At 63.6% G+C, this 42,264-nt stretch carries 40 protein-coding genes, 1 tRNA gene and 1 pseudogene; 23 read left to right on the forward strand and 19 right to left on the reverse strand.

The features are described from left to right. Positions 1-695, reverse strand: a pseudogene (locus OB916_RS14480) (RNA-guided endonuclease InsQ/TnpB family protein); the annotation flags it as partial. A gap of 161 nt (positions 696-856) precedes the next feature. Between OB916_RS14480 and OB916_RS14485 the strand changes: the two are divergent. Beyond that, positions 857-1,747 carry an NAD(P)H-binding protein gene (locus OB916_RS14485; RefSeq protein ID WP_315910010.1) on the forward strand — a complete coding sequence of 297 codons (891 nt, stop codon included), beginning with the start codon at positions 857-859 and terminating at the stop codon, positions 1,745-1,747. A gap of 110 nt (positions 1,748-1,857) precedes the next feature. Beyond that, positions 1,858-2,559, forward strand: a complete 702-nt coding sequence (locus OB916_RS14490) for a DUF7530 family protein (protein WP_390884090.1) — start codon at positions 1,858-1,860, stop codon at positions 2,557-2,559. On the opposite strand, the gene OB916_RS14495 is transcribed toward OB916_RS14490, so the two are convergent. Then, entirely contained in the window at positions 2,556-2,897 is a 342-nt protein-coding gene (locus OB916_RS14495) for a thioredoxin family protein (protein WP_315910012.1), read from the reverse strand. The genes OB916_RS14490 and OB916_RS14495 overlap by 4 nt on opposite strands. A 93-nt stretch (positions 2,898-2,990) precedes the next feature. Here OB916_RS14495 and OB916_RS14500 point away from each other — a divergent pair, with 93 nt between their 5' ends. After that, on the forward strand, positions 2,991-3,614 hold the full coding sequence (locus OB916_RS14500; protein WP_315910013.1) for a TetR/AcrR family transcriptional regulator: 624 nt from the start codon (positions 2,991-2,993) through the stop codon (positions 3,612-3,614). Between the two features lie 17 nt (positions 3,615-3,631). Here the strand turns inward: OB916_RS14500 and OB916_RS14505 are convergent, their stop codons facing one another. Further along, positions 3,632-4,501 carry a ZIP family metal transporter gene (locus OB916_RS14505; RefSeq protein WP_315910047.1) on the reverse strand — a complete coding sequence of 290 codons (870 nt, stop codon included), beginning with the start codon at positions 4,499-4,501 and terminating at the stop codon, positions 3,632-3,634. Between the two features lie 255 nt (positions 4,502-4,756). Between OB916_RS14505 and OB916_RS14510 the strand changes: the two genes are divergently transcribed. Further along, positions 4,757-5,809 carry an NAD(P)-dependent alcohol dehydrogenase gene (locus OB916_RS14510; protein ID WP_315910014.1) on the forward strand — a complete coding sequence of 351 codons (1,053 nt, stop codon included), beginning with the start codon at positions 4,757-4,759 and terminating at the stop codon, positions 5,807-5,809. Between the two features lie 97 nt (positions 5,810-5,906). Here the strand turns inward: OB916_RS14510 and OB916_RS14515 are convergent, their stop codons facing one another. Next, the gene (locus tag OB916_RS14515) at positions 5,907-6,833 is read right to left on the reverse strand and encodes a calcium/sodium antiporter (protein ID WP_315910015.1); all 927 of its coding nucleotides are present in this window, start codon (positions 6,831-6,833) and stop codon (positions 5,907-5,909) included. A 153-nt stretch (positions 6,834-6,986) separates the two neighbouring features. Here OB916_RS14515 and OB916_RS14520 point away from each other — a divergent pair, with 153 nt between their 5' ends. The 3 genes from OB916_RS14520 (at position 6,987) to OB916_RS14530 (ending at position 11,651) form a co-directional block, all read left to right on the forward strand. Further along, positions 6,987-7,814 carry a DUF6159 family protein gene (locus OB916_RS14520; protein WP_315910016.1) on the forward strand — a complete coding sequence of 276 codons (828 nt, stop codon included), beginning with the start codon at positions 6,987-6,989 and terminating at the stop codon, positions 7,812-7,814. A 78-nt stretch (positions 7,815-7,892) separates the two neighbouring features. Next, positions 7,893-9,746 (forward strand): PAS domain-containing sensor histidine kinase, encoded by a 1,854-nt coding sequence (locus OB916_RS14525; RefSeq protein WP_315910017.1) that lies wholly within the window; start codon positions 7,893-7,895, stop codon positions 9,744-9,746. 69 nt (positions 9,747-9,815) lie between these two features. Continuing rightward, on the forward strand, positions 9,816-11,651 hold the full coding sequence (locus tag OB916_RS14530) for a PAS domain-containing protein (protein WP_315910018.1): 1,836 nt from the start codon (positions 9,816-9,818) through the stop codon (positions 11,649-11,651). 17 nt (positions 11,652-11,668) lie between these two features. Here OB916_RS14530 and OB916_RS14535 read toward each other — a convergent pair whose 3' ends face one another. Further along, entirely contained in the window at positions 11,669-12,016 is a 348-nt protein-coding gene (locus OB916_RS14535; protein WP_315910019.1) for a hypothetical protein, read from the reverse strand. 167 nt (positions 12,017-12,183) lie between these two features. Between OB916_RS14535 and OB916_RS14540 the strand changes: the two genes are divergently transcribed. Then, positions 12,184-13,290, forward strand: coding sequence for a tRNA (guanine(26)-N(2))-dimethyltransferase (locus OB916_RS14540; RefSeq protein ID WP_315910020.1), 1,107 nt, complete (start codon positions 12,184-12,186; stop codon positions 13,288-13,290). Between the two features lie 82 nt (positions 13,291-13,372). Beyond that, positions 13,373-15,268 (forward strand): hybrid sensor histidine kinase/response regulator, encoded by a 1,896-nt coding sequence (locus tag OB916_RS14545; protein ID WP_315910021.1) that lies wholly within the window; start codon positions 13,373-13,375, stop codon positions 15,266-15,268. Positions 15,269-15,303: 35 nt separating this feature from the next. On the opposite strand, the gene OB916_RS14550 is transcribed toward OB916_RS14545, so the two are convergent. The 6 genes from OB916_RS14550 to OB916_RS14575 all read right to left on the reverse strand — a co-directional run bounded on the left by OB916_RS14550 (position 15,304) and on the right by OB916_RS14575 (position 19,616). After that, positions 15,304-17,085 carry an RNA-guided endonuclease InsQ/TnpB family protein gene (locus OB916_RS14550; protein ID WP_315910022.1) on the reverse strand — a complete coding sequence of 594 codons (1,782 nt, stop codon included), beginning with the start codon at positions 17,083-17,085 and terminating at the stop codon, positions 15,304-15,306. Beyond that, positions 17,082-17,240, reverse strand: coding sequence for a DUF2080 family transposase-associated protein (locus OB916_RS14555; protein ID WP_315910023.1), 159 nt, complete (start codon positions 17,238-17,240; stop codon positions 17,082-17,084). Before OB916_RS14555 ends, OB916_RS14550 begins: the two co-directional genes overlap by 4 nt. A 67-nt stretch (positions 17,241-17,307) precedes the next feature. Continuing rightward, entirely contained in the window at positions 17,308-17,586 is a 279-nt protein-coding gene (locus tag OB916_RS14560; RefSeq protein WP_315910024.1) for a hypothetical protein, read from the reverse strand. 95 nt (positions 17,587-17,681) lie between these two features. Next, positions 17,682-18,947 carry a threonine synthase gene (gene thrC, locus OB916_RS14565; RefSeq protein WP_315910025.1) on the reverse strand — a complete coding sequence of 422 codons (1,266 nt, stop codon included), beginning with the start codon at positions 18,945-18,947 and terminating at the stop codon, positions 17,682-17,684. A 59-nt stretch (positions 18,948-19,006) separates the two neighbouring features. Next, entirely contained in the window at positions 19,007-19,255 is a 249-nt protein-coding gene (locus tag OB916_RS14570) for a DUF7577 domain-containing protein (RefSeq protein WP_315910026.1), read from the reverse strand. A 172-nt stretch (positions 19,256-19,427) separates the two neighbouring features. Beyond that, complete coding sequence (locus OB916_RS14575) at positions 19,428-19,616, reverse strand: DUF7470 family protein (protein WP_315910027.1); 189 nt, start codon at positions 19,614-19,616, stop codon at positions 19,428-19,430. A gap of 222 nt (positions 19,617-19,838) precedes the next feature. On the opposite strand from OB916_RS14575, the gene OB916_RS14580 reads away from it, so the two are divergent. After that, the gene (locus tag OB916_RS14580) at positions 19,839-20,477 is read left to right on the forward strand and encodes an IS6 family transposase (protein WP_315910028.1); all 639 of its coding nucleotides are present in this window, start codon (positions 19,839-19,841) and stop codon (positions 20,475-20,477) included. 8 nt (positions 20,478-20,485) lie between these two features. Here OB916_RS14580 and OB916_RS14585 read toward each other — a convergent pair whose 3' ends face one another. After that, positions 20,486-20,917 carry an SCP2 sterol-binding domain-containing protein gene (locus OB916_RS14585; RefSeq protein ID WP_315910029.1) on the reverse strand — a complete coding sequence of 144 codons (432 nt, stop codon included), beginning with the start codon at positions 20,915-20,917 and terminating at the stop codon, positions 20,486-20,488. A gap of 128 nt (positions 20,918-21,045) precedes the next feature. Here OB916_RS14585 and eif1A point away from each other — a divergent pair, with 128 nt between their 5' ends. From eif1A to radA, 4 genes are all read left to right on the forward strand, one after another. Next, a complete protein-coding gene (eif1A, locus tag OB916_RS14590; protein WP_315910030.1) occupies positions 21,046-21,333 on the forward strand; it encodes a translation initiation factor eIF-1A in 288 nt (95 codons plus the stop codon). 78 nt (positions 21,334-21,411) lie between these two features. Continuing rightward, positions 21,412-22,293: a zinc metalloprotease HtpX gene (gene htpX / locus OB916_RS14595; RefSeq protein ID WP_315910031.1), complete on the forward strand. Its 882-nt coding sequence runs from the start codon at positions 21,412-21,414 to the stop codon at positions 22,291-22,293. Positions 22,294-22,350: 57 nt separating this feature from the next. Continuing rightward, on the forward strand, positions 22,351-22,962 hold the full coding sequence (gene pspAB, locus OB916_RS14600; protein WP_315910032.1) for a PspA-associated protein PspAB: 612 nt from the start codon (positions 22,351-22,353) through the stop codon (positions 22,960-22,962). A 201-nt stretch (positions 22,963-23,163) separates the two neighbouring features. Continuing rightward, complete coding sequence (gene radA / locus OB916_RS14605) at positions 23,164-24,213, forward strand: DNA repair and recombination protein RadA (protein WP_315910033.1); 1,050 nt, start codon at positions 23,164-23,166, stop codon at positions 24,211-24,213. Positions 24,214-24,467: 254 nt separating this feature from the next. Here the strand turns inward: radA and OB916_RS14610 are convergent, their stop codons facing one another. Then, the gene (locus OB916_RS14610; RefSeq protein WP_315910034.1) at positions 24,468-25,799 is read right to left on the reverse strand and encodes an RNA-guided endonuclease InsQ/TnpB family protein; all 1,332 of its coding nucleotides are present in this window, start codon (positions 25,797-25,799) and stop codon (positions 24,468-24,470) included. After that, positions 25,796-26,176: an IS200/IS605 family transposase gene (gene tnpA / locus OB916_RS14615; protein ID WP_315910048.1), complete on the reverse strand. Its 381-nt coding sequence runs from the start codon at positions 26,174-26,176 to the stop codon at positions 25,796-25,798. The genes OB916_RS14610 and tnpA overlap by 4 nt, the downstream gene beginning before the upstream one ends. Before the next feature lie 555 nt (positions 26,177-26,731). Between tnpA and OB916_RS14620 the strand changes: the two genes are divergently transcribed. From OB916_RS14620 to OB916_RS14640, 5 genes are all read left to right on the forward strand, one after another. Then, positions 26,732-26,813, forward strand: a tRNA-Ser gene (locus OB916_RS14620). A gap of 431 nt (positions 26,814-27,244) precedes the next feature. Next, positions 27,245-28,447, forward strand: coding sequence for an inorganic phosphate transporter (locus OB916_RS14625; protein WP_315910035.1), 1,203 nt, complete (start codon positions 27,245-27,247; stop codon positions 28,445-28,447). Positions 28,448-28,531: 84 nt separating this feature from the next. After that, positions 28,532-28,921, forward strand: coding sequence for a ferredoxin Fer (gene fer / locus OB916_RS14630; RefSeq protein ID WP_315910036.1), 390 nt, complete (start codon positions 28,532-28,534; stop codon positions 28,919-28,921). Positions 28,922-29,077: 156 nt separating this feature from the next. Next, positions 29,078-29,278 (forward strand): cold-shock protein, encoded by a 201-nt coding sequence (locus OB916_RS14635; RefSeq protein WP_229110366.1) that lies wholly within the window; start codon positions 29,078-29,080, stop codon positions 29,276-29,278. Between the two features lie 151 nt (positions 29,279-29,429). Further along, complete coding sequence (locus OB916_RS14640) at positions 29,430-30,479, forward strand: LEA type 2 family protein (RefSeq protein WP_315910037.1); 1,050 nt, start codon at positions 29,430-29,432, stop codon at positions 30,477-30,479. Between the two features lie 30 nt (positions 30,480-30,509). On the opposite strand, the gene OB916_RS14645 is transcribed toward OB916_RS14640, so the two are convergent. Next, complete coding sequence (locus OB916_RS14645) at positions 30,510-30,671, reverse strand: hypothetical protein (protein ID WP_315910038.1); 162 nt, start codon at positions 30,669-30,671, stop codon at positions 30,510-30,512. A 353-nt stretch (positions 30,672-31,024) separates the two neighbouring features. Between OB916_RS14645 and OB916_RS14650 the strand changes: the two genes are divergently transcribed. The 3 genes from OB916_RS14650 (at position 31,025) to OB916_RS14660 (ending at position 36,337) form a co-directional block, all read left to right on the forward strand. Then, the gene (locus OB916_RS14650; protein WP_315910039.1) at positions 31,025-32,302 is read left to right on the forward strand and encodes a M48 family metallopeptidase; all 1,278 of its coding nucleotides are present in this window, start codon (positions 31,025-31,027) and stop codon (positions 32,300-32,302) included. 26 nt (positions 32,303-32,328) lie between these two features. Beyond that, a complete protein-coding gene (locus tag OB916_RS14655) occupies positions 32,329-35,037 on the forward strand; it encodes an LEA type 2 family protein (protein ID WP_315910040.1) in 2,709 nt (902 codons plus the stop codon). 364 nt (positions 35,038-35,401) lie between these two features. Further along, positions 35,402-36,337: a UbiA family prenyltransferase gene (locus tag OB916_RS14660; RefSeq protein ID WP_315910041.1), complete on the forward strand. Its 936-nt coding sequence runs from the start codon at positions 35,402-35,404 to the stop codon at positions 36,335-36,337. Between the two features lie 91 nt (positions 36,338-36,428). On the opposite strand, the gene OB916_RS14665 is transcribed toward OB916_RS14660, so the two are convergent. The 4 genes from OB916_RS14665 to OB916_RS14680 form a co-directional block, all read right to left on the reverse strand. Next, positions 36,429-38,099, reverse strand: coding sequence for a histidine kinase N-terminal 7TM domain-containing protein (locus tag OB916_RS14665; protein ID WP_315910042.1), 1,671 nt, complete (start codon positions 38,097-38,099; stop codon positions 36,429-36,431). Positions 38,100-38,127: 28 nt separating this feature from the next. Next, complete coding sequence (locus OB916_RS14670) at positions 38,128-38,526, reverse strand: hypothetical protein (RefSeq protein ID WP_315910043.1); 399 nt, start codon at positions 38,524-38,526, stop codon at positions 38,128-38,130. Then, a complete protein-coding gene (locus OB916_RS14675; protein WP_315910044.1) occupies positions 38,519-39,316 on the reverse strand; it encodes a ParA family protein in 798 nt (265 codons plus the stop codon). Before OB916_RS14675 ends, OB916_RS14670 begins: the two co-directional genes overlap by 8 nt. A 308-nt stretch (positions 39,317-39,624) precedes the next feature. Then, on the reverse strand, positions 39,625-40,614 hold the full coding sequence (locus OB916_RS14680; RefSeq protein WP_315910045.1) for an aldo/keto reductase: 990 nt from the start codon (positions 40,612-40,614) through the stop codon (positions 39,625-39,627). A gap of 214 nt (positions 40,615-40,828) precedes the next feature. Between OB916_RS14680 and OB916_RS14685 the strand changes: the two genes are divergently transcribed. Beyond that, positions 40,829-42,061 (forward strand): digeranylgeranylglycerophospholipid reductase, encoded by a 1,233-nt coding sequence (locus OB916_RS14685; protein ID WP_315910046.1) that lies wholly within the window; start codon positions 40,829-40,831, stop codon positions 42,059-42,061. Positions 42,062-42,264: the final 203 nt, after the last annotated feature.

Below are 42,264 nucleotides of genomic sequence, written 5' to 3' on the forward strand. Positions count from 1 at the left end.
CGCTTCTCGAACTCGCGGCGTTGATGATTGAGGTCGTCAGCGTTCCCGACGAACGCACCCGTTGAGGTCACTGCAATGTGGTCATCGACGTTGCAGTCCACGCCAAGCACTTTCGAATGCTCGGCTTTCTCAGGACGGGCAACGTCAAGTTCCCGCTCCATCACGGCGTGCAGGTAGAACTCGTCGGCTTCGCTGTCGTAGTGGACGGTGCTGGTCGAAAAAGAGTAGTCATCGTTCAGCAGGTACTCACCATGTGGTGTACCGGCAGGGTCCTCGGGGAGGTCGTATTCGCATTCGACTCTGCCGTTGACGGTGGCGAGGCTTACTTTGTCGCGGGAATAGGTCGCGGCCCGCTTGTCGTAGACGATGCTGAAGGTGTCGTAGTGGGGCTTGCTGGTGTTCTCACCGTCAGCAAGCCGGTCAACGCAATTGTCGATGTCGTCGGTGGCGCGTTTGATCGCCTTCTGGACGAGGTTCGCGTGTAGGTAGTCCGTTTCGTCACGAAGGTCGTCGTAGATGGCGGCTTCGGCTTCGCTCTTGCTGGTTACGCAGTCTCGTTCGGGATAGCGCCACGCCCAGTCTGCGGTACGGTTTGCGCAGTGCTGGAACCTGTCGTTGGTGGCGTGGAGGTCACTCTTGCGGTCGTCAGGCACGTCGAGACGGACGCGAACCGTTCGAGTTGCTTCCCACGCCATGTACGTCACAGTAATCCGAAGGTCTTGTGCAGCCCACCAGAACGCGAAGCGTTCTGGGGACGGCTAAAGCCGGTGGGCTTCCGCGCTGTTACCGCTGTGATCGGCCCGAAGGGGGACCCGACGCCCGGCGGCTTTTTGCGCTCCGGCCCTCTCTAGAGGGTATGCGCGTACTCGTCACCGGGGCAACAGGATTCGTCGGGAGTTCTCTCGTTCCGGCCTTGCTCGACGCCGGCCACGAAGTCGTTGCGATGACCCGCGACGCCGATCGATACGACCCACCGGATGGCGTCGACGTCGTCGAGGGCGACCTCCTGGAGCCGGAGACGATAGCCGGCGACTTCGACGGCATCGACGCGGCCTACTACCTGGTCCACTCTCTGCAGACGGGCGGCGACTTCGAGGAGCGCGATCGGACGGCTGCGACCAACTTCGCGGCGGCCGCGAGCGGGGCCGGCGTCGACCGGGTGATCTACCTGGGCGGCCTGGGCGAGACCGGGGACGACCTCTCGCCACACCTGCGCTCGCGCCAGGAGGTCGAACAGTTGCTCGCCCGCGGGAGTTACGACCTGACGACGCTGCGGGCGGCGATCATCGTCGGCGCGGGCAGCGTCAGCTTCCAGATGGTCCGCCAGCTGGTCGCGAAGCTGCCGGTCATGATCGCGCCCCGCTGGGTGTACACCGAGTGTCAGCCCATCGCGATCGCGGACGTCGTCTCGTATCTCGTGGGCGTGCTGGAGGAGCCCGAGACCGCGGGTGGGACCTACGAGATCGGCGGTCCCGAAGTGCTGACCTACAAGGAGATGCTCGTCCGGACGGGCGAGGCGATGGACGCGCGACCGCTGATCGTTCCGGTCCCGGTGCTGTCGCCGAAACTCTCCTCGTACTGGGTTGATCTGGTGACCGACATCCCCAGATCGATCTCCCATCCGCTGATCCTCGGGCTGAAGAACCCGGTCGTCGTGACCGACGACAGCATCGACCGCCACGTCGCGGTCGAGCGGACGCCGTTCCAGCAGGCCGTCGAGCGCGCGCTGGCGGAGGATTCGGCGTGAGCACCGACGGCGAAGCCACAGCGACAGATACGGCCGGGAATGGGAGCGATACGCCGGCCGACCCAGTCGGGGACGGGACACCGGCTGACGCGACCGGGAGTCGGGACGACATTCCCGCGGGTCGCGAAGATCGATGGGTCTACGAGAGTATCGTCGGCGCGATCCCGGGCGTGGAGTTCTCTCGGACGCAGGCGATGACCATCCAGCTCGTGCTGTTCGGGCTCGGAGTCGTCGTGCTCGCGGCGCTCACCGATCGCTGGGCGGCCGCGCCCGCAGGGCTGGCCGCCGTCACCGTCGTCTCGGCCGGAAGCGTCCTCATGCTGACGCTCGGCCGGCGCATCCGGGAACTCGACGTACCACAGCGGTACACCCACGCCCTGTTCGGCACGCAGGTCGAAATCGTGCTGGGCGTGTTCTCCTACGTCGGACTACTCACGTATCTGTTCGTGGCCGAGCCCCGCCAGTCCGGGCAGCCGCTGCTCGAGGCGCTTCTCGGGCCGGAACCGTCGGTGGTCGCGGTGTATTTCACCCTGCTGGTGCTGTGGGACGTCTGCTATCGCATCGGCACTGGCTGGTGGGCCAGCGTCGTCGGCCTGTGGCGGTCGGTCCTGTTCGCCGACCGGTTCGATCGCCCGACCAGGCGCGCCCTGATCGAGATCGATCTCGTCACGATCGGGTTCGCCACCGTCCAGGTCGTGCTGTTACCGTTTCTGAGCGGACAGCGACTCCTGCAGCTGCTGGTGACCGGGCACGTCCTGGCAGTAATGCTGGTGTCCGGGCTCTCTGTACTGTTGCTGTGGCGGCGCGCCTAGCCCTGTGCGAACGCCTGCAGTTGCTCACCGGGGACGAACCCTTCGGCGAGCCGATCGATCGGCTCGCCGTCGCGAAACCGGACGAACGTCGGGACGCTCGCGATCTCGTACTCGTCGACCAGCGGCGGGTCGTCCCGAGGGTTGATCGTCCCCACGACGACGCCCGCCCGAGCGACACCGCTCAGGACCGGCTCCATCGACGCGCAGACGCCACACCCGTCGGTATAGAACTCGACGAGGACGTCCTCGTAGGTCTCGACGAATTCCATTAACGCCTCGCTGTCGGCCAGATCAATGGGTCGGTCAGGGGGCTGTTCCGCGTCGAATGTTACACTCATTACTGACCGAAACGTGCCCGAGCGGTGTGAGTGCTACGGTCTCTCGCGAATCGGAAGGTTCTTTTTTCTCTTTGACTGATCGGTTAGTCAGGAATGGACACATCGACTGGGGATTCCGCGGGGGAGATCAGCGAGACGCGACGGGAGCTGATCGAAGCGACGCGGGACGCGATGTGCAAGCACGGTTTCGCCGACCTGACGATGCAGGCGATCGCCGACGAGTCCGAGAAGAGCAAGGCGGCACTGCACTACCACTTCGACACGAAAGAGGAGCTGCTCGCGGAGACGCTGTCGTACCTGCTCGCGGAGTTCATCGAAGAGGTCGATACCGGTCCGGAGGGCGATCCCGAGGCGCGATTGCGGGCGCTGACGGAGGCCCAACTGTTCGGACCGAACGGCCGCGACGGAGACTCCGGTGGCCACTGGGAGTATCACGCGATGCTACTCGAGATACAGTCCCACGCGCCGCACAACGAGACGTTCAAAGAGCAGTTCACCGCCAACTACGAGTACGTCCGGCAGCTCTACGCAGACATCATCGAGGACGGAATCGAACAGGGCGTCTTCGAACCAGTCGACGCCAATCGGACTGCGGTGCATATCATGGCGGCGATCAAAGGCGCACGCGTCAACCACGTCACCACCGAGCGCGAGGACATCGCCGAGACCGTTCACGACGCGTTGCTCGAACGGGTGCTCGAACCACTTCGGGCCTGAAATCCGGTTCGCCGGACCTACCCGAGGGCGACGTCGAGATAGAGCATCAGGACGACGCCGACCATCAGTCCGAGCGTTGCGATCCGTTCGTTGCCCCGCGTGTGGGTTTCGGGGACGATCTCGTCGCTGATGACGAACAACATCGCGCCGGCGGCAAAGCCCATCGCGTAGGGCAACAGCGGTTCGAACACCACCACGGCTGCCGCGCCGGCGACCGCCAACGGGACCTCGACGACGCCGGCCCGGATCCCGGCGAAGATCGCGTACGCGCGCCGGTTGAGGCCCGCGTTGATCGCCGCGACCGAGACGGCAAGCCCCTCCGGAACGTTCTGGATGCCGATCGCGAGCATCAACGGCAGAGCGTCCGCGACGTTGCCCGACCCGAATCCGACCCCGACGGCGAGCCCTTCCGGCATGTTGTGCAGCGTGATCGCGAGGATGAACAGGACGACCGAGGCCACTCGCGGATCGTCGACCGAGGGGACGGTTTCGCCCGGGCCGGCCGCGTCGCGACGCTTTCGGCCGGTCAGCAGGTAGTGAGCGTGTGGTACGATCACGTCACTCCGGTCGAGCGCGAGCGCACCCAGCAACACCCCAAAGAGGACCGGCAGTGGCTGCACCAATCCGTCAGCGGCCACGCCGGGAACGACGACCTCGGTCGCGTCGATCCCGGGGAGAATGAGACTGGTGAACGCGGCAGCCATCATCACGCCCGCGGCGAACCCGAGCGCGCCGTCGAGCGTTCGCTCGCTGGGATCGCGCCAGACCAGCACCAGCGACGCCCCGATCAGGTTCATCGTCGCGATGAAGAGTCCGCCGACCAGCCCGTGGACGACGGGATTCGACCCGAAGAGGTCGGTGAACTCCGTCGCGACGCTTCCGACGATCACGGCGGCCCCTCACGTTGCTCCGCTGGTGACAATGCCCGGGTCACGATTCGGGATACGCATCCCCCGCGTATGAAACTATCCGGTTGGCGGGCGGATAGGCGGCGGTCGCTGCCCGGCCGCTAGCTCCGTTCCTGCAGCCCCGCGTCGGCTTCGCACTCGGTCGCGAGGAGCCGCGTCACAGATACCAGAAGTATTTACTCGTACCTTAGTTATTTGTTGCTCGCGTTCGAAGGGGTATGTGGAAAGATGTCAATGAAAGCCTTCGTTATGAAAGAGATCGGGGAGACCGCCGTCATCGAGAAGGAACGGCCCGAGCCCGGGCCGATGGACGCGATCCTCAAGCCCACGGTGGGGTTGATCTGCACGTCGGACACACACACGGTCCACGGTGCGATCGGCGACCGCGAGGACCTCACGCTGGGCCACGAGATCGTCGGCGTCGTCGACGAAGTCGGCGAGGAGGTCGAGGACTTCGAGCCGGGCGACCGTGTGGCCGTCGGCGCGATCACGCCGGACTGGAACTCCGAGGCCGCACAGGACGGTCACCCCTCACAGTCCAACGGGGCGCTGGGTGGCTGGAAGTTCGCCAACGTCAAGGACGGCACGTTCGCCGAGTACGCTCACATCAACGACGCCGACGGGAACCTCGCACACATCCCAGACAGCGTCACCGACCACGAGGCGGCCTACACAGCCGACATGCTCTCGACCGGCTTCGCGGGCGCGGAGAACGCCGACATCCCGATGGGCGGGACCGTCGCGGTCTTCGCCCAGGGCCCGGTCGGGATGATGGCGACGAAGGGTGCGGAACTCCAGGGTGCCGGGCGGATCATCGCCGTCGAGACCGTCGAGAACCGGAAGGAACTGGCTCGCGAGTACGGAGCCACCGACATCGTCGACTTCGAGGACGGGGATCCGGTCGAGCAGATCATGGAGTTGACCGACGGCAAGGGCGTCGACGCCGCGATCGAGGCGCTCGGTGCCGACCAGACCCTCCAGGACTGCATCAAGGTCACCAAGCCCGGCGGGACAGTCTCGAACGTCGGCTATCACGGCGATGGCGAGTTCCGGCGCATCCCTCGCGAGGAGTGGGGCGTCGGGATGGCCGAGATCGACATCGTCACCGACCTCTGTCCGGGCGGCCGCCTGCGCATCCGACGGCTGCTGCGGCTGCTCGAACAGGGCAAGGTCGACCCGACGAAGATGACGACCCACGAGTTCGACTTCGAGGACATCAAAGAGGCCTTCGAGATGATGGAAGCCAAAGACGACGACATCATCAAGCCGCTGATCCGCTTCGACTGATCGGCGCAGCACCGTCCCGTTTTTTGTCGTTGTAGCAGCTGAGTGCAGCGACTTCTGTCGGTCGTCTCGGTCGAGTACGTCGGCACGTCTATCGCCGTCACAGGAGATTGATCGCCCATCGGATCCCCGCGAGCACGAGCAACGCGGCTCCTTCCAGCCGAGTCAGCTGTCGGCCGGTCCACAGCAGCGCGACGACCAGCATGACCGTCCCGAGCAGCCAGACGACGCTCCGGGGCGCCTCGGGCGAGACCGAGAGCGGGCCCAACAGCCCGGCGAGACCGAGCACGCCCAGGATGTTGAACAGGTCGCTCCCGAGGAGACCGCCGACCGACAGCCCGGAGTGGCCTCGTCTGGCGGCGACCAGCGCAGTCACCAGCTCGGGCGTCGACGTCCCGGCGGCGACGACGGTGACGCCGATCGCCCACTCGGAGACGCCCGCGGCCGCCGCGATAGTCGAGGCACTGGTGACCAGCAGTCGGGCGCTTCCGACGACCAGTACGAGACCAGCGAGGAGGCGAGCGGCGTCGACAAGCGGTCGCGTTGGCTCGGCCGGCTCGGCGACAGTCTCGACCACGCCGCCGCGGACCAGGATCACGAGGTAGACGAGCAGTCCCAGCAGGAACAACCCTCCTTCTAGTTGAGTGAATCGTCCGTCCTGGATCAGGACGAGCAGCGCGGCGGCGGCCAGCGCGAGCGCGACGCCGTCCCGACGGACGAGTCGGCGCGTCCGATCGAGCGTCCCGAGCAGTGCCGTCGTTCCGAGGACGAACCCGAGGTTGAACACGTTCGAGCCGACGACGTTGCCGACGGCGATGTCCCCGCGGCCGGCCAGCGCCGCCTCGGTGGTGACGGCGAACTCCGGCATCGAGGTCCCGAACGCGACGACGGTCAGCCCGACGACGACGCGACTGACGCCCAGCCGCGTCGCCAGTGCCGACGCGCCGTCGACCAGCAACCGCGCGCCGATCCAGAGCCCACCGATCGTCGCGACGATCACGGCAACGTCGAGCGTGAGGGCGCCCATCACCGGTCGCTTGGACCGGCCCCACCGAAAAGACGTGGGTAAGCTATCAGGTAATTTCGCGAGTGAGTGATCGGGTACTTTCAAGATCGTGTGTAGTCAATCCTCCAAACGACCATGTTCGGGGTGTTCAGACGGTTCAAGGTCGGGTTCGGTATGGCACGTCGGAGCGGTCGCGTGCTGCGTACGTACCCGAATCTCCTGATCTTGCCGCTGTTGGGCGGGATCGCAGGTATCGCGTTCGTCGCGACGCTGTTCGGCGCGCTGTACGCCGGCGGCGTCTACGACAGCGGCGGCGTGGCTCTGTACGTCGCGTTGTTCGCCATCTACCTCGTCGAGACGTTGGTCGCTTCCTTCTTCGCGGCGGCGCTGGTCGCGGCGACGCGAGCCGTCTTCCACGGTGAGACGCCGACGGTCACCGACGCCATGAGACAGGCCTGGGACCACAAGTGGCCGTTACTGGTCTGGTCGGTGATCGCGGCGGTCGTCGGCGTGCTCATCCAGGCGATCGAGTCCCAGGACAACATCGTCGCCGAGCTTCTCGCCGGGCTGTTCGCCGTCGCCTGGTCGGTGATAACCTACTTCGTCGTCCCGGTGATCGTCTTCGAGGACACCTCTATCTCGGGGATGTTCGAGGAGAGTGCCCGGACCTTCAAGAATACCTGGGGCGAGTCCATCGGCGCGATGGGCGCGATCAATCTCGTCACGTTCGCACTCGTGCTGGTCGGCGCGCTGCTCGGCGTCGTCACCTTCCTCGTCGTCCCCTCGGGCGCCGGCGTCGCCGTTGCGATCGTCGTCGGACTCAGCGGGATTGTCCTCGGGCTGCTTATCGGCAAGTCTCTGACCGGCATCGCCAAGACCGCGCTGTACGTCTACGCGACCGAGCAGACTGCGCCGGAGTTCTTCGAAGACATGGACTTCTCGAAACTGGGTGGTGACGCAGGCAGCCAGGCGAGTCGATCGGGTGTCGGCAGCCGCATCTAGGGATACAGGCAGAGATCCGTGACAAACTCTCGACTCGGGACGCTTATCAGGGTTGGCATCCACACACGAGCGTAACAAATGCCTGCGGACCAAGCGCTTCCCGGTTCCGTGGTCGTCGTCGATCCGGACGGCCGGCTCGAACCCGTCGCGGACGCCATCGGCACGGAGTTCGACGACGTGCGGACCGTCGAGCAGGCGTCAGCGGTCGCGGCAGTCGCGGGGCCGGTCGCCTGCGTACTCGTCGCGCACGACCCGGGTTCAGGTGATGGGGGGCGGATCGACGGCATCGACGCGATAGAGACCGTCCGCGACGCACGTGCTGACGTGCCAGTCGGAGTCTACGCGCTCGATCAGGACGTGATGACGGTCGCCCGCCTGCGTGACGCGGGTGCCGATGTGGTCATTCGTGTGCCGCCGGAACGGTCATCGCTGCTCGCCCGACAAATTCGCGCTCTCGCCGGCGTCGTCGACGACGAACCGATACAGACGCAGTTCCAGTCGTTTCTCGAGTACTATCCCAACAAGGTGTATCTCAAGGATCGATTCAGTCGGTTCGTCAACGTGACCCGGGGCAGGGGGTTCGAGGGCACGGGACTCGACCGCCAGCAGGTCGCCGGACTCACCGACTACGAGCTCTACGAGCGCCCGCTCGCGGACGAACTGTTCGAGGAAGAACAACGGCTCCTCGAAACCGGCGAATCGATCGTCGAGAAGATCGAACACTTCGTCGAGGACGGCGAAAGCAGGTGGGTCTCGACGACGAAGGTTCCCCGGTACGACAGCGACGGAGAGCTGCTCGGGCTGGTCGGAAACGTCAAGGACGTCACGTCGATCAAACGGCAGGAGCGCGCGATGGCGACGCTCCACGAGGCGAGTAGACGGCTCGTGCGCACCACGTCACCGAGGGAAGTCGGCCAAACGGCGGTCGAAATCGCCACGGAAATGGGCGGCTTGCCGCGGGCGCGGGTCGACCTGTTCGACGTAGAGGCCGGTGGGCTCCGGACAGTGGCCGAGACCGACGGCGTCGACTGGGACGGGCAGTCGTTCCAGCACGCCGCGGCGACACGGACGCCACACTACCGGACGGAAGCTGGCGAGTTCGTCCCGGTCGAGATCGACGAGCATGACCATCGCGAGCTGAAGTTGCCGGACGGCATCGGCCGCGTGTGTGGGTTGCGGCTTCCGCTCGGCGATCACGGCGTGCTGGGCCTTGACAGCGGCGACGGGGTGATCGATCCGTTCACGATCGAACTCGCGCACGTCCTGGCGTCGAACGTCGAAGCCGCGCTCGACCGGGCAGAACAGGAGCGCCAGCTCACCGCCCAGTCGGAACGCCTTGAAGAATTCGCCGCGTTGAGTTCACACGAACTCCGCAACCGGTTGCAGATCGCACTCGGAACGGCCGGGCGGGCGCGTGCCGAAGACGACCTCGACGCGATCGAGGAGGTGATCGAGACGCTCTCCCGGATGGATCGGCTCGTCTCACAGTTGCTCACGCTGGCCCGGACGGGGTCTGTGAGTCGATCCACGGAAGCGGTTGCACTGTCCGGGGTCGCCGAGACGGCGTGGGGGGTGACCGGGACGGCGGAGATGACGCTCGTCGTCGAGGACGACGCGGTCGTCACGGCCGATCGGGACGCGCTGCTCGAGGTCTTCGAGATGTTGTTCCGGACGATCGTCGACACCGCCGGGAGCGAGCACGTGCGCGTCGGGACGCTCCCGGACGGCTTCGTCCTCGAAGACGACGCCTCTGCGGTCGAGCCCGCAGAGCTGTTCGAACCGACCCATTCCGACGGGCAGCCGGAAGGCGACAGTATCTATCTCGTCTCCGCGATCGCGGACGCCCACGGCTGGGATATCGAGGTCGAACCCAGCGACTGCGGCGGCACGCGCTTTGCGTTTCACGGCGTCGACATCGCTCACGTGCAGTGACCTGTCCGGTGTCTGTGCGGAGGCCGGGAGTCTTTTGTGTGTCTGTGCCGAATTCCCACAGACTTCGCTATGCCAGGCGGTGAGTTGCCGGGGACGCTGCTGGTGATCGATCCCGACGGCAGACTCGAGCCGATCACGGCGGCGCTCCGTCGGGCGGGACGCGAGCCGATCCGCCGAGTCGAGCAACTGGCCGAGGCCAACCGGTCAGACGTGGCCGCCGTACTGGCGATCGACGCGCCTGCGACCGAGGACCATCCCGAGCAGGACGGGCTGGCGACGTTCGATCGGGTCGCCGAGGCGTTCGACTCGCGGCCGCCGGTCGCGCTGTACGTCCGCCACCCGGAACGAGCACGCGTCAACGAGTTGCTCGACGCGGGCGTCGAGGACGTGATCAGGGTGCCGCCGAAGCGGGAGGCGCTGCTCGCAGCGCGGATCGACCGGCTCTGTGGCCTCGATTCCGTCGAACCGCCCGGGAAACAGCTCGAATCCCTGCTGGAGAGTTATCCCGAGACGATCTATCTCAAGGACTGTGCGGGGCGGTTCGTCAGTATCTCCGAACACTCGCTGGACAACCGCGAGATGAGTCGTCACCAGCGCGTCGGCCTGACCGACTACGAGCTGTTTCCCGGCGAGTTGCCGGATCGGCTCTACGAGGAGGAACAGGAACTGCTCGCGCGAGGGGAGACGCTGTTCGAGAACGTCGAACACTACGTCGAGAACGGCGAGGACAGGTGGGTCTCGACGACCAAAGCCCCCCGATACGACGAGGACGGACAGCTACTTGGACTGGTCGGGGACGTCCGAGACGTGACCTTCCTCAAGCGTCAGGAGCACGCACTGGCGACGCTGCACCGGGCCAGCAGACGACTGATCCGCGCCGAGGACTGTCGGGCAATCGCCGCCGAAGCGATCGGCGTCGTCGAGGAAATCGACGCGCTACCGGACGCGCGGATCGTCGTCGACTGTGACGACGGGCAGGTTGTCGAAGCCACCGGAAACGGAGCGATCGCCTGGGACGAAACGACCTTCGAGCGCGCGATCGAGACCGACGAAACGCTGTATCTCGCCGACGACGGCTCGATCTTGACCGGTCCCGAGCGACAGGCCTACGAGGACACGTGGCTCCCGGATCGGGGCGTCGTCGGGGCCCGCCTGCCGCTGGGCGAGCACGGCGCGTTCGGAATCGAAACCGTCGGGGGCGTGCTCGAATCGTTCACGATCGAGTTGACCCACATTCTGGCCGCGAACGTCGAAGCCGTGCTCGATCGCTATCAAAACCAGCGACGGGCCACGCGCCAGGCGGAGCGGATCGAACAGTTCGCCCGGATCGGCTCCCACGAACTCCGGAACAACCTCCAGATCGCGGTTGGCGCGACCGAGCGGGCGCTGGCGGGCGACGAGACGGCCGGCGAGACGGCGCTGGCGACGCTCGAACGGATGGACCGGCTCACCTCACAGCTGATGACGCTGGCCCGCACGGGATCGATGACCCGCGGGAGCGAGGAAGTGGCGCTGGCCTCGGCCGCGGGCACGGCCGCAGAATCGGTCACGAACGAGCTGACGGTGCTGGCAGACACGGGCGCGACGGTAGTGGCCGACGCCGACGCGCTGACCGAGGTGCTGTCGGTGCTGTTCCGGAACGTCGCCGCCCGCGAGCCGACCGCGACCGTCGAAATCGGCGTCGTGGAGGAGGAGTTCTACGTGGCCGACGACGCCGACCCGCGACTCGATCCCGACGCCGACGACCTCTTCGAGCCAGTCTATTCTGAACGCGCGGACGAGGGCGAGGGCAGCCTCTACCTCGTCTCGGTGCTCGCGGAGGCGCTGGGGTGGGACGTGGCCGTCGAGATCGCTGAATCGGAGACGCGAGTCGTCTTCGATGGCGTGACGGTCGAATCCACATAGCGGTTCTCCCGTCGTCCTCAGAGCAGATCCCGAACTTCGGAGTAGAACATGTCGTGGTCGTCGACGGCGTCGATCTCGCGGGCGATTTTCACGGCGAGGGCGTGCCAGCACAGCTCGGTCGGGTCCTCGGAATCGAGATTGTACTCGGCATCCTTGCAGGTGCAGCCGTCGTCCTCGACGATGTACTCGTCGTCGTGGCCGACAACGACCGTGAAGTCGTTGTACTGCTTGACTCGCCCCTCGGCGACGGCCTCGATCGCCTGGACGCCACGGGAGCCATGCAGCGACGTGATACGGTCGACTACGTCCGCGTCGAGTTCGCCGGCCTCGGCGAGGGCTGCCCGCCACTGCTCGACCGCGTTCACACCCCGGGCTATGGACAGCGAGGACAAAACGCTTCGGCACCGTCCACACGGACTGTTGTCAGTCGGTTCCGCATCGACCGCACGACACGTGCGATCGGAGCGGTAAATCGGTACGACAGTCCGTCTCAGAACGCAACGGCTTTCCTTGCCGCTCTTCGAGCACCGGTATGCGCGTCACGGAGGGCAGCGTCGAGATCGAAGTGCCCGAGCAGACCGAGGACGGGATCGGTGACGGCGTCTTCTACAACCCCGTCCAGGAGCTGAACCGCGACCTGACCGTCGCCGTCCTGCGAGCCGCCCGCGGGCGCTTCGAACACGCCGAGACGTATCTGGACGCGACCGCTGCAAGCGGCGTCCGCGGGGTTCGGGCCGCCGCCGACGGCTGGGACGTCACGCTGTGTGATCGCGACGAGGCAGCGGCCGAACTCTGTCGGACGAACCTCGACCGTAACGACCTCTCGGGCGAGGTCGTCCAGCGCGACGCCAACGCGCTCATGCACGAGCGACGCTTCGATATCGTGGACCTGGACCCGTTCGGGACGCCGATCCCCTTCGCCGACGCCGCCGCCCGGAGCGCGATCGACCTCCTCTGTGTCACCGCGACTGACACCGCGCCGCTGTGTGGCGCACACTTCGAGAGCGGCGTGCGATCCTACAGCGCCGTCCCTCGAAACACCGAATACCACCAGGAGATGGGCGTCCGGATCCTGCTGTCGGCACTGGCCCGGACCGCCGCCCGCTACGACCGGGCGATCACGCCAGTCATGACCCACGCGACCAAACACTACGTCCGGACCTACCTCGCCCTGGAGGACGGTGCGAGGGTCGCCAACGAGGCTATCGACCAGCTCGGGTACGTCCATCACTGCCAGCACTGCCTGTGGCGCACCCACGAGGACGGCCTGATCCCCGATCCGCCCGCCGAGTGCCCTCACTGTAGTGAGCACCTCCAGACGGCCGGCCCGCTCTGGCTCGGTGCGGTCCACGATCGGGCGTTCGTCGAACGGGTCGGCGACAGCGTGACCGACGAGATGGGCACCGCCGACGAAGCGCGGGCGCTGACCGAACGGCTGGCCGCCGAGCTGGAGACACCGACACACTACGACCAGCATCGGCTCGCGAAGCGCTGGGGCGAGGGCGCGATGGCGATGGACGATTTCCTCGAGCGACTGCGGGACGCGGGCTACGAGGCGTCGCGCACCCACTACGGCGGGACGACGTTCAAGACCGACGCCGACGTGGCCGAGATCGACGAGGCGATCCACCCGGGGTGAATCGCTCGTCTGACTGCTGTTCTCTAACGTGATATTTGCACGGCAGTATTTTTCATAAGGGGTGCTAAATACTGATATACAGATGGGCGTCGAGCCGTCGGTCGGGACGTTACACGCACTTTTCGTCGATCCGGACGGACGGATCGACTCCGTCATCGAGACGCTCAGGGAGTACCCGGATCCGATCGAGGTTCAATCGGTGCCGTCAGTGGCCGACGCAGTCGAGACCGCGCGCGCCGAGCGCGTGGATCTCCTGGTCGTGCTCGGTGCCCTGGAGGCCGAACACGAGCCCGCGATCGACGGTATCGACGCCTACGAGCGGGCCCGCGAATCGTTGCCGGAGACGCCAGTGGCCGTCTACGACTACAACTGGGACAACGAACGTCTGAAGGACGCGATCGAACGCGGGATCGACACGATCAAGGGCGTTCCCGAGGCGCCGGAACTGGTCTACCGACAGTTGCGAAGCGCCGCAGGAATGGAGGTCGACCCGCGGACGGACAGCGAGCTGCTCGAATCGCTGTTCGAGTACTATCCCCATCAGCTGTTTCTAAAGGACGACGTAGGCCGGTTCGAGGGGGCGAGCGCGGCGACGGCACGGGAGTACGACCTCGCGCGATCGGAGATCGTCGGCCTGACCGACTACGACATCCTGGACCCGGAGACCGCGAGACAGACCTACGAGGAGGAGCAAGCGCTGCTCGCGAGTGGCGAGCCCGAGATCGAGCGTATCGAGCATTACGTCGACGATCAGGGGCGTGACAGGTGGGTCTCGATCACGAAGGCCCCGCGATACGACGAGGAAGGCGAACCGATCGGGATCGTCGGGTCGAGCCGCGACGTGACCGAGGAGAAGCGCAAGGAGTACATGGTCAGAGAGGTCCACGCGGCGACCGAGCACCTCGTGCGCATGGAGTCGAAGGCGGAGATCGGTCGGGCCGCGATGGGGCTGACCGAGGACATTCCGGTCGTCTCGCGGATCCAGGTCGTGCTGTCCGACGATGCGACGGGCGAGCTCGAACCGCTCTCGATCGACGACGGCGACTCGCTGTTCGAGACCTATCGCGATCGATTCGAAGACGTGGTCGAGACCAGACAGCCGCGGTATCTGACGACGGGCGGGCAAGCGGCAGGTGAGTTTACTGACGAGCGGGACATCTCGATCGCGATTCTGCCGCTTGACGATCACGGCGCGCTCGGGTTCGCTGCGGACGCCGACACGTTCACCGAATTCGGTATCGACCTGGCGAACATCCTGGCGTCGAGTCTCGAAGCGGCGCTCGACCGGGCCGGGCGCGAGCGCGAACTCGAAGAGCAAAACGACCGCCTCGAAGAGTTCGCGAGTATCGTCAGCCACGATCTGCGCAACCCTCTGAACGTCGCGAGTGCCTCGGCCGAACTGCTTGCCGAAGAGACCGATTCCGAGCACGTCGACCGGATCGAGAACGCGCTCGAGCGGATGGAGCGCCTCATCGAGGCGCTGCTGACGCTCGCCCGTCGGGGACAGGTCGTCGGCGAGACCGAACCGGTCGCGCTCGAGGCCGTCGCCAGCGACGCCTGGCAAGTCGTCGACGCCCCCAGAGCGACGCTGACCGTCGACTCAACTGGAACGGTCGTCGCTGACCGGGACCGGCTCGTCGAGGCCCTTGAGAACCTCTTTCGCAACGCGGTGGAACACGGTACGGGCCCGGACTCGCAAGCTCCCGACGACGCCGTTGAGGGGCGAGCGGACACGACGGTTCGCGTCGGGATCCGCGGCGACGGAAACGGGTTCTACGTCGCCGACGGCGGCGACGGGATCGATCCCGACATCCGCGAGCGGGTCTTCGAGATGGGCTACTCGCAATCCCCGGACGGGACCGGATACGGGCTGTACATCGTCTCGACGATCGCACAGGCCCACGGCTGGTCGGTCGAGATCACCGACTCCAAGTCCGGCGGCGCACGCTTCGATTTCACCGGCGTCGAGCTTCAGTAACTACCGTTCTGATTTTCAGTAGCATTTGGTAGCATTCACCCATAATCGGGAGCACTGGCGAGTACGTGCCGTGTCACACTACCGCTGGGCGTCCGCTCGCCCGTGTTACTACCGTGATTGTGTGGCAGTCCACCCGTGTCTGTCCCGCTCCGTTTCACAGTGAGTGACGGAGCACGGTACTGGGACAGGTGGGTCTGACGACCGCTCGCCACATCCTGTTGGTCGGTCGCGGACTGAACGCCAGAAACGGCAAGCGTTTCTGAGGCTCGCGAAGCCTCGCTTCGCTCACCGCCAGTAGAACGGGCACCTCGCGGTGATGGAAAACTGGCGTGCTTCCCCGCCTCCATATAGGCGGCAGGGTTCGCCGTCTCCATCTGTGCGTCTGAGAGGTGTTTCCGTCCGACGTTGATTGCCCCGACCACATCGCGGTCGCACTCGTACCCACACTCAGGACAGTGAAAGTGCCCGCCGTGACGGCACTCAGTGTGGTTGTCTGGTGCTTTCACTGTCTCCCCACGCTCGCCACATCGCGGACAGTGTCGGCTCGTTCCCCACGGGTTCTCCGTCTCGAAGTCGATCCCCACCAACTCGGCTTTGTATCCGACGCGATCGAGGAGTTCGCCGCGAGCCCACGAGGAGATCGACCACGCAACTGAACCGCTCGTCTCTGGTGCGTCGATTTGCCCGAGTGACTCGAACACGATGGTTTCACAGCCGTACTCTATCGCCAACCACACCAACTGGTTCGCTACGTCGTGCTGGATTTGCTCACGCAACCGGCGCTCTTTCCGCCGTGTCTGGCGGTACTCACTGAGCAAGTGGGTGAACCGTTCCGTGTGGGCAGTGCCCTGTCGTCGAAGTGCTGCCAGTCGGTCGTTGATGCCCTCGGCGTCAGCCTTGAGACGGAACAGTTTGTCTTTGGCTGGGTGATCGATAAACTCCGGTGGCGTAACCTGCTCGTGATGACTGTCATCACCGGCGTCGAGCACGGCCACGGTGGCCTGTTTCTTCACGCCGAGATCCACCGCCAACACACGGTCGGCAACCGTCTCAGCGTTCTGTTCGGGCACAGCAACGGGCACGTCAAGTGTGTACCCATGCTCGGATGCGTGGAGTGTGGGAGCTTTCACGTCTCCCGTGTCGAGCATCTCGCTGAACCGTGCGTGGGTGGGGAAGCGGATTTCGTGGTCTGTCCAGTCGTGGTAGCTGTCCGGCGAGAGTGAGTCCGGCGCGTTCACTACAAAGCAAAGGTCGCCGTCTTCAATCGATAGTTCGTGGATGTGGTAGTCGCCTGTGTCCGGTGCATACGGGAGTGTGCCGTTGGGATCGGGCGTCCCGACGAGTTCCGTGTACGCCTCGGGGAACCGTCCATGTGTGTCGTAGTAGGTGTTGAGTTGGTCGACAACGGACTCCAAGACGCGCCATTCGATGTATGACGACTCCTCGTCGTACAGTCGTGTGCGGAGTCTCTGCCACCCAATGCGTCGAATTTTGCGCTCGGCAACAGTTTCGGTCACGAACTGGAAGGCGTGGAACTCGTCGGCGTGGGCATCAAGAATGTGCGTGACGCGGTGGTAGACACACCGCTTGAATCGACTGTAGACGTATTCGTCGACGCTCTCGAAGGCGTCGTGGTCGTCGTCTCGAATGTAGGTGTAGGACTGGCCCGTATGGTCACTGATGGCGTCAAGATGGTCGTCGCTCCAGTAGTCGTCAGCGAGCAGTCGCCGAGTGTGTTTTTCGACGAGCGTGGTGAGGCGGTCACACGCCTCGTGATACTCGTCGGGGACGTGGAACTGTTCGGTGAGGTGGGTCATTCGTCGTCTTCGGGGGCAGGCTCGGCAGTGCGGACGAGTTTAACGGTTGCACCGATCCAGTCTTTCGGGGCTGTGACATGCGCGCCGCCACTCCCAAATGGTTTGACTTGCCGTTCAACGATTTCTTCGCCTTCAATCTCGTACCTGTCGCCCATACCGTTCTATATGCCATACATATAGTTAAGCGCTCCGCTATGAAAGACTACCGGATACGACCGAATACTACTGAATCTCGCAACAGTAACACAACCCTTCGCGCTCGAGAAACGCCGCGATCCGGTCGTCCTCGTCCGTCCAGACAAACGTCTCCTCCGCAGCCGTCTCCCGGCGGAGTCGCTCCCGCATCGCTTCGATCCACCTGCAATCCATTTCGGCTGCCGAAGGCGACTCGTCACTCGTCGCAGTCGTCTGCTCGACGCTCCGGTGGTCGATGACGCGATGCGGCTCCGGGATAGTGACCCCCGCCACTCGGTCCTCACCAGAGTCCTCTTGGGCCGCCATACCGTTATCCATGTGACACGCTACCATAAAACACCGTCAGACGTGCGTCAGCGCGATCGCGAACCGAGAAGCGGCGCCACGATCGAGTGTCGCCGTCACTCCGCGAGGTGTTCGAGTACAGCGTCGGTATCGTCGGGGACGGGTTCGGGATCGCTTCCGGCTTCGGCCGCGGCGTCGGGGTCTTTTAGCAGGTGGCCGGTCGTGAGACAGACGACCTGTTCGTCCGCTTCGACGACGCCCTCGCGGCGGAGCTTTCGCAGGCCGGCGACCGAGGCCGCCGAGGCCGGTTCGACGCCGACGCCTTCCGATGCCAGATCGCGCTGTGCGGCCGTGATCTGTTCGTCCGAAACCGCGACGGCGGTGCCGCCGGTCTCGCGGATCCCCGGCAGCGCCTTCGGTGCGTTGACGGGGTTGCCGATCCGGATCGCCGTCGCGATCGTCTCGACGTCCTCCCAGCGTTTGGTGTCCTCCCAGCCTTTCTCGATCGCCTCGACCATCGGTGCCGACCCCTCGGCCTGGACGCCGGTGAGTTTCGGCACGTCCGACTCATCGAGCGCGCCGCTTTCGACCAGTTCGCGGAAGGCCTTGTACAGCGCCGCGGTGTTGCCCGCGTTGCCCACCGGCAGGACGATCCGATCCGGATAGGCCCCCTCCTCGGCGTGGAACTGCTCCAGGATTTCGAGGCCGATCGTCTTCTGGCCCTCCAGACGGAAGGGGTTCAGCGAGTTCAGCAGATACGCCTCGCCGCGATCCGCGAGGTTCTGGACGATGTCGAGACAGCGATCAAAGTTTCCGTCGACTTCGAGGATGCGCGCGCCGTGCAGACTCGCCTGGGCGACCTTGCCCGCGGCGACCTTGCCCGCCGGGAGCAACACCAGCGTCTCGATTCCGGCACGTGCGCCGTAGGCAGACAGCGCCGCAGAGGTGTTACCCGTCGATGCACAGGCGAGTCGGTCAACCCCGATCTCCTCCGCGACGCGGACGCCGACGGTCATCCCGCGGTCCTTGAACGACCCGGTCGGGTTCATCCCCTCGTGTTTGACGCGGAGTCGATCGACGCCCATGTCGGCCTCCAGTCGGGGGACTTCGTGCAGCGGCGTCCCACCTTCGGGCAGAGAGACGCCCGCCTCGAAGGGAAGCGCAGCGTCGTACCGCCAGACGCTGTCGGCGATCGCGGCGGAGTCGAAGTCCTCGAAAGTCGGCAGGTCGGCGTAGCGGACTTCGAGCAGCCCGCCACACTCGTCGCAGGTATAGCGGATCCCCTCGAACGGCGCGAACGTCTCTCCACACTCGATACAGGTCAGCCAGACGCCGTCGTCGGCGGCTTCGGGTTCGGGTTCGTCGAGTTGCAGATTGGCCATTACCAGAGAGGACGTGCCGATAGAGAAAAAGGACCAGGGTTCGGCGCTCATCGGGTCTATCACTCCTGATCGGTCGGCAACTTGCCGCCACAGGACCGGCAGAACGCGTACTCGCGCTCGTTGGGCCGCCCACACCTCAGGCAGATCACCGTCGAGTCGGTCGCCGCCTCGCGCCTCCGGTGTGCCTCCGCCACGTCGATCCGATCGACGATCGAGATCCGGTCGAGCACGTAAAAGGGGAGCCACCCCAGCAGGGCTGCTCCGATCAGGATGAGAACGTACACGACGAGGGGCTCCCACGGCACCATATATCAACGTACGGGCTCGAACGACCTAAACCTGTCATTCGACGGGTGCAGGCCGTCTACGCCCGAGAACTCGGCGGACCGTTCCCGGCCTCACGGAAAAAGCAGACGGACGCGAAAGGCACGGGCAAAGGTGGAAACCACACGAGTTCGAAGGCAGCCGGATCGGGAGATTCTAGACCATCGCACCCATGCCGAGCGAAGAGAGCAGGTTTCGAACGATTGCGAAGGCAGCGAGTCCGAGTCCGGCCAGCACGAGCGCGACGCCGGCAGCGATCAGCGGTGCTTCGTACGCGATGACGCCGAGTCCGCCCAGCGCGAGGATCAGGCCGACGATACCGACGGCACCGAGTTTGTCGAACATGTCTGGCTGGGCGCACTGGCGGGACAAAACAGTGCCGGATCGAGCCGATCAATGGCCGTAGAGAGAAATCGGATCGATCAGCGACCGTACAGCAGATGCGAGAGCGACAGGAACGTCACGACCGCGCCAGCGACGAACACGCCGAGCGCTGCCGCGCTGCCGAGCGTGTCCTAATACGGTCGCGTTAAGTTAGAGAATGAGGCGTTCGATCTCTGAGTGTCCATGCCCGATCTCGAACGCCTCAGCGATGCTATCACGTGGATAGATTTGTCGTTTGTGGAGCGGCGGCGGACTCCCGAGTGGGCGATTCAAGTGGGCATCCGATGTCACTTAGCAGGTATGTCATTACGGGATGAAAGTCGTTTTATCGATGAGTTAGGAGTCCAACGGAGTCACGTGGCAATCCACGAGTGGGTTCACAAGGCAGATCTACAGCCACTCTCGACAGTCACTGCGGATCAACTTGCGGTTGACGAGAAGATGATCCGCCTGCACGGCCAAGAGTTCTGGCTGTACGGCGCTGTCGATCCCCAAACGAACGAAATCTTGCACGTGAGCCTGTTTCCGACGGCGACGAAACAGACGACGCGGTGGTTTCTGGCTGAGCTTCATCGTCGTTACAGGCTCGACGACGTGGTGTTTCTCGTCGATGACGCCGACTATCTCGGCCCAGTGCTGGCCGAAGATGGCTATCGATTTCGGATACTTGCACACGGAAATCGGAATTCCATCGAACGTGTCTTTTGTGAGGTAGAACGACGAACATCATCGTTTGCAAATAGTTTCAGCCATATCGAGCTAGAGACAGCTCAAGAGTGGCTCGAAGCCTTCGCCGTCTACCACAACTCACGCCAAACTTAACGCGATGGCTAATACTGGAAGTCAGTTTCGACACGGGCGGCAGTTTCGCCCATCTCGACGAGCGCCTGCTGGTAGCGCATGGCCCGGATCTTCGAGCCGTCGGCCTCGAGCGTGCCGTCCATCACACCGGAGACGATGTCGACCTCCCCCTGGATGATCCGCTTCCAGTCGGTGTAGGTGCCACGGAGCGCGTAGCCGTGCGCGACCTCGTCAGGGTCGTCGAGTACGGCTGCCTGCAGGCAGTCGCCATCGCGGAGTTCGAGATAGAAGTACAGCGGCTCGCCGTCGTAGGTTCCATCGGCCAGGATCTCGAGGACGAAGTCACCGTCAAAATCGACTCCCCAGCCGTCGGCAGCCTCAGCGTAAGCGTCGTTGTCGTTGAGACGGTCCCGGAACGATTCGATCCAGGACTCGGCCTCGTCGGGCAGCGCGATCGCCATCGTGTGCGTGGCTTCTCACCTCTCGCCCTTGGATGTATCGCACGCAGCGTGTCTATCGGCCGATCCGCTGGCTCTCGATCCGCCCCGCAACCGTCAGTATGAAACCCCACGCTATCGAAACCCCACGTATGGGCGACGACAGCGGGCGCAAGGACCTCCGCATGCCCGACGACGACGAAGTGTTCGCCGTCGTCACGAACATGCTGGGGGCCAACCGCGTGAAGGTACGGTGCATGGACGGCAAGGAGCGCATCGCGCGGATTCCGGGGAAGATGCAGAAGCGTATCTGGATCCGCGAAGACGACGTCGTGCTCGTCGAACCCTGGGACTGGCAGGACGAAAAAGCAGACATCACCTGGCGATACGACAAACAGGAAGCCGACCAGTTGCGCGACGAAGGGCACATCCAGGAGTGAAAGCGACGCTGTTTTGCTGTTCGATTGCCACCGAGAGAGGGAAGTATATGAGTCTCAGACGCCTACCGACAGGTACCGATGCAATGGCAACCTGACTGGGGACTGCGCGGCCGAATGGGCCTGACGATGCTGCTGCTCGGGCTCCTGTACGTCGGGTTCATCGCCGCGCTGGCAGTCTCCGGCATCAATCTCCTCGGCATAGTACTGATCCTGGGGCTGTTCAGCTTCGGGCAGTTTTTCTTCAGTGACAAGCTCGCGCTCAGAAGCATGGGTGCACGCACTGTCTCCGAGGACGAGTATCCCGAGCTCCACGCCACCGTTGGCCGCCTCGCCCAGCAGGCCGACGTGCCGAAACCGGAGGTCGCGGTCGCTGACTCGCAGGTTCCGAACGCCTTCGCGACGGGCCGGTCACAGTCGAAGGCGACCGTCGCCGTGACGACAGGGATCATGCAGACGCTCGATCAGGAGGAACTCGAGGGAGTGCTCGCCCACGAGCTGGCCCACATCAAGAACCGCGACGTGATGGTGATGACGATCGCGTCGTTCCTCTCGACGATCGCCTTTATGATCGTCCGCTGGGGCTGGCTGTTCTCGGGCGGCCGCGGCGGTCGCGGCGGCAACCAGGCGCCGATCTGGGTCGCCATTCTGGTCTCGCTTGTCGTCTGGATCGTCTCGTTCGTTCTCATCCGGGCGCTTTCCCGCTATCGAGAGTACGCTGCCGACCGCGGGGGTGCGATCATCACCGGTCGCCCGTCGGCGCTCGCGAGCGCGCTAATGAAGATCTCCGGTCGGATGGATCGCATCCCGCAGGAGGACCTCCGCGAACAGGCCGAGATGAACGCCTTCTTCATCATCCCGATCAGCAAGGGGTTCGTCGGCCGGCTGTTCAAGACCCATCCCGCGACCGAAAAGCGGGTCGAACGACTGCGCGAGATGGAACGGGAGATCGAGTCGGCGTGAGCCGCCGGGTTGCCTCGACCCCGACCCACTAAATACCACACGCCCGAACCGCCGGATATGGGACTATTCGACGGGCTGAAGCAGGCACTCGGACTCAAAGCCGAGGCCGACGCGACCCGGGACGCCGATCCCGACGACCTCTGGGGGATGAGTACGGCCTACGTGACGATGGAGGCCGATCTGGGATACGCGCCGACCGGCGACGCAGCGCTGTGTTTCGCTGCCGTCGATAGCACGGACTTCACCGACGCGCTGGAGAACGTCGAAGCGATCCTGCAAGCGGGCGAGGCCGAGACGGGCACGACCGCCGAGTTCGTCGAGGACAGCCACGGCTATCACTGGGTCGTCCTCGAAGACGACACCTTCGAGGATCTGGTCACGAGCATCCACTTCGCCGCCGACGAGCTCATCGAACAGGGCTACGGCTCGCGACTGCTCGCGGCGCTGTTCGCCTTCCAGCACCCCTCCGAGAATCGCTCGGTCTACTGGGTGTACTCGTTCCGGCGCGGGGCCTACTACCCGTTCGCGCCGATGCCTGGCAAACGCGAGCGCGATTCGAGTGCTGAGTTCAAACTTCAGAGCGTGCTCGACGGCGAACTCGACCTCGAAGACGACGAAGCCTACTGGTATCCGCTCTGGCCCGAAGACGACGGCCACCCCTGGGAGTGACACCGCCGGCGATAGGTTGGTACAGACGTTCTGCACCCCGACCGGGCTCGAAATGGGACGGTTGCTAGCACGGCGCGACCCCGCCGTCTTCGCACCTAAACCCAGCGATTCGATGGCGCTCCAGGGGCGCTTTGTCCTGCGGTTTCACTTTCACTATACTGTTAACGAGGGTTTATGACCCATCCGATCTAACCGAGGCGTATGGCAGCGACCGAAGACCTCGAAGACCTGCCGGGCGTCGGTCCGGCGACAGCCGAAAAGTTGCGCGAGAACGGATACGAGTCCTACCAGGGGATCGCCGTCGCCTCGCCGGGCGAGTTGTCGAACACGGCCGACGTCGGCGAGTCCTCGGCGGCGGATATCATCCAGGCCGCCCGCGAGGCCGCCGACATCGGCGGGTTCGAGAGCGGTGCGACGGTTCTCGAGCGACGGGAGCAGATCGGCAAGCTCTCCTGGGGCGTCGAGGAGGTCGACGAGTTGCTCGGCGGCGGCGTCGAGACCCAGTCGATCACCGAAGTCTACGGCGAGTTCGGGGCCGGCAAGTCCCAGGTGACTCACCAGCTGGCCGTGACGGTCCAGCTGCCGGCCGAGCACGGCGGGCTGGAGGGCAGCGCGATCTTTATCGACAGCGAGGACACCTTCCGACCCGAGCGGATCGAGCAGATGGTCAACGGGCTGGACGACGAGACCATCGAGGCGACGATGGCCCTTCACGGGGTCGTCGGCGAGGAGAGCGACGCCGACGCCGGTGACGAGTCGCTGGTCGACGATCTCGTCGAGTCGATGCTCGACAAGATCCACGTCGCGAAGGCGTTCAACTCCAACCACCAGATCCTGCTGGCCGAGAAGGCCCAGGAGATCGCCAGCGAGTCCCAGGACGACGAGTTCCCGGTTCGCCTGCTCGCGGTCGACTCGCTGACCGCCCACTTCCGCGCCGAGTACGTCGGTCGTGGCGAACTCGCGGAGCGCCAGCAGAAACTCAACAAGCATCTCCACGACCTGATGCGCGTCGGCGACCTGAACAACACCGCCGTCGTCGTCACCAACCAGGTCGCCTCGAACCCCGATTCCTTCTTCGGCGATCCGACCCAGCCGATCGGTGGTAACATCCTGGGTCACACCTCGACCTTCCGGATGTACCTCCGCAAGTCCAAGGGCAACAAGCGGATCGTCAAGCTGGTCGACGCGCCGAACCTGCCCGACGGCGAGGCCGTCATGCGCGTCGAGGAAGGTGGCCTGATGGCCGAGTAACCCAGCGGATTCCAGCAGGTGTCAGTGTTTCACTATCGACGGAGCCTTGGGGGGGTTCGTCGTGTCGTCTCACACCGGGACAACGGATTTGTCCGTTCGTCGTCACGCCCCGATATGGAGATCCGTGAGTTGACCGACGTACACGAGCGACGGGAGGCGGTCCCGATCCTGCGGCAGTTGTGGAGCGATGCTGACTCGGCTGAATTGACATCCTCCCGCCCCTGAAGGGGCGAGATTCCACCGTGGGGGTTCGGCTACGCCGATTCCCCGGCGGTAACTTGCGGGTTTGTGTGCTCCTCGTTGGGACGGTGAGCGCGTGACGATGTCCCCAGAAATCGGAGATTTCTGGTGTGCGAACGAGACGCGGCGCGTCTCGTTAACGCCGACCACTGGTGGTCGTCCCACTTGAGGCACACGGGCCGTGCCATCGGCCGTGGTACGTTCGATTCGTGGCGTCGGAGGAACGTCTCTGATGCCGTGAGGTCTGCGTGGCCCTCGAAGCCGCAGGTACACGTGAGCGTGTCGCGGTGGCGCGTGGTGTCCTCGGTCGAACCGCAGTTCGGACACTCTTGGGAGGTCCACGCTTCGGGGCGGACTTCGACGGTGATACCGTACTCCTCGGCGGTACACGCCAGCCGGTTGATGAACGCCCGGAACGCCCAGAAGTTGTGCGTCTTGGCGTTCACCCGCACCGACCAGTGCGTTTCGAGTACGTCCGTGAGATCGCCCACGTACACCGTCGAAACGCCTTCTTCGTACAGCCGCTCCATGAGATCGCGGGCGAGCGCGCCCATGGCATGGTCGCGCCGTCGCGTCCGGCGGCGATACAGCCGTCGAATCCGCTTCGACGTGTACCGACCGTCTTCGAGGAGCGACTGAAGCCGGGCGATCTCCCTGGTCGTGTCCCGGAACCGCTCGAAGAGCTCCCGCCCCTCGTAGAGGTACTGCTGGCCGGTCGTAGTCGTACAGGCGACGATGTTGTTTGCGCCAATATCCAGAGCGGCGGTTTCGTTCGCCAGTGGTGAATCCTGTCGAGAACCCTCTACCGTGACAGGCTGAATGGCCCTGAATTGGTCGCTCAACTCGTCGTAGTACAACTCCAACCGGCCTTGGTCGCCCGACCACTTCGGGCGACCGCGAACATCGAGCGTGAGCCGTTCGCGGTAGCCCATGTCGTACTTGTCTTTGAGGTCGCTGCCGACCGTGATTTCGATGGTCGAACAGTCGCCCCACCGAAGCGTGTACTGGTCGTTCCGGATGTAGGTCCGCAACTCCCGGCCGTCGTCCTCGTTGCCCCAGTACCCCGGCGGAGCCGTGTCCTCGCCGTTGTCGCGGGCGGCGAAGAACGACCGCCACGCTTCGCTGTTCTTGCGAATCACCTGTTGAGCGGTGGCACTTCCGAGAACGCCGACGTACTGCTTGCGGTAGTCGGCGGTGTCCCACACGCTCTCGCCGTCGAAGAACTGTTGACGGCGTTCGTAGGTGAGTTCGTTCCAGAGGCTCGCAGAGGCGTCCAACAGCCGCCGTAGAAGCTCCTCGTCCTCGGGTGAACGGGGAACGACGGTGAAGGTGTTGACGCGCCTCACGCTTGTTGCTCCGTTTGCTCTTGGATGTACTGCTCGACAGCGTCTTTTGAGACACTGCCGGCACTACCGGCGTAGTACGAGCGCGTCCACTTGATGCGGTCGGGGAACCGCTCATTGTACCACCGCGCGGAGATCCCCTTCACCCAGTTGACGATGAGGGACGGGGCGTTCCGAGGTGGACTCCCGATGAACAAGTGGACGTGGTCGGGCATGATTTCGGCTTCGACCAATTCGAGGTCTTTGTCGTCGCAGATTTCCTCGAAGATGGACCGAAGCCGGTCGGCGGTCGCACCCGTGAGACGCGGCTCCCGGTATTTCGGGATGAATACTATGTGGTAGTAAAGTTCGTAAACCGCATGACGGGTACTCTTCACTATACGTGTATACCATAGCCGGGATGGGTGCTAAGTGTTTCGGTCGAACCCCGGCCCGGCCGTTGTCGGTGGTCTGAGTTGCCGGGCCTACCGCTTGACTCCGCCCTGAAGGGCGAGGCTTGCGCTCGAAAACAACGTCACACCGACGACAAGGCCGCCATGCGCGTCGTGGAAGGCGGCCTCATGGCAAAATGGCGGTCGCACCGCTGTTCACCCACCCGACCGTCGTTTCGTGTCGAACCCGATCCAGGCCTGTCCCGTATCAGGCCCCGGAGTGAAAGTGAACGGATCGAGGTGGAACCACAAGACGTGAGCCGGTTTCGATCCGAAGGCAGGGGGTTGAGAATGACTCGCGCGGGTCGAAGCGACGATCGGCGAGTATCGCTTCAGACTCGGGATTCTGGGTTCAAATTCCGATAAACTCGCTTCGCTCGTCTATCGGCGTTCGCAAACGCGTCGCGTTCGCTCACTCCCAGTCCTGGCGTTGCGGCCACTCGTTTCCGTATCCGACTCAGAACGAAAGTCCTTAACCGACCGGTTGCGGATATAGCAATACGAGCCAGGATGGCCGAACGGTAAGGCGCACGCCTGGAAAGCGTGTTCCCTTTCGGGATTCTGGGTTCAAATCCCAGTCCTGGCGCTTCTACGACTGACTGCGAACGAGGAGCGACAGCGACGAGTGAGCCAGCAGTCGCGAAACCCAGAAACGGGATTTTAACCCCTACCAGTCGCGCGCAGCGAAGCGAGCACGTCTGGTTCTGGGTTCAAATCCCAGTCCTGGCGTCTTCTGTGACTGACTACGAATGAGTAATCGGATTTCTCTCTGCACTCGCGGCTGGATCCACATTGATTTATTATCTTATTACTTCCACCTCGTCTGCGTCTGATCCTGACTAGTGAATACACGCTGTTTTTCCGTTCGATCCGGCGCCTACTCGCTATCGAAGTACCGCAGATCTTTTCTAACTGACCACAAGGCGATCATAGCGAACAGGACCAATCACAGCCCATCTCAGCGATCGACTCAGACAGTAGAATTTAACGCTCGCTGGTCCCCACAGTCACGTAGATATGGTCGGGGTGTTACTGGCCATTGGTATCCTCGTGGCCGCCTTCGTCGGGTTCAACATCGGCGGGTCCTCGACCGGCGTGGCATTCGGGCCGGCGGTCGGGGCGGGAACGATTTCGAAACTCGGCGCGGCGGCGCTGATGACGGTGTTCGCGCTGGCTGGCGGGCTGACCGTCGGGCGGGAGGTCGTCGACACCCTGGGATCGGACATCGTCACGACGGAGTTCACGATGGTCGTGAGCATCGTCGTGCTGTTTTTCGTCGGGTTCGCGCTCTTTCTGTCGAACGTCGCGGGCGTGCCGGCTTCGACGTCGATGACGGCGGTCGGCGCGATCGCCGGGCTCGGGCTGGCCGAACACACGCTGCAGTGGCGGGTGATGGGCCAGATCGTCGCCTGGTGGCTGGTCGCGCCGGTCGTCGCCTTCTGGGTCAGCGGCGTCATCGGACGCTATCTCTACCCGACCCTCGTGGAGTGGTTCGCGATCAGCCAGTCGGAGGGGGCGCTGTTCGTCCTCGATCGCTCCGGAACGCTTCCGCGGCCGCGCCTGGGCGAAGAGACGACTCCTCGGGAGGTGTTCGGGACGACGCTGGTCGTCGGGATCGGCTGTTACATGGCCTTCGCCGCGGGGGCGTCGAACGTCGCCAACGCCGTCGCGCCGCTGGTCGGCAGCGGCTCGCTCGGCGAGACGGAGGGGATCTTGCTCGCCGGCGGTGCGATCGGTCTCGGCGCGTTCACGATCGCTCGCCGGACGATGGACACGGTCGGCAACGATCTGACGGATCTGCCGCTGCTGGCGGCGATCGTCGTCGCCGTCGTGAGTTCGACCGTCGTGACAGGCCTCTCGGCGATCGGCATCCCCGCGAGCTTCGTCGTCATCGCGACGATGAGCATCGTCGGCCTCGGCTGGGGTCGGGCGACCCGGACTGTCACGCTCGAAGAGACGGTCCACGGAGAGACTCCCGACGTCTCGGTCGGGGCACTCACTGCGGACGCAGCGGACGCACCGACCGTCGGCGGCGAGGCCGGAACGCCCACCGGCGTCGAGACCCAGCCGATCGGCGAAGAGCGCAGCGAGGATATCCCGGCTGCAACTGAGTTGTTCGAGCCGAAGACGACTGCGAGAGTCGTTCTCATGCAGAATCTCGTCCCGTCGGTCGCGACGATCGCGGCCTTTCTTGTGTTTCGATTCGTCCCGATTATCTAATGTTACCCCTTGCCGTGTGAAGAGACACCATGTGACATCCCGAACAGCAAAGTCTAACCGTTAGGCGTCAGTACACATCGGGTGATGCCTACAGTAGAGTACCTTAACTACGAAGTAGTGGACGACCAGGGCTGGGACATTTACGACGACAACCTCTTCGAGAAGGCCGAAGAGGCCGGTCTCGACGAGTCCGACCACGGCGAACTCGAGGTCGCCGAAGGCGAATACATCCTCGAGGCCGCCGAAGCGCAGGGATACGACTGGCCGTTCTCGTGCCGTGCGGGCGCCTGTGCGAACTGTGCGTCGATTGTCCGCGAGGGCGAAGTCGAGATGGACATGCAGCAGATCCTCAGCGACGAAGAGGTCGAAGACAAGGGCGTCCGCCTGACCTGCGTCGGCACGCCCGGCAGTGACAGCGTACAGATCGTCTACAACGCCAAGCACCTCGATTACCTCCAGAACCGCGTCATCTAAGGCGCACCGCGAGCCGATCCGTTTTCCGGGGTCACTGCGGTTCGACCCCGTTCGCGTTGCTTCGCCAGCCGCTCGTCCCGCGATCGGCGAGTAGTTGGCACATTCCCGACAGACCTCGCAACGTTTATCAGTCCCCGTGGCCTCTGTTCGTACGCAATGGCGAAAGGTACGGTTGATTTCTTCAACGACACGGGCGGTTACGGCTTTATCGAGACTGAGGACGCGGACGAGGACGTTTTCTTCCACATGGAAGACGTTGGCGGCCCGGACCTTGAGGAAGGCACAGAACTGGAATTCGACATCGAACAGGCCCCCAAAGGCCCGCGCGCGACCAACGTCAAACGCCTCGACGAATAGGCTCTGACTGCGGACGCGAGCACACAATTTTCGTTTCTTTCAGAGGGAGAGTGGCGAGACTGGCGGTCGCCGATGACGCGACACCGTTACAGCCGGCAGTATAACTGCCGTGGCCACCAGACATATACTCGCTTCCACGGAACGGAACACTATGATCGGTTCGCTAGCGAAACGTCTTCTCAAACTCGTCGGCGGCGTATTCGTCGTGGTTGTCGTGTTGCTGGTACTCGGCTATGCCACCGGCATCATCGGTCTGCCGAACGTGACCGTCAAGGAACCCGGCGAGTGGGGGACGACGACCGAAGAGACGACCGAAATAGAGACGACGATACTCGTCGAGAACCCGAATCCGATCGGTGTCAGCCTCTCTGACGGGTTCAGTGCGCGCTACTGGACCGAGCTCAACGGCGTCAGGCTCGTCGAGGGGCAGCGCGAATCGATCTCGGTCCCGCGCGGGTCGAGTACGGTCACCCTCACCTCGACGCTCGACAACGACAAGATCGTGCCGTGGTGGGTCGCGTACGTACGCAACGACGAGACGATCCAGTTCCACGCCACCGGGAACGCGACGATCGACGCCTTCGGGGACCGACAGGTATCGTTCCCGGCGCACGACCGGACGATGCTGGAAGACCGCCGACCCGTGATCGAGGCGTTCTCGGCGGCCGTCTCGACGATGGAAGGCGAGTACACAGCCGGGACCGGACCGGCAACTGCCGGGTACGAGATCCGGGACGCCAGCGCGGAGTGGGCAACAGTCACGGACGCGAGGTCGAACATGACGCTGACGATAGAGATTCACAATCCGGGCTCGGTCCCGGTCGCGCTGGTCCCTGACGGCTTCCGGCTCGACGCCACGGCCAACGACGTCGAGTTGTTCACCGCGAGCGGGGACGCCCTCACGCCAGACAGCGTCGATCGAGACGCGATGCTCGCGCCCGGCGAGACTCGGACCGTCGAGTACACGGTGACGATGACCAACGACAATGTCGACGACTGGTTCCTGAGTCACGTCGAGAACGGCGAACGGTCGAATCTCGTGATCGAACCGCGTCTGGAGTTCGCCGTCCCGGAGACCGGCACCACGATCACGATCCCCGAAGACGGCGTCGGCTATCAGTGTCAGTTCCGCACGGCGATTCTCGAAGATCAGGAGAGCGGGTCGAACTGCGGCTCCGGCGGTTCGGTGGCGGCCGACTGACTGTCGGCCCAGGATGCCCTATTTCGTCACCTAATCGAGCGGCACGAGCCGGTGCTCCAGCAGCGGCTTCGTGTATCCTGAGGACTCGTTTGTCACCCCGGCCGTGTAAACTTTGACCTTCTGCTGGAGGACGTGTGGCTCGCCTCTCTTGTTCTTGATGACGTCGACGGATCGCCAGGCTTCCTCCTCCATAGTCTTCGTCTTTCCCGAACGGAACTTCACTTTACCGGCCCCGACGAAACGATCACGATGAGTCGGCAACGACTACCGGGACGCCGAGAGTTATCCCTGCATAACTATTAACAATTAGGTATGGCGTCTCAAAACACGATTTACTCCTGCCCGTCCTGTGGTAGCGATCGGCGGGAGACCACTGCACGCGAACGGGTTCCCGGGGGCACGGACTGGCGACATTACGAGTGCACAGACTGTGGGTTCGAGTGGCGAGTCTAAGAGTGAAAGTCTCTGTCGGTCTGTTCGGCTGCGTCGCTGTCGTGGCTGACGGGTCGTAGCTTTCTCGTAGGTCGGGCCCCGAGCGACGTGACATGCTCGAACTACACGCGGTCTTTCTGACGGTGGTCGTGGGGACCGAGCTCTTCTTCGCAGCACTGGCACTTCTCAACGTCCGGCACGGGGCTGCAACCGTCGTCGAACGGATGGAGTGGGTGACCCACCGCCTCGGAATCGACGACACCGAGCGACTGCTCGCCTACCAGCGGGCCGGCACCGGGCTGTCGCTGTTGCGGTCGGCGGTCGGGCTGGCGCTGGTCTTGCTCGTGCTGTACTCGGGGCTGTTCGGCGACGCCGTCGCCGCACTGGAGGGAGTCGCGCTCCCGCCGGTCGCGCGCGGCGTGGTCTTCTTCGCTGGACTGGTCGGACTCGTCCAGGTCGCCGGCGCTCCGTTCTCGCTGTACGAGACGTTCGCCGTCGAGGAGCAGTTCGGGTTCAACCAGCAGTCGCCGCGGCTGTGGCTCCGGGATTTCGTCGTGAGCCTGGCCGTCTCGATCGTGTTGACGGTGATCGTCGCCGGCGGCGTCCTGCTGATCCTCGAGTTGTTCCCCGACTGGTGGTGGGTCGGGGCCTGGGGGCTGTTCGTCGCCTTCTCGCTTGCGATGCTGGTGATCTATCCCCGGGTGATCGCACCGCTGTTCTACGAGTTCGAACCGATCGAGAGCGGCGACCTCCGGGACGCGGTCGAGGACGTCTTCGAGCGCGCCGGTTTCGCCTGTGAGCAGGTGTACCAGATGGACGCCTCCAGTCGCTCCTCACACTCGAACGCCTACTTCGTCGGCTTCGGCCGAACCAAGCGAGTCGTCCTGTTCGATACGCTGATCGACCAGATGGATCGCGAGGAGATCAAAAGCGTCCTCGCCCACGAACTCGCACACTGGAAGCAAGGGCACATCTGGAAGCAACTTGCCAGCTCGGCCCTGCGGATCGGCGTCGTGCTGGCGGTCTTCTCGATCCTGATCGAGCAATCGTGGGTCTACGAGATGTTCGGTGCTCCGGAGACGGCGTACGCCGGGCTCGCGCTTGGAGTGCTGTGGATCGAACCGCTAGTGCGTCTCAGCGCACCCGTGGAGAACAAACTCTCGCTGGCACACGAACGCGAGGCCGACAGTTTCGCCGTCGAGGTCATGGGCGGGGGTTCGGCACTGGCGGACGCGCTGGCGAACCTGACCAGCGAGAACCTCGCCAATCCGTTCCCTCACCCCCTCTATGCGACGTTCCACTACACCCACCCGCCGATCCCAGAGCGGATCCGGTACATCGAACGCGAGAGCGACGAGAACGCCGCGAGTACGGTCGACCCAGTGGATTAAGGGCCCCGCTCACAAACGGGGACACGATGGATCTGCCTCCACCCGTCCGTTCGGTCCTCGACGCGCTGCCGTCCTTGCGGACAGTCGTCGTCGGTGCCGCCGTGTCGCTGGGAGTGATCGCACTGCTCGTTACCGTTCTCGTCGCGACTGGCGTCCTCGCCCAGCCGACCGTCGAGAGCGTCGACAGCGAGTGGGGCGAAGCCACGAACGACACGACACAGATTGAGACCCAGGCCCGCGTCGACAATCCCAATCCGATCGGGACGCCCGGCGTCGTTTCGATCGAGTACACGGCGTCGCTGAACGACGTCGTCCTCGCGGAAGGCAAAAAGTCCGGGATCGGGCTCTCGCCCGGCGAGAACACGATCGAGTTTGCCGCCACGATGGACAACGACCGGATCGCCGACTGGTGGGTCACGCACGTCAACGGCGACGAGCGATCGACGCTGACGATCGAGCCGACAGTGAGCGGCCCGGGGGTCAGCCAGTCGCTGCCCGAACAGACGTCTGCAGTCGAGACTGATCTGCTCTCATCGTTCGAGAGCAGCGAGGAAGACACCGTAACGGTGGACGGGGAGCCGCTGCTCGTACTCGGTGATCGCGACGCGAGCTGGGGCGAGGCGACCGACGAGACGACGCCGCTGACGCTGACTGCCGAACTGGAGAACGCCCACGAGCAGCCAGTCACGCTCTCCGGCGTCGAATACGTCGTGACGATGAACAACGTCACGCTGGGCGAGGGGCAGACGACCGAGGGTGTCGATCTCGCGCCCGGCGATTCGGACACGCTGACGGTCGATGCGGCGCTGGAGACGGACGCGTTCGCCGACTGGTGGCCGACGCACGTCCGCAACGGCGAGACCAGCCGGATGCGCGTCGAACTGTACGGACTCGTCGAACAGAACGGCAACCAGAGCCGTGTCCCGGTACGGCTCTATCAGCAGCGACTCGAGTTCGAGACGGATCTGCTCGGTGACGGGGGAACAGACGTCGAAGCGTTGCCGAGTCTTCGCGATCCGGTGACGGTTCCGACCGTCGAGGAGGCCGACCGCGACTGGGGGACGATCACCGACGAGACAGCCGAGATCGTCACGACTGCGACCCTGAACGACACCGGTGACGTCGACAGGTTGCGAAACGTGACGACACTCACGGTCGGGCAGGTGAGCGCGATCAACGACGTCACCGTTCTCGAGGAGCAGACGACCCGACAGCTCCCGAACGACGACTCGATGACCGTGACCGGTGAGATGGACAACGACCGGTTCGTCGACTGGTGGCCGCGTCACATCAACGGCGGCGAACGATCGACTGTCGAGGCGCGGGCCGGAGCGACGATCGACGTCGGAATCACCCGCTTCCAGCGTCCGCTAGTCGATCAGTCGGACGAGTTCGAGACTGATATCCTCGGACCGGTAGGCGACGGCGACGCACAGACAATCACGGTCGCAAACGAGACGCTGTTGACGCTCGCCGACCGAACGGCGAGCTGGGAGGTCGCTGACGCCGAGACGACGCCGTTCTCCGTCGAGACGACCGTGGAAAGCGCACACGATCGTCCGGTATCGTTCACCGGCGTCGAATATCTCGTCACGATGAACAACGTCACGGTCGCCGAAGGGATAGACGACGAACTGAGAATCGATCCGGGCGAATCCGCACAGCTCGAGGTTACCGTCCCGATGGACACGCCCCGACTGGCAGACTGGTGGGCGACCCATCTCCGTGGCGGCGAACAGTCGAACGTCTCGGTCCAGTTGCACGGACTGGTCGAACGAGACGGCGAACGCGAGCGCGTGCCGGTGGCGCTGGTGTCGGAACGGTTCGGACTGACGACCGACCTGCTGGGCGGGTCGAACACGACCATCGAGACGTTCCCCGTGGAACAGCCCGACGTCGAGCAACCGACAGTCGAGGGTATCGAACGCGAGTGGGGCGCGGTGACCGACGAGACGACCGAGGTGCACGCGGACGTGACCGTCGAGAACTCCAATACCGACCCCGAGATCAACGACTTCGTCCGGCTGACGACGACCGCCGAGACGTCGATCAACGACGTCTTCGTCGGCTCGGGATCGAGCGAGACGACGCCGTCGGCAGGGTCGAACGAACTGCGCGTGACGAGCGAACTCGACAACAGCAAGGTTCCGGCGTGGTGGGCCCGCCATCTCAATCGCGGCGAAACTTCGACGACGGTCACGACGACTACCACGACCGTCGACGTCGGCTTCACGACGGTCGACGTACCGACTCCCGACGCGAACTCGACGACTGAGACGGACTTACTCGCCGACCTGAACACCGACGAGCCACAGCCGGTCGGAACGGGCGATCGGCAGTACTTCGTCGCCGAGTGGACCGAGGCCGAATGGGGCCGGGCGACGCCACAGGAGGCACCGCTCGACGCGCGGAGCGCACTGCGCAACGAACAGCCGGTGCCGATCACGGTCCAGGAGATCAACTACGACGTCTCGATCGGCGGCGTCACGCTGGCCAACGACAGCCAACAGGATGGCACGACGATTCAGCCGGGTGAAAGCGAGGTCGTCGGTCTGACTGTCGATCTCGACAACTCCCGGATGGACGAGTGGTGGGTCAGCCACATCCGGAACGACGAACAGTCGACGCTCGTGGTCGACGTGACGGCGACCATCGAAGTCAATGGTGAGCCGCGGACGGTCCCGCTGTCGATATTCTCGACGAACGAGACCGTCGAGACGGACCTGCTCGGCTAGGTACGCTCTCCGGTGATCGTGCTGACGGTTGGATGCGCAGGTGACGCGAAGGCGTTCAGCGCAGAGCTCTCACACGACTGCAGTCGTGGACTTTCGCGCTGCTTCCGCTGTGAGTAGCTAACCCGGCCCCGAACTCTCTCGGAAGCACGAGCTAGTTTTGACGGTTCGTATAGCTCTGAACACCTGCATGTAAAAATACTACGAGAAATATGTGAATTTATATTGTCGTGTGACGAGCGTCAGACTATGGTGGCTTTGTCCCACGGACGGGTCGGTGGGCTGGTCGAATGGATACTGAACAGGGTACTCCCGTGGATTAATGTGCCACGGACGGAATCAGGGCTCGGATACCGGGGGAAAATAAATGGCGTCTGAACCGCGCAGCTGGACAGAAGCGACCGAATCGAGAGTTACAGCGGGCGGTTTCGCTGAATGGGGACTCAGACACGCGAAAAGAGCATGGAGCGCTCTAGAATACAGTTCCGCCTACCTCGCACTCATCGCCTCGATAAAAGTACTCGTCGTGATCTTTGCCCTGTCACTCCCGGTAACGCTGGCACCACTCATCGGGGCACTGGTGACCTTTGCCGTCTACGCCAACGACCGACTCGTCGACCTTTCGGACGACGCCGTGTCTCGTCCGCAACGTGCTGCATTCGTCTGGCGCTATCAGCGCGTGCTCTACGTCACCGCGGCGATGGCCTACGGTATCGGCGTTGCCCTCTCGGCGCTTGGCGGGCCGCTCGCGTTCGGCCTGACGCTCTTGCCCGGTGTCGTCTGGCTGTCGTACGCGATCGAATGGATTCGTGTCGGCGCGGTCGGGTTCGAACGGCTCAAGGAGGTTCCGTTCGTCAGTTCAATGCTCGTGGCCATCGCGTGGTCCGTGCCGGTTGTCCTGTTGCCCATGGCTTTCGCAAACGCAGCGCTCACGCCGCGCTCCGGCCTCTTGTTTTCCTACTTCGTTCTCACGACGCTCGTCAGCACGGAGATAGCGAACGTCCGCGACGTCGAAAGTGACAGGGCCAGCGGCGTCAGAACCGTCCCGACGGTTCTCGGGGTCGAGCGAACCCGGACCGTCCTCTACGGCATCGCCACACTCACGCTCGCTGTCCTGAGCTATGGAGCGTACAGCGGCTATCTGACGGTCCCCATAGCAGTGATCCTGTCGGCCGGTGTCTGGACCCTCGTGGCCGCGGTCAGTCTCCTGGGACACGTCGGTGACAGACAGGGGCTGACGATCGGAGCCGAGTGTTCTCCGATCCCTGTATTCGTTTTATTCGTGGCGGCTTCTCTCCTCTAGCGGCCCGGTAATCGTCCTGCCGGGCGCGGTCCTCGAAGGATTTCGCCACCCTGGAGGGGCGAATACTTTCAAGCAGTCATGTCCGACAGGATCACTCCGGTATCGAAAGTATCGGAAATTCTATAGATACGGTCATACCGTTCGGATCGTCGGCGTCGAAAGTAACGTTCCCGCCAGCTAATTCAGTGCCCCAGATTATCAGCGCGAGCCCGAGTCCGGACCCATGTTTCAGTGGCGTTTCCGTCCCGTCGTTCAACAAGGCGAGTTCTTCGTCGTTGATACCCGGGCCGTTGTCCGCGACGGCGACCTCAACCGTGTTGTCTCCGCATTCGACGTCGACCCACACCTCTGGTTCGGGGTTCGTGTTGTGCTCAAGGGCGTTCTCGACGGCGTTCTTGAACACGTCGTCGAAAATGCTGTCGACGTAGATCTGGGCCTCACAGCCGTTGTAATGGATCGAGGCTTCCGGGAACGCTGTCTCCATCTCGTTCAGGCATTCCCGGATCGTAACCTCGAACCGGATCGGCCGGAATTCCGTCCGTCCGCGCTTGAAGACGTCGAGGACCGTCCGGATCCGGTCGCTGAACTCGTTGATCTCTAGCAGGTTCTCCTCGGCTTTGGCTGCGTGTTCGTCGCTGTTGTGCTCTCTCAGGTATTCGATCTGGCTGAGGATCACTTGCGTGCTGGTCCGGACGTTGTGCCGGAACACCCGGTTGAGGACTTCGAGTCGCTGCTGCTGTCGAAGGTACTCACTGATGTCGTGCAGGCTGAGGACGCGCCCGATGGTCCGGCCACGGGTATCACGTATCTCACTCACCGAAACGTCGAGACTGACCGAACCACCGTCGGGTCGCAGGAGGGTGCGGTCGGATTGGGTCTCGTCCAGATCCTCCAGCTGCGGGATCGCATCATCGACCGGCCGTCCGAGCAAGTCAAACGGCGTGGATCCGAGTGCGTCCGCTGCTTGCTCGTTGATATCTATGACGTGGTTGTCCATGTCCAATATGACGAGCCCGTCTTCAATCTGGTCGAACAGTAACCGTCGAGCAGGTCGAATGGGAGCCGGGTTCGTCCCAAGGAGTCGAAACCGCGTGAGTGCCCCCAGAAACAGGACTGCCGAGAGCGAGAACGCGATCGGCGTGGGATCGATACCACTCGTGGGCAGGGCGCCCAGCAGGTGTAACACGTTGGTCGTCCAGGGGACAGCAAGGCCGGTCAGCAGTGCAATACTCTGTGCCTGGAAAATCGATAGGTCGCTCGAAACGAACGACAGCAGCGGGATCGCGCCCAGCAAACCTAACAGGTACGTGTAGTACGCGGTGACCCAGAACCAGGGACCGGGTGTGCGATCGATGACTGACTCTCCTCCGTAGTCGACGAGAGTCGACTCAGCGTACATCAGGTGATGGAACTCGTTAGTCAGGCCGAACAGGATAGTGAGCGCTGGGATGATCAGCGCAAGCAGGACGTACCGCCGCTGGAGATACTTGCTGTATCCCGTGTAGGACAGCGAAAAGAACAGCCACGCGACAGGCAGGATGGCGACACCGACCCACGTGATGTCGGTCCAGAATATCTTTTCCTGGATGCTCGTCGCGTTCACCCGAAACAGCAGCGTCGACGACCACCAGCACTGTCCCGCCAAGAGTAACGCCAGCGAAACGGCTCCAGGTTTCGGGCGTTCCCTCCAGGCCAGCAGACTGCCCGTGAACCCGACGGCAATCGTCACTACCAATATCGCCCGCATGACCAGGATTGACATGGTATTGATCCCCCGTATTATGCCCGTTTTACTCGTACAGTTGCTCCAGATGTGATCGTATCTCGGACGTACTCATCCCGTTGAGAGTATCCAGCCCGTACTGGACGACCAGCGGATAGAAGTGGCGGTTCTTCTCGAACTCTTCGTCGTGCTCGAACTCGTATTCCGCCTTCAAAACGTTGTACAGCCGCCGTAGTTCCTTCGTCTGGAACTCAGGCAGGTACATGTACGTCCCGATCTGTTCTTCTTTGATCGAAACCGAGTCGTCCACAGCAGACTCCGGGTCGTCGCTCGTTGCGTTCGACGAGGCTACTTGCTCTTCCGTCCCCCGGTTTCCCGATGCCGGGGAGGGTTGTCGGTTCGATTCGACGTTCTCGGTCGACCGCTTGCGGCGCTTGCGAAGCCGTTCGGACCGGTCGTCAGTCATGGCTTACTCTCCGTCGGCGGAACTGTTCGTCCAGGCCGCGTGCGATCTCCCGGAACGAGGGCAACTGGTCACACTCCGGAGCCTCGGCGAAGAGCGACGTACCGTTGGTCATGGCACGCTGTACCGCTGCGCGTTCTCTGACTTTCCAGACCGGCGTATCGTCGAACGCGTCCTCTATCCACGCGACCATCTCGCGTGCCTGGTTTTTCCGCACGTCTATTCGGTTGATGACGACCCCGCGCTCCCGGATGCGGATATCGTAGTCTTTCTCCAGGGCGGAAACGTGATCGAACAGCAGCTCGAAGGCCCGCTTGCTCGTGGTCTCTGCCAGTGCCGGGATGAGCATGTTCTGTGCTGCGTACAGTGCGTTGTCCATGAGGTTCCCGAGGAAGGGCGGACAGTCGATGATGACGTAGTCGTACTCGTGGTCGACGTGTTCGAGTGTCAGCGACAGCTGTTGTCCTGACCGTCGAGAGAGCGTGAGTTCTGGTTCGATCGCCGTCATGTCGATGTTCGACGGGATGACGTCCATCTCTTCGTGTTCTCTCACCAGGTCGACCACGTGGTGTCGCTTCTCGGCGTCGCTCAAGACGTCGAACAGCGACGGCGGACCCTCGTCGTAGACGTCCCGCATGCCGAGATTCTCCGTCGCGTTCCCCTGTGGATCCAGATCGACGAAAAGGACATCGTGCCCCCTGTCGTTCAGTGCTCCGGCGACGTTGATCGCGACAGCGGTCTTTCCAACACCCCCTTTTTGATTGCTTACGGCAATTCGGACCGTATCTCCCATACAAACTGTACAAACGTGAGTGTGGTACTTAATATCACGTCAGACTACTGTCAACCACCGATTAGATGGATTACATAAATTAGTGAGTGTCATGACACGATTTAGCATAGCTGGCTCTACAAGAAGTGAAACGTGCTCGCAGAGTCGGGGATCCCGGCTGGCAAGGGTCTGTCCGGGCGGCAGCCCTGTTTTGATCGTTTGGCTCTCAAAGACGTCCGAACGCGCTCGGAGGAGTGCCAAACAGCGCTGAGAGCATCCAATCCCCTTGCGCCGATCAGCGAGCAGATCGGTGTCGTTGGCGGGACGGATCAGATCCCTTCGAGCGGCGAGTCCTTCGACTCGGCCAGGCGCTCGAACTGCTCGCTGCTCAGTTCGACGGTGGCCGCTCCGAGGTTCTCTTCGAGCTGGTCGACAGTTCGTGCGCCGACGATCGGTGCCGCAATCCCCTGGTGGTGCATCAGCCAGGCCAGGCTGACCTGAGCGGGGGTGGCGTCGACTTCCTCGGCGACCGCCCGGACCTCGTCGACGACCTGGAAGTTCTCCTCGGTGAGATAGTAGTCCTCCCAGCCCTCGTCCTCGGAGGCCGTCGAGTCTTCGGGCATGTCGTCGCGGCTGTACTTGCCCGTCAGAACGCCCTGGCCGAGCGGGCTCCAGGGGACGAGTTCGATCCCGTAGTCGGCACACATATCCAGGTAGGTGTCTTCGACCTCGCGGTTGACGAGATTATACCGCGGCTGGGAGACGGTGAAGGGTTCGAACCCGTGGCGTTTCGCGATCTCGTTGGCCTTGGCGATATGCCAGGCGTCGGGAACGTGCGTCGAGGCCCCGAGGAAGTTGACTTTCCCGTCCTCGACGACGCCGTTGAGCGTGCGCATCAACTGCTCGGCCGGCGTGGCACCGTCCCAGCGGTGGATGTACAGGACGTCGAGATAGTCCGTCCCGAGACGGTCGAGGATCGCGTCGACCTGCCGGCGGACGTGCGTCCGGGAGAGCCCGCTAAAGTTGGGGTTGTCCTCACGGGTCGGCCAGTAGACTTTCGAGGCGATGACGTACTCGCTGCGGTCGCGCTGGGCGAGCCAGTTGCCGATCCAGCGCTCGCTGTCGCCGTCGCCGTAGATGTCGGCGGTGTCGATGAACCGCCCGCCCCACTCCTCGTAGGCGTCGAGCAGCTCGTAGGCCCGCTCTTCGGGGATCTCGATCGAATCCTGGTCAGTCTTGCGCCCGAACCGCCAGGTCCCGAACGCGAGTTCGCTCACCTGTAGACCGGTGCGTCCCAGCGGGACGTATCCGAGTTCCATGTCCGAAACGGGGGCGGGGGACGCTTGAAATTACCGTCATTTTTCCGTCATTCTGCCTGTCGAATCCACAGACAGGCACACGTACAGCCACAGTGAGTACTGACACTCACACAGTGAGTACTGACACTCACATTTGTCCCGTCACGTAACTGTTCAATATTACGTCGTCTAGAAGTGGAAAGCGTTATCAATTCCTGTCTATGTTGAATAGTTAATGTCCGACCGCTTCGACGTGGTTGTCGCCGGGGCCGGTCCGGCCGGCGCCCAATGTGCACGCGACGTCGCCGCGAGGGGGTACGACGTCGTCGTGCTGGAGACCGAGCCGGAGTCAGAGTTCCCTCGGCAGAGCAACAAGTCGACCGGCGGGACGTTCCCGTCGATGCTCACCGCATTCAACGTCCCGGACGACGTCGTGATGCAGTTCACCGACAGCGTCGTCCTCGAATCGCCCAACCACCACTTCGAACAACCGCAGGCAGGTGCCGTCCTGGAGTTCGCCGACTTCAAACAATTCCTCGTCGAGGACGGCCGCGAGAAGGGCGCAGAGTATCGTTTCGACGCCCGGGTGTCCGGGCCCGTCATGGACGACGGGGAGATCGTCGGCGTCGAGTACAACGGCGATCACGAAGTGTACGGCGATATCGTGATCGACGCGACCGGGCCGGCGGCCCCGCTTGCCAAGGCACTAGGTGTCAGTGACCTGCAGCGCGAGAAGCAGGCGATCGGGATCGAACGGGAGTTCGAGGGCGTCGATCTCGACCCTCCCGACTACGCCGACCTCAACGACGCGATGATGCTCCGGCTCGATCACGAGTACGCGCCCGGCGGCTATTCCTGGATCTTCCACACCGGCGAGGACACCGCCAAGGTCGGGGTCTGCTACATCCAAAACGAGCAGTATCAGCAATATGCCAGCGGTGACCGAACGATCGACGGCTATCTACAACACTGGGTCGAAACCGACCCCCGGTTCGAAGACGCCGAACCCATCGAGGGCAAGCAACACCGCGGGTCGGCCCACATCCAGTCGCCCGGGAGCCTGAGCACGGACAACTTCATGGCGATCGGCGACACCGTGCCGACGATCGACCCGCTGTGGGGCGAAGGAATCAACAAGGGGATGCAATCCGCCCGGGCTGCCGCGATCACGGTCGATCACTGTCTCACGCCCGATAAGCGAGACACCTCCGCCGACAACATCTCCGTCTACGACGATCTCTGGCACGAGACCGTCGCCCCGAAGATGGATTCGCGGCTGTTCATGACCGAGTTGATGTACTTCGCCCCCAACGAGCGCTACGACCGGTTCATGAAGGACCTCGATCGGCTCGATCTGCAGACGATGCGCCGGGCCAACGAGGGCAGCTGGCGTGCGATCTCGAAGCTCATCCATCTCGACGACGTTCCGCTGCTGGCGAGGTTCGCCAGCCACTACCTGCGGACGTAGTGCTTTTCGACAGCCAGGGAACGATCCGCAGCGGCTACCGTCAGCGACCAACGGCTGAAGCCGTTGGCTTGTCGGTGGACTCCCGTTCTGCCGACACGTAGGCGTCGGACGCCACGTCAGTCGCGTTCACGGTCATCGTCCCCGACTTCAGGGCGTACTGACAGAACGCCCCTCCAGCGGGGGACTTCTGCCCTCGCTGGTGT

This window comes from Halapricum hydrolyticum, assembly GCF_025517535.1.
GTDB classification, from domain to species: Archaea; Halobacteriota; Halobacteria; order Halobacteriales; family Haloarculaceae; genus Halapricum; species Halapricum hydrolyticum.

Excerpts from the sequence above, each read along its gene's own strand:
- OB916_RS14485 (WP_315910010.1), top strand. The coding sequence starts at position 857 with ATGCGCGTACTCGTCACCGGGGCAACAGGATTCGTCGGGAGTTCTCTC.
- OB916_RS14495 (WP_315910012.1), bottom strand. The coding sequence starts at position 2,897 with ATGAGTGTAACATTCGACGCGGAACAGCCCCCTGACCGACCCATTGAT.
- OB916_RS14500 (WP_315910013.1), top strand. The coding sequence starts at position 2,991 with ATGGACACATCGACTGGGGATTCCGCGGGGGAGATCAGCGAGACGCGA.
- OB916_RS14510 (WP_315910014.1), top strand. The coding sequence starts at position 4,757 with ATGAAAGCCTTCGTTATGAAAGAGATCGGGGAGACCGCCGTCATCGAG.
- OB916_RS14515 (WP_315910015.1), bottom strand. The coding sequence starts at position 6,833 with ATGGGCGCCCTCACGCTCGACGTTGCCGTGATCGTCGCGACGATCGGT.
- OB916_RS14520 (WP_315910016.1), top strand. The coding sequence starts at position 6,987 with ATGGCACGTCGGAGCGGTCGCGTGCTGCGTACGTACCCGAATCTCCTG.
- OB916_RS14525 (WP_315910017.1), top strand. The coding sequence starts at position 7,893 with ATGCCTGCGGACCAAGCGCTTCCCGGTTCCGTGGTCGTCGTCGATCCG.
- OB916_RS14530 (WP_315910018.1), top strand. The coding sequence starts at position 9,816 with ATGCCAGGCGGTGAGTTGCCGGGGACGCTGCTGGTGATCGATCCCGAC.
- OB916_RS14540 (WP_315910020.1), top strand. The coding sequence starts at position 12,184 with ATGCGCGTCACGGAGGGCAGCGTCGAGATCGAAGTGCCCGAGCAGACC.
- OB916_RS14545 (WP_315910021.1), top strand. The coding sequence starts at position 13,373 with ATGGGCGTCGAGCCGTCGGTCGGGACGTTACACGCACTTTTCGTCGAT.
- OB916_RS14550 (WP_315910022.1), bottom strand. The coding sequence starts at position 17,085 with ATGACCCACCTCACCGAACAGTTCCACGTCCCCGACGAGTATCACGAG.
- OB916_RS14555 (WP_315910023.1), bottom strand. The coding sequence starts at position 17,240 with ATGGGCGACAGGTACGAGATTGAAGGCGAAGAAATCGTTGAACGGCAA.
- OB916_RS14560 (WP_315910024.1), bottom strand. The coding sequence starts at position 17,586 with ATGGCGGCCCAAGAGGACTCTGGTGAGGACCGAGTGGCGGGGGTCACT.
- thrC (WP_315910025.1), bottom strand. The coding sequence starts at position 18,947 with ATGGCCAATCTGCAACTCGACGAACCCGAACCCGAAGCCGCCGACGAC.
- OB916_RS14570 (WP_315910026.1), bottom strand. The coding sequence starts at position 19,255 with ATGGTGCCGTGGGAGCCCCTCGTCGTGTACGTTCTCATCCTGATCGGA.
- OB916_RS14575 (WP_315910027.1), bottom strand. The coding sequence starts at position 19,616 with ATGTTCGACAAACTCGGTGCCGTCGGTATCGTCGGCCTGATCCTCGCG.
- OB916_RS14580 (WP_315910028.1), top strand. The coding sequence starts at position 19,839 with ATGCCCGATCTCGAACGCCTCAGCGATGCTATCACGTGGATAGATTTG.
- OB916_RS14585 (WP_315910029.1), bottom strand. The coding sequence starts at position 20,917 with ATGGCGATCGCGCTGCCCGACGAGGCCGAGTCCTGGATCGAATCGTTC.
- eif1A (WP_315910030.1), top strand. The coding sequence starts at position 21,046 with ATGGGCGACGACAGCGGGCGCAAGGACCTCCGCATGCCCGACGACGAC.
- htpX (WP_315910031.1), top strand. The coding sequence starts at position 21,412 with ATGCAATGGCAACCTGACTGGGGACTGCGCGGCCGAATGGGCCTGACG.
- pspAB (WP_315910032.1), top strand. The coding sequence starts at position 22,351 with ATGGGACTATTCGACGGGCTGAAGCAGGCACTCGGACTCAAAGCCGAG.
- radA (WP_315910033.1), top strand. The coding sequence starts at position 23,164 with ATGGCAGCGACCGAAGACCTCGAAGACCTGCCGGGCGTCGGTCCGGCG.
- OB916_RS14625 (WP_315910035.1), top strand. The coding sequence starts at position 27,245 with ATGGTCGGGGTGTTACTGGCCATTGGTATCCTCGTGGCCGCCTTCGTC.
- fer (WP_315910036.1), top strand. The coding sequence starts at position 28,532 with ATGCCTACAGTAGAGTACCTTAACTACGAAGTAGTGGACGACCAGGGC.
- OB916_RS14635 (WP_229110366.1), top strand. The coding sequence starts at position 29,078 with ATGGCGAAAGGTACGGTTGATTTCTTCAACGACACGGGCGGTTACGGC.
- OB916_RS14640 (WP_315910037.1), top strand. The coding sequence starts at position 29,430 with ATGATCGGTTCGCTAGCGAAACGTCTTCTCAAACTCGTCGGCGGCGTA.
- OB916_RS14645 (WP_315910038.1), bottom strand. The coding sequence starts at position 30,671 with ATGGAGGAGGAAGCCTGGCGATCCGTCGACGTCATCAAGAACAAGAGA.
- OB916_RS14650 (WP_315910039.1), top strand. The coding sequence starts at position 31,025 with ATGCTCGAACTACACGCGGTCTTTCTGACGGTGGTCGTGGGGACCGAG.
- OB916_RS14655 (WP_315910040.1), top strand. The coding sequence starts at position 32,329 with ATGGATCTGCCTCCACCCGTCCGTTCGGTCCTCGACGCGCTGCCGTCC.
- OB916_RS14660 (WP_315910041.1), top strand. The coding sequence starts at position 35,402 with ATGGCGTCTGAACCGCGCAGCTGGACAGAAGCGACCGAATCGAGAGTT.
- OB916_RS14665 (WP_315910042.1), bottom strand. The coding sequence starts at position 38,099 with ATGTCAATCCTGGTCATGCGGGCGATATTGGTAGTGACGATTGCCGTC.
- OB916_RS14670 (WP_315910043.1), bottom strand. The coding sequence starts at position 38,526 with ATGACTGACGACCGGTCCGAACGGCTTCGCAAGCGCCGCAAGCGGTCG.
- OB916_RS14675 (WP_315910044.1), bottom strand. The coding sequence starts at position 39,316 with ATGGGAGATACGGTCCGAATTGCCGTAAGCAATCAAAAAGGGGGTGTT.
- OB916_RS14680 (WP_315910045.1), bottom strand. The coding sequence starts at position 40,614 with ATGGAACTCGGATACGTCCCGCTGGGACGCACCGGTCTACAGGTGAGC.
- OB916_RS14685 (WP_315910046.1), top strand. The coding sequence starts at position 40,829 with ATGTCCGACCGCTTCGACGTGGTTGTCGCCGGGGCCGGTCCGGCCGGC.